The sequence below is a fragment of the Cellvibrio sp. pealriver genome (assembly GCF_001183545.1).
In the GTDB taxonomy this organism is placed as follows: domain Bacteria; phylum Pseudomonadota; class Gammaproteobacteria; order Pseudomonadales; family Cellvibrionaceae; genus Cellvibrio.
On the sequence record NZ_KQ236688.1, the window covers coordinates 862,520 to 920,190 of the forward strand.

Annotated in this window: 40 protein-coding genes (2 of these 40 running past the window's edge); 21 read left to right on the forward strand and 19 right to left on the reverse strand. The window is 44.3% G+C overall.

All coding sequences use genetic code 11. The features are described 5' to 3' along the window. From VC28_RS03500 to VC28_RS03515, 4 genes are all read right to left on the reverse strand, one after another. Positions 1 to 766 carry the 5' portion of an FAD-dependent oxidoreductase gene (locus VC28_RS03500; RefSeq protein WP_049629429.1) on the reverse strand. It extends 1,517 nt beyond the left edge of the window, so only the first 766 of its 2,283 coding nucleotides appear in the window; its start codon is at positions 764 to 766; its stop codon lies beyond the left edge, outside the window. A gap of 37 nt (positions 767 to 803) precedes the next feature. After that, a complete protein-coding gene (locus tag VC28_RS03505; RefSeq protein ID WP_049629430.1) occupies positions 804 to 1,982 on the reverse strand; it encodes a glycoside hydrolase family 117 protein in 1,179 nt (392 codons plus the stop codon). Continuing rightward, entirely contained in the window at positions 1,982 to 3,658 is a 1,677-nt protein-coding gene (locus tag VC28_RS03510; protein ID WP_049629431.1) for a sodium:solute symporter family protein, read from the reverse strand. The genes VC28_RS03505 and VC28_RS03510 overlap by 1 nt, the downstream gene beginning before the upstream one ends. A 64-nt stretch (positions 3,659 to 3,722) precedes the next feature. Beyond that, complete coding sequence (locus VC28_RS03515; protein WP_231591632.1) at positions 3,723 to 4,988, reverse strand: family 16 glycosylhydrolase; 1,266 nt, start codon at positions 4,986 to 4,988, stop codon at positions 3,723 to 3,725. A 387-nt stretch (positions 4,989 to 5,375) separates the two neighbouring features. Between VC28_RS03515 and VC28_RS03520 the strand changes: the two genes are divergently transcribed. The 3 genes from VC28_RS03520 to VC28_RS03530 all read left to right on the forward strand — a co-directional run bounded on the left by VC28_RS03520 (position 5,376) and on the right by VC28_RS03530 (position 9,819). Beyond that, positions 5,376 to 6,743 (forward strand): helix-turn-helix transcriptional regulator, encoded by a 1,368-nt coding sequence (locus VC28_RS03520; protein ID WP_049629432.1) that lies wholly within the window; start codon positions 5,376 to 5,378, stop codon positions 6,741 to 6,743. A gap of 156 nt (positions 6,744 to 6,899) precedes the next feature. Next, positions 6,900 to 8,324, forward strand: coding sequence for a sulfatase (locus VC28_RS03525; RefSeq protein WP_049629433.1), 1,425 nt, complete (start codon positions 6,900 to 6,902; stop codon positions 8,322 to 8,324). A 40-nt stretch (positions 8,325 to 8,364) separates the two neighbouring features. Further along, the gene (locus tag VC28_RS03530; RefSeq protein ID WP_049629434.1) at positions 8,365 to 9,819 is read left to right on the forward strand and encodes a sulfatase family protein; all 1,455 of its coding nucleotides are present in this window, start codon (positions 8,365 to 8,367) and stop codon (positions 9,817 to 9,819) included. A gap of 64 nt (positions 9,820 to 9,883) precedes the next feature. Here VC28_RS03530 and VC28_RS03535 read toward each other — a convergent pair whose 3' ends face one another. From VC28_RS03535 to VC28_RS03560, 5 genes are all read right to left on the reverse strand, one after another. Beyond that, positions 9,884 to 11,134 carry an NAD(P)/FAD-dependent oxidoreductase gene (locus VC28_RS03535; protein ID WP_049629435.1) on the reverse strand — a complete coding sequence of 417 codons (1,251 nt, stop codon included), beginning with the start codon at positions 11,132 to 11,134 and terminating at the stop codon, positions 9,884 to 9,886. Positions 11,135 to 11,187: 53 nt separating this feature from the next. After that, positions 11,188 to 11,496: a 2Fe-2S iron-sulfur cluster-binding protein gene (locus VC28_RS03540; RefSeq protein ID WP_049629436.1), complete on the reverse strand. Its 309-nt coding sequence runs from the start codon at positions 11,494 to 11,496 to the stop codon at positions 11,188 to 11,190. Between the two features lie 51 nt (positions 11,497 to 11,547). Next, the gene (locus tag VC28_RS03545; protein WP_049629437.1) at positions 11,548 to 12,717 is read right to left on the reverse strand and encodes a cytochrome P450; all 1,170 of its coding nucleotides are present in this window, start codon (positions 12,715 to 12,717) and stop codon (positions 11,548 to 11,550) included. A 338-nt stretch (positions 12,718 to 13,055) separates the two neighbouring features. After that, positions 13,056 to 15,326, reverse strand: coding sequence for a carbohydrate-binding protein (locus tag VC28_RS19820; RefSeq protein ID WP_082191392.1), 2,271 nt, complete (start codon positions 15,324 to 15,326; stop codon positions 13,056 to 13,058). A gap of 245 nt (positions 15,327 to 15,571) precedes the next feature. Next, positions 15,572 to 16,507 carry a sugar kinase gene (locus VC28_RS03560; RefSeq protein ID WP_049629438.1) on the reverse strand — a complete coding sequence of 312 codons (936 nt, stop codon included), beginning with the start codon at positions 16,505 to 16,507 and terminating at the stop codon, positions 15,572 to 15,574. A gap of 207 nt (positions 16,508 to 16,714) precedes the next feature. On the opposite strand from VC28_RS03560, the gene VC28_RS03565 reads away from it, so the two are divergent. Then, a complete protein-coding gene (locus VC28_RS03565; RefSeq protein ID WP_156184276.1) occupies positions 16,715 to 17,626 on the forward strand; it encodes a type 2 periplasmic-binding domain-containing protein in 912 nt (303 codons plus the stop codon). 47 nt (positions 17,627 to 17,673) lie between these two features. Here the strand turns inward: VC28_RS03565 and VC28_RS03570 are convergent, their stop codons facing one another. Continuing rightward, positions 17,674 to 19,821 (reverse strand): agarase, encoded by a 2,148-nt coding sequence (locus tag VC28_RS03570; protein ID WP_049629440.1) that lies wholly within the window; start codon positions 19,819 to 19,821, stop codon positions 17,674 to 17,676. Between the two features lie 290 nt (positions 19,822 to 20,111). Here VC28_RS03570 and VC28_RS03575 point away from each other — a divergent pair, with 290 nt between their 5' ends. The 6 genes from VC28_RS03575 to VC28_RS03600 all read left to right on the forward strand — a co-directional run bounded on the left by VC28_RS03575 (position 20,112) and on the right by VC28_RS03600 (position 27,108). Then, positions 20,112 to 21,689, forward strand: a complete 1,578-nt coding sequence (locus VC28_RS03575; RefSeq protein WP_049629441.1) for an MFS transporter — start codon at positions 20,112 to 20,114, stop codon at positions 21,687 to 21,689. Positions 21,690 to 21,930: 241 nt separating this feature from the next. Next, on the forward strand, positions 21,931 to 23,070 hold the full coding sequence (locus tag VC28_RS03580) for a mandelate racemase/muconate lactonizing enzyme family protein (protein WP_049629442.1): 1,140 nt from the start codon (positions 21,931 to 21,933) through the stop codon (positions 23,068 to 23,070). A 13-nt stretch (positions 23,071 to 23,083) separates the two neighbouring features. Further along, entirely contained in the window at positions 23,084 to 24,103 is a 1,020-nt protein-coding gene (locus VC28_RS03585) for a (R,R)-butanediol dehydrogenase (RefSeq protein WP_049629443.1), read from the forward strand. Positions 24,104 to 24,111: 8 nt separating this feature from the next. Continuing rightward, positions 24,112 to 24,876: an SDR family oxidoreductase gene (locus VC28_RS03590; protein ID WP_049629444.1), complete on the forward strand. Its 765-nt coding sequence runs from the start codon at positions 24,112 to 24,114 to the stop codon at positions 24,874 to 24,876. Positions 24,877 to 24,881: 5 nt separating this feature from the next. After that, the gene (gene aldA / locus VC28_RS03595; protein WP_049629445.1) at positions 24,882 to 26,327 is read left to right on the forward strand and encodes an aldehyde dehydrogenase; all 1,446 of its coding nucleotides are present in this window, start codon (positions 24,882 to 24,884) and stop codon (positions 26,325 to 26,327) included. Between the two features lie 172 nt (positions 26,328 to 26,499). Then, positions 26,500 to 27,108, forward strand: a complete 609-nt coding sequence (locus tag VC28_RS03600) for a GntR family transcriptional regulator (RefSeq protein WP_049629446.1) — start codon at positions 26,500 to 26,502, stop codon at positions 27,106 to 27,108. Between the two features lie 218 nt (positions 27,109 to 27,326). Here VC28_RS03600 and VC28_RS03605 read toward each other — a convergent pair whose 3' ends face one another. Continuing rightward, positions 27,327 to 29,639, reverse strand: a complete 2,313-nt coding sequence (locus VC28_RS03605; RefSeq protein WP_049629447.1) for a beta-galactosidase — start codon at positions 29,637 to 29,639, stop codon at positions 27,327 to 27,329. A 198-nt stretch (positions 29,640 to 29,837) separates the two neighbouring features. Between VC28_RS03605 and VC28_RS03610 the strand changes: the two genes are divergently transcribed. The 5 genes from VC28_RS03610 to VC28_RS03630 all read left to right on the forward strand — a co-directional run bounded on the left by VC28_RS03610 (position 29,838) and on the right by VC28_RS03630 (position 34,658). Continuing rightward, positions 29,838 to 30,506: a GntR family transcriptional regulator gene (locus tag VC28_RS03610; protein WP_049629448.1), complete on the forward strand. Its 669-nt coding sequence runs from the start codon at positions 29,838 to 29,840 to the stop codon at positions 30,504 to 30,506. 13 nt (positions 30,507 to 30,519) lie between these two features. Continuing rightward, positions 30,520 to 31,674, forward strand: a complete 1,155-nt coding sequence (locus VC28_RS03615) for a mandelate racemase/muconate lactonizing enzyme family protein (RefSeq protein WP_049629449.1) — start codon at positions 30,520 to 30,522, stop codon at positions 31,672 to 31,674. A gap of 8 nt (positions 31,675 to 31,682) precedes the next feature. Then, on the forward strand, positions 31,683 to 32,942 hold the full coding sequence (locus VC28_RS03620) for an MFS transporter (protein WP_049629450.1): 1,260 nt from the start codon (positions 31,683 to 31,685) through the stop codon (positions 32,940 to 32,942). Beyond that, positions 32,887 to 33,948 (forward strand): sugar kinase, encoded by a 1,062-nt coding sequence (locus tag VC28_RS03625; protein WP_255355999.1) that lies wholly within the window; start codon positions 32,887 to 32,889, stop codon positions 33,946 to 33,948. Before VC28_RS03620 ends, VC28_RS03625 begins: the two co-directional genes overlap by 56 nt. 74 nt (positions 33,949 to 34,022) lie before the next feature. Further along, a complete protein-coding gene (locus tag VC28_RS03630) occupies positions 34,023 to 34,658 on the forward strand; it encodes a bifunctional 4-hydroxy-2-oxoglutarate aldolase/2-dehydro-3-deoxy-phosphogluconate aldolase (protein WP_049629452.1) in 636 nt (211 codons plus the stop codon). Here VC28_RS03630 and VC28_RS03635 read toward each other — a convergent pair. The 4 genes from VC28_RS03635 to VC28_RS03650 all read right to left on the reverse strand — a co-directional run bounded on the left by VC28_RS03635 (position 34,650) and on the right by VC28_RS03650 (position 40,894). Continuing rightward, the gene (locus tag VC28_RS03635) at positions 34,650 to 35,696 is read right to left on the reverse strand and encodes an SMP-30/gluconolactonase/LRE family protein (protein ID WP_231591633.1); all 1,047 of its coding nucleotides are present in this window, start codon (positions 35,694 to 35,696) and stop codon (positions 34,650 to 34,652) included. The genes VC28_RS03630 and VC28_RS03635 overlap by 9 nt on opposite strands. Next, positions 35,683 to 36,444 carry a SapC family protein gene (locus VC28_RS03640; protein ID WP_049629453.1) on the reverse strand — a complete coding sequence of 254 codons (762 nt, stop codon included), beginning with the start codon at positions 36,442 to 36,444 and terminating at the stop codon, positions 35,683 to 35,685. Before VC28_RS03640 ends, VC28_RS03635 begins: the two co-directional genes overlap by 14 nt. Before the next feature lie 33 nt (positions 36,445 to 36,477). After that, on the reverse strand, positions 36,478 to 38,031 hold the full coding sequence (locus VC28_RS03645; RefSeq protein ID WP_049629454.1) for a tryptophan halogenase family protein: 1,554 nt from the start codon (positions 38,029 to 38,031) through the stop codon (positions 36,478 to 36,480). 115 nt (positions 38,032 to 38,146) lie between these two features. Beyond that, the gene (locus VC28_RS03650) at positions 38,147 to 40,894 is read right to left on the reverse strand and encodes a TonB-dependent receptor (RefSeq protein ID WP_049629455.1); all 2,748 of its coding nucleotides are present in this window, start codon (positions 40,892 to 40,894) and stop codon (positions 38,147 to 38,149) included. A gap of 501 nt (positions 40,895 to 41,395) precedes the next feature. Between VC28_RS03650 and VC28_RS03655 the strand changes: the two genes are divergently transcribed. Continuing rightward, the gene (locus VC28_RS03655) at positions 41,396 to 45,910 is read left to right on the forward strand and encodes an Ig-like domain-containing protein (protein ID WP_197085478.1); all 4,515 of its coding nucleotides are present in this window, start codon (positions 41,396 to 41,398) and stop codon (positions 45,908 to 45,910) included. A 458-nt stretch (positions 45,911 to 46,368) separates the two neighbouring features. Here VC28_RS03655 and VC28_RS03660 read toward each other — a convergent pair whose 3' ends face one another. Together VC28_RS03660 and VC28_RS03665 are read right to left on the reverse strand one after the other, a co-directional pair. Continuing rightward, positions 46,369 to 46,866 carry a hypothetical protein gene (locus VC28_RS03660; RefSeq protein ID WP_049629457.1) on the reverse strand — a complete coding sequence of 166 codons (498 nt, stop codon included), beginning with the start codon at positions 46,864 to 46,866 and terminating at the stop codon, positions 46,369 to 46,371. 43 nt (positions 46,867 to 46,909) lie between these two features. Further along, positions 46,910 to 47,773, reverse strand: a complete 864-nt coding sequence (locus VC28_RS03665; protein ID WP_049629458.1) for a FliH/SctL family protein — start codon at positions 47,771 to 47,773, stop codon at positions 46,910 to 46,912. Between the two features lie 157 nt (positions 47,774 to 47,930). On the opposite strand from VC28_RS03665, the gene VC28_RS03670 reads away from it, so the two are divergent. From VC28_RS03670 to VC28_RS03685, 4 genes are all read left to right on the forward strand, one after another. Continuing rightward, positions 47,931 to 48,155, forward strand: coding sequence for a helix-turn-helix domain-containing protein (locus VC28_RS03670; protein WP_049629459.1), 225 nt, complete (start codon positions 47,931 to 47,933; stop codon positions 48,153 to 48,155). Between the two features lie 584 nt (positions 48,156 to 48,739). Beyond that, positions 48,740 to 49,198, forward strand: a complete 459-nt coding sequence (locus VC28_RS03675) for a restriction endonuclease subunit S (protein ID WP_049629460.1) — start codon at positions 48,740 to 48,742, stop codon at positions 49,196 to 49,198. Positions 49,199 to 49,214: 16 nt separating this feature from the next. Beyond that, positions 49,215 to 53,174: an RNA-directed DNA polymerase gene (locus VC28_RS03680; protein WP_049629461.1), complete on the forward strand. Its 3,960-nt coding sequence runs from the start codon at positions 49,215 to 49,217 to the stop codon at positions 53,172 to 53,174. Between the two features lie 44 nt (positions 53,175 to 53,218). Continuing rightward, complete coding sequence (locus VC28_RS03685; RefSeq protein ID WP_049629462.1) at positions 53,219 to 55,015, forward strand: GmrSD restriction endonuclease domain-containing protein; 1,797 nt, start codon at positions 53,219 to 53,221, stop codon at positions 55,013 to 55,015. Between the two features lie 45 nt (positions 55,016 to 55,060). On the opposite strand, the gene VC28_RS03690 is transcribed toward VC28_RS03685, so the two are convergent. Further along, positions 55,061 to 56,038, reverse strand: coding sequence for a site-specific integrase (locus VC28_RS03690; protein WP_049629463.1), 978 nt, complete (start codon positions 56,036 to 56,038; stop codon positions 55,061 to 55,063). After that, complete coding sequence (locus VC28_RS20085; RefSeq protein WP_082191393.1) at positions 56,035 to 56,238, reverse strand: helix-turn-helix transcriptional regulator; 204 nt, start codon at positions 56,236 to 56,238, stop codon at positions 56,035 to 56,037. The genes VC28_RS03690 and VC28_RS20085 overlap by 4 nt, the downstream gene beginning before the upstream one ends. Positions 56,239 to 57,452: 1,214 nt before the next feature. Between VC28_RS20085 and VC28_RS03705 the strand changes: the two genes are divergently transcribed. Next, a protein-coding gene (locus VC28_RS03705; RefSeq protein WP_049629466.1) for a HEPN domain-containing protein crosses the window boundary here: on the forward strand, positions 57,453 to 57,671 show its 5' portion. It continues 978 nt past the right edge of the window; only the first 219 of its 1,197 coding nucleotides appear in the window; the start codon lies at positions 57,453 to 57,455; its stop codon lies off the right edge, out of view.

Below are 57,671 nucleotides of genomic sequence, written 5' to 3' on the forward strand. Positions count from 1 at the left end.
GCACGCCGCCAAATTCTAACCACCAAAACTTACAACCGGAATCATTGCCATTAATATTTTTGCAGCGAGGAATAGCGGCAATTTCTTCGTGGCTATAAGCAAAGTCAGGTTTGGTGAATACCACTGGGCGGTCTAATTTTTTACTGTAAAAAAATAACGAATGACCGAGTAAGTCGGTACTTTCATTTTTAGGCGCCATGAGTTCGCCAAACTCATCGCAAGACTCTGCACCCATACGAAAACTTGCACCGGCATTAAAAGCCAGTATGCCATCACCGCTTGCGTCACAAAATAACGGGGCATTAATATGGTATTGAGTAGAGTTTTGGCTACAAAAGGCTAAAACGCTGTCTATGTGCGTAGCTAAGGTTTTATTTACTTGAAATACTGCAGTGTTTAACAGCAGAGTGATATTAGCTTCAGCGGCAACTTTATTTAACAAAATACTATCAAAAATTAGCGCATTACCCAGTTGATTTTGTTTTAAGTTGTCAAGCATGATCTCATCAATTACACCTCCCTCACGCGACCAGCGATTATTATTGCCCATGTGAGAGGTGGCACCGAGGGCCCAGAGTCTAACTTCGGAAGAGGCATTGCCACCGAGCACAGGACGATCTTGTACTAATACTACACGGCTGCCCGCGCGCGCTGCAGTTATAGCTGCACAAACTCCCGCTAAACCACCACCTGCAATCACTAAGTCGGTATTAATAACTATTTCTTTGTTTAAACGTGATGTTGAACTAAAGGGTGTAGTAATCATGAAGGTACTCTGAAAATTCTATGTTTTAAAATTTAAATTATGGATTGGATTTTCTAGCTTTTATTTGATCGGGGCTTAGGCACTGATAGAAATATACCTCAGGTTTATGCACCAGATCTGTTTCCTTCATGTCAGTGTTATTACTGCCAGGTATTAAATTACAATCAAATCTGCCGAGAAAACTGAATTTTTTATCAGGTTTTTCTTTGTCGCAAAAATGCGCTAGCCCCCAGCGGATGCCTTGCCCATTACCGGAGTCATCAAACGCATCTGGCACATAGGGGCCTGCTGCAATCGGCATTAAAGAGCTGACAGCCGCTAAGCTAAAGTTCACGCCATCTTCTGCATATTGAATCGTATTGTTTTCATTGCCATTGCGTGTAGCTAAGGCAGCAATGCCTTTTTTAAAGGGGAAAAAACATGTTTCATGCCCTGAATTTAATACGGGGTTTAAGGCGTGTTTTTTAAAGGGTCCCAATGGTGATTCTGCGATAGCCAAACCATTAGCCACTAAATATTCAGGCCTATCACCAAAGGCGGCTTTGTAATAAAGATGAATTTTATTGTTATAGATAAGTAAATAAGGATCATGAATGGAGTATTGATCCCACTCACCGGGTGCACCATTAGGTACCACCACATTGCCGCAGGCTTGCCAGGGGCCATTGGGTGAATCAGACATCGACATGGTTACCGGGCAGTGATCACCCTTAAGTCCACTTGCTTCCATGAACGCCTGATAATAAAGATAGAATCTACCCTTCCAAATTAGAATGTCAGGAGTGCTCACGGAGCGCCAGCCAAGCTCAGGTTTTTGTGGGCGTTTGATTGCCACTCCTTGTTCTTGCCAACTAAAGCCATCTTTGCTTGTCGCGTACCATATTTCTGCTAAATCCCAATCTGTTGATGGAATTTCATCGCTACATTTAAGCGGCCCTTGGGGTGCTGCGATGGTGTGACGTTTGGTATACCAAACATAAAAAATTTCATTGTGTTTAATGATTTTAGAGGGGTCTCGACGAGAAACTCTCCCTGTATCACCTTGGTAATCAAAACCTTCTATTCGCGTATATTTAAAACTGCTGAATAGATCATTGTCCTCTGGGCGAGGGCTTTGGTAATTATCATAGAGTCTACTCATTGCGGCACTTAACTCACGCTTAGGGCGCTGTTGAGGAATGTCCCATGGAAATCCGCCAGAATCTTGGTCGCTCATTAATTGCTCCTTGAAAACAATTTATCTTTACCTAAAAGTATCAGAGCAATTGCAGTAATAGCTAAGCCCATGGTGGTAATAATAAGGGTGCCAGTTTCAGCTGTTACACCTAAAATAAACATCGTTAAACCCACGGCGGAAATTCCAATAGCAATCACCCGAATACCGCGGTTATTTTCAGTTGTGTTTTTTGTTTCTAAGTTGGAGGAGTTTTTTTCATGAATTTTTTCAGCTGAAAATTCGCCTATTTTTTTATGCCCAGGCGCTTCGTGGCCACGCACTCTAAGCCGCCATTCAAATATAGCTAGTAGGAGCGCAGGCAAGAGCACGCCTAATAACATCTCTTCGGTGCGATTTAAGGTGATATTGAACAGAGTGGGGGATATAAATTTAAAAAAGATATTGACAGATAAGCTAATGAATGTAGTTGCCAAAATGCTCGTGCCAGTTTGAAAACGAGAGAATAACAACCATACCGGAGGCAAAAATAATGCGCCTCCCGTTAGTGCTGCCATGGTCATAACTACATTTACCACACCGCCTAAAAAGGGCACCAGTAGTGCAACTGTAATGGTGCCAAACCCTAATAAAACAGTGGCTAATCGGCCTACAAATACTAAATGACTTTCTGATGATTTGGGTCTAAGAATACGGTACACATCATTGGTTATTACACCCGCAGTAATATTTAGTGCAGTATTGATTGAGCTTGAGGTTGCGAAAACCATACCTGCAACAATTAACCCTAACATGCCTGCCGGTAAAACTTCTTGGCACATCAATAGGTAAGCTCCCTCGGCTTCGCTAATGGATAAATTAGGATTTATCAAACGATAAACCATAGGCGCGATCATCCAAATTAAGGGGCTAACCAAGTAGAGCGCGGCAAATAACCAGGCTACTTTTTTTGCGTCTTTAGGTGTGGATACACAGGTGAAACGTTGAATGTAGGCCCAGTTCCCAGCAATAAAAAATAAATTAAATAATCCAAATGCAAAGATGAATGACCAAGTAAATTCGCCCGCAACAGGTGCAAAAAAATCCTCTGGCGCCTGTTGAATAAATTCATTTAATCCGCCAATACGATCAAGCGCTAAGGGCACTACAATTAACACCGCCGCCGTCAGCACTACAAACTGTAAAATGTCGGTCACAATGACGGCCCACAAACCACCCACTGCAGTATAAGCGAGAATAATTAGCCCTAAAATAATAATGGTTTCAGTGATCTGAATGCCTGTAGATACTTGTACAATTTTAGCGACAGGATATAAAAATGTTCCGGTAGAAAATGTGCTAATAATTAAAAATGTTACCGTATATACTTTTTGCACTCTTAAACCAAGCCGAATTTTAATAAATTCGGCTGCTGTTAAGACCTGAGTCGCCTGCCATTTTCCTGCGATAAAAAATCCAATTAAAAGCCCAGCTATACACATAGTCCATTGAATGGTGATGGCTACCCATCCGTAGCTATAGGCGATAGAACCCCAAACAACAAAGGTACCTGCGGAAAAAAAACTCATGAATAGCGATAAGCCACTCATCCACCAGGGCAGCGCGCCACCGGCGGAGAAAAAACCACTGAGGCTTTTCCCTGCACCGGAAAAACTAAGGCCACAAGACACTACAATAAACGTAAATATGGCAATGACACTTAAATCAATTACACCCATTTTATTATTCTCACTGATTCATCCCCACTAGGATCTCCCTCGGCAGAGAGATCGCATAAGTAAATTATTTTTTACGTGTGTAATAGCGCACATAATCAATTTTCATACTTGTACTATTGATGGCGTCGGTAACGGGCCCGGCTATTTCAGCTTTTAAAATAGCCAAGCTAAATAGTATTGTCTGCTCACTGAAGCAAACATCATTGCGCATGCTGTAATACAATTTTCCATCCATATAAAAATGGAAATAATCTTGGTCCCACGCCATGCCGTAGGTGTGCCAATCACTAGAGTAGTCAGCAACATCGGCGGCATCATACTGGCTGATAAGCTCCCATTTTTTTCCGTCAAAATATTCAATCGTATAGTCGGTAATTAAATTTCGGTATTTTCCTAGTGACGGACCGCTTTCTTGCAGCCAACCATTGGCGAATTGGATCGCTCCAATTTCCTTAGGGGCATCCCAACTTAGCTCCAACCATTTGAGACCATGCTTGCCAGACACCCAACGTGTATCTAGGCGATTATCAATTGCAAAGCTTTCTTTTGAGGGGAGCTTATCGAATACACCACTGGTTTTGAGATTGGCATCTTTGGCAAGCGCATAATTTGTAACACTTGTTGAGTCCAATGGGCTCATTACATCGGGATATTTGGTCGCAGGGGGGAATACTTGAAATTCATGAATGTGTATTGATTCTGGGCTAGTGCTACGCAGACGAATTTTGGTTGTTTTGATCGGAGTCTTTAGCACAATGTTGTGTCCAGGCTCGCCATCTAAAGAGTGGTGTAATTGATTGTCATCATGGCTTACCTGACCATTTGGCAGGGTATAGGTATCGGTCCAATTGTGCACATTGGTATTAATGATGTTGGGATAATGGCCTTCATTAATGTCGATTTCACAAGCCTTTTGTCCTGCCGCAACCCCTTGTTTCGGCCATAACCAAAATGAATTATTCGTACCGTAGGCACCGGCATATTTATAACGCGCCTCAAAATACCCATAGTGGAAAGTTCGTTTGCTCCAAATGTTTCCCGTGGTCCAGGGCTGCGATTCTGCACGAGTCTCTTTTTTACTCAGTAATTCAAGTACGCCATTTTTCACCACTGCGTTTTCACGCCAGCGGCTACTCAACACCCACTCATTTTCAGTTGCACCATTCTGACTGATCCAATTATTCTCCAAATCCGAGTTTTTATAATTAAATTCGTCGCTCCATTCAAGCTTCCACTTTTTAAGATCTAACTGACTTTCTTGGGCGAGTACTGTTGATGATGCCAATACAACTACCAGCATATTTATAGTAAAAAAACTTTTTTTAACCACCGGTTAACCTCGCATTAATATAAAAATATAGTAACTGAATTAATTGAGCTTAAACCCTATTGTTAGACTTATCATGGAGGCGATGAACGCAGGTTCATGGCATAAATCTTCACAAATGCACTATTTCGAATAGCGAATACTTACCTTAGTGTGTTGGCTCTGCTCAGTTGACACATAATTTTATGAAAAATTTATATTTTTATGCGGGAGCTCCCCTGATCCTGTATGGAGTAGACTTAGGCAAGAGGTAAGGTATAGCTAGAGCGTAAGATGCTTATGCATTTTATTATTGGTAAGCCCCATTTTACTGCAGGGATAAAACGATCACGTTAATATTTTCACCTGTGTAGATGCTCTACCATGTATTTGTTTTTCAGGAAAGTTGTAATGCTAATGTTTGATATTCCCCTTGATGCCATTCTTTTTATTTTGCTTCCGATATTATCAGCACAACTGATACTAGTGGTGCTGATCTATTTTTCATTGGTGAGTCGGCGAGTTTTATCGGGTTATGGATTTCATGTTTGTTATCTCGTTTGTTATGTTATTTATCTGTTGGGCAAAGCGCTGCAAAATTTTTCTGAGACCGATTCACAATTAGGGATTTTATTTTTTCGCGTATTGGTGTTATTTGCGTTGGGCATACCTTCAATGATGATTGCCACGGCATCACAAACTGGAACGCCTGTAACCAGGCGCTGCCAAGTGCTGCTGTATTCGTGGGGTTTGCTCGCGAGCGGTGGTTACATTGTCATAATGGATGCGACTACGGGGCAGCTGTTCGTGACTGATGGGTTTACTGCGCTGCTACCGTTTACTCCGAGTGTTAAGCTCGCTGAATGGAGTTTAACGTTTTACATCCTGCTCGCACTTATCGCACCCTGTTGCTATTTGCTCTACCAGCAGCTCCAAGGGCGGCGCAGCCCCGTAGCCCTCAGTTTTTTGGCGGGTAGTATTAGCTTCGGGCTGTTTCATGGTGCGACTACTTTGTTTCAGCAAGCCTATTGGTTGCTTTACCTTGGTGCTATAGTGACCACTTGCTGTTGGTGCTGGGCAGTGTATCAAGATATTCGCTACACCAAAGGGCGAGCCGAGTTATTGCAAGAGGAGCTGCAGTTATTAATTGGTTCGGGAAAAAGTGCTTCAAAGCAAGATATCGATATCTTATTGGGGCAGTTGGAGGCCAGCACTCGCGGCAATCTTGCGCTTTATAAACTTAAAGTACGCGAAACTATCGATCGTCTAACGGGCTTAGGGATTGAGGCCGGTGGCAATCTCGATCATCTTTTGGCGCGCAATCTAGAGCGCAACCAAGCGCTTGAAAATAGCGGTGATTTAGTCGCAGTGCGTGCGATTGTTGCGGATGAAGCCCTAGCGTTTTCCAAACTGATTACTCAGTTGCCCAAAGAGCAGGAACATTCAGTTGCTGCACGCGCGCAAGCCTTTATCATTCAACATTATCGCGATGAAATTGATGTGGCGCGTATCGCGCAAGAATTCAATGTTAGTCCGTCTTATCTTACGCGGGTGTTCAAAAAAAATACGGGGCAAACCTTGAATCAGTATTTAGTCAGCACTCGCATTAATCAAGCAAAAAAATTACTTCTACTCCAGTCCGTCACGGCTACTGCCTTTGATGTCGGTTTTAACAGTGCAAATTATTTCAGCACTGTGTTCAAAAAGGAAACCGGGCAAGCACCGGTTGATTTTCAAAAAAAACATCAGTCAACTCAAGCAAATCAATTTGGTGCATAGAATTTTTCCCTAATCAATTAATTAATTCTTATTAATCAATTGATTAAGTATTTGTTCAGGATTTTGAAGGATGTGGTGCAGGATTTTGAAGGCCGAGTTTTGAACTAATGATTAAGCTATTAATAATGATTAGTCCTTTGTTGCGAGCCAAATACCATGCATAAAAATCAGCGCAATTCTATTCACAACTACCTCTCTTACCTTTGCTTAGCATTACTCATCTGTAGTGCTTGGGTCTGTTATGGCGCCGAACCGGCAAAACCCAATATCATTTTTATTCTTTCTGACGATGCCGGTTATGCCGATTTTGGCTTTCAGGGCAGCACCGAAATTCCCACTCCAAATTTGGATCAATTAGCGCAAGAGGGAGTGGTATTTAAACAGGCCTATGTCAGTGCCTCGGTTTGCGGTCCCTCGCGCGCTGGATTACTCACCGGTAAATATCCGCAACGTTTTGGTTTTGAAGAAAACAATGTGCCGGGTTATATGAGCAGCTCAGGCGCCACTGGCGATGATATGGGTATGCGTTTGGATCAGCTCACTATGGCTAACTATTTGGCTGAACGGGGTTACCGCACCAGTCTTATAGGTAAGTGGCATCAAGGCAATGAGGATAAATTTCATCCGCTCAAGCGGGGATTCGATGAATTTTTTGGTTTTCGCGGCGGAGCGCGCAGTTATTTTCCCTTTACTCAAACACACCCCAGTTCGCGCCTGGAAGATTTTTTAGAGCGCAATTTTAATAGTTACGGTGAAAGCCCACTCTACCTGACTGATGCGCTAGCGAATGAGGCTATCGAGTTTATTAAGCGCAATAAACACCAACCTTTTTTTACTTTTCTATCGCTGTCTGCACCTCATTATCCGATGGAGGCAGAGAAGAGCGATCTCGACCAATTTCCTCATCTTACCGGGGAGCGAAAAATCTATGCTGCCATGATGTTAAATATGGATAGAGCTATAGGGCGAGTATTGCAAACACTGCAACAGGAAGGCTTAAGTGAGAACACGCTGGTGATATTTACCAACGATAACGGCGGGCCTAGCGATCACAATAGCTCGATCAATCTTCCCTTAAGTGGCACCAAGGCCAATCTGCTAGAAGGCGGTATTCGGGTGCCAATGATTATGCGCTGGCCGGGTGTAACTAAGCCCGGTAGTAGTTATGACCCTATGGTTTCCACTCTGGATTTATTACCCACTTTTTATGCCGCCACCGGAGGCGATGTGCGTCAGGCTAAAGGTTTGGACGGTGTAGACCTTAAACCCTTTTTACAAGGGAAAAATATTCAGTCGCCACACAAAAATTTATTTTGGCGTGAGGGGCCGATAGCAGCTTTGAGGCAGGGCGATTGGAAGTTACTGCGCTTTCCGGATCGCCAAGCGGAGCTATACAACATCGCCAAAGATCCGTCCGAGTTAACCAATCTGGCCCTAGAAAATCCAACCAAAGTAAACGAGCTTTATCGTCAGTTGTTTGCATGGGAATTAACGCTGGATCGCCCGGCGTGGCAACTAAAACCCGAATTTCTAGGCACTGTAATTAAACGTATGGATGATTACTGGCATAAACCAGAATAACAACATTAATGTAAAACCCGTGATAAGCAGGAGTATTAAAATGATGAAACTAAGCCAGCGGTTTATGCAAGCCGCATTTATGATGGTGATTAGTTGTAGCGCATTGGGTGCGGATAAACGCCCAAATATTGTAGTGATATTGGCTGATGATTTGGGCTATAACGATGTTGGATTTACCAATGGCCAAACAGAAATAAAAACACCGCGTCTTGATGCACTTGCCAATGAGGGTGTGGTTTTTGAAAACGGCTACGTCACTCATCCCTATTGCGGGCCGTCCCGTGCGGGTCTAATCACTGGGCGATATCAAGCGCGCTTTGGTATGGAAAATAATGTGAGTTATTCCCCCGACGACAAACACATGGGGTTACCACTAACAGAAAAAACCTTTCCAGCTCGCTTGCAAGAAGTCGGTTATAAAACGGCGGTGTTTGGTAAATGGCATTTAGGTGGCGCGCCACACTTTCAACCTAATGAGCGCGGTTTTGATTATTTTTATGGGTTTTTGGATGGCGGTCATAATTATATGCCCGGAGAGGTTCATTTGGGGGCTGGCGGCTATCTGCTACCCATTATGCGCAACAAAGGTGTTGCTGAATTTGACGAATACTTAACCACAGCCTTAAGCCGCGATGCAGCGCGTTATATTGAACGCACCAGCAAAGAACAGGCGCCATTTTTTATTTATATGAGTTACAACGCGCCTCACGCACCGCTCCAGGCGCCACAAAATTATCTTGATAAATACGCGCATATTAAAGACGAAAAACGCCGCACCTATGCCGCTATGGTGGATGCGATGGATGAAGGTATTGGTATGCTGATCGACGCTTTGGATAAAAGCGGTGAGCTGGACAATACGCTCATTTTTTTCTTGAGCGATAACGGTGGGCTTTATCCTTACTCATGGTGGCCTGACTATACCTGGGCCGATAACAGCCCTTTCCGTTTCGGTAAGGTAGCGCTTACTGAAGGCGGAGTGCATGTACCTTTTATTGCTCACTGGCCCAAAAAAATCACCAAAGGTAAACGTTTAAACGGATTGGTTTCCGCCTTGGATATTGCCGCCACTTCTTTAGCTCTGGCGGGCGCTAATACTAAAGACGCCAAACTTGATGGTGTAGATCTCACTGCTTACGTTACCGGTAAAAGTAAACAATCGCCGCACAAAGCTTTATTTTGGCGTATGGAAGAAGCCGATAATTTATGGGCAGTGCGCACGCAAACAGAAAAATATTTAAACCAGCCACTGCCAAATTTAGGTCTCGCTTTTTTTGATATGGTTAAAGATCCGAGTGAGCAGCACAATATTCTCGGCAAAAGACCGAAGCAAGAAAAAAAGCTAGCTAAACTTTGGAATGATTGGAATAAAAATAATCAACGCAATGTGCTTTTGCAAAGCGAGGCTTACGAAAAAAGACGAAATAGTTTTTATGAGGCGCTCTACCAAGAAAACCTGAAGGATGCGCAAAAACCGCAGTGGTACATTAAATAAAGATCAATATGGCCGCTCTGTATTGCTACATTGAGCGGCCATATTGTATTGGTGGTGCAGAAGTTTATTGCAATTGATCTAACGTCAATTCACAGTTGCTATCTGCCAGCGCGGTTTTGTTGATCCGCATTTTGGCTTTGATTATTTTTGTACCCATTACATAAGCTTTGGCATTGTTGACCGCATCTACAGCTAGCATTTCATCGCCTGCAAAATACCAAGTGGAAAATTTTTGTTCAGTGGTGTTTTCGTGTCGAATTATGACTTGGTCATAACCGGTTGAAAGCCCCACCATCTGTAATTTTACATCGTACTGATCTGACCAAAACCAGGGTAGGGCATTGTAATCTTGCCCTTTGTCGCAAATAGCTAAGGCCGCAATTTTGGCTTGATCGACCGCGTTTTGTACCGACTCCAAACGTATGTAGCGTTGATAGTGCGGGTTAAAGTGATAGGTGCAGTCGCCAATGGCATAGATGTTTTCATCGCTGGTGCGCGCCTGTGCGTTGACACAAATACCATTTTCTATGGTTAAACCCGCTTGTTCAGCGAGAGTTTTATTTACTCGCACCCCGACACCCACAATAATAATATCGGCTGGATATTCCGCGCCGTCAGTGGTGATTACATTATTAACACCCGCGTCAGTGGTAATGGCGCTGACATTTTTATCGGTAATAATGTTTACACCATGAGACTCGTGCAATTGTAAAAAGAATGCCGACATTTCCGGTGCAGTGACACGGGCGAGAATACGATTTTCGCGCTCTAGTACCAAGACGGATGCGCCCATTTTTTTTAACGAGGCCGCCGTTTCCAAGCCTATATAGCCACCGCCAATAATCACAACACGTTTGTTTGAGCTGTTGTGAATTGCGGTCTTGATAGCAATGCTATCTTCCAGATTACGCATAAAAAACAGATTGTGCGCATCAGTCAAGCCACTAATCGCCGGCACTATAGGGCTTGCGCCGGTCGCGAGAATTAATTTGTCGTAATAGAGTTCATCGCCACTACGGATAGAGACTTTTTTTGCCTTGGCATCCAGCTGGGTGACTCTAACACCCAGCAATAATTCGATGTCATCTTGCGTGTAACTGGCTTCTGGTTTGAGCGCCAGTTTTTCGATTGGATCATCGCTGGTGATATAAGCTTTTGACAGTGGTGGGCGGTGATAGGGAAGCCTAGGGTCGCTATCGATTAGGATGATTTTCCCTGCCCAGCCCTCTTTGCGCAGTGCAAAGGCAGCGTTAACACCAGCGTGACTGGCGCCGACGATAATACAAGTTGGTGTTGTAAGCGGATGCTTAGTCATAGCCTTTAACCCACAAATAATTGTTGATGATCGTTTGAATGTTGTTGCTTGGATTAGCCAACAACTTCGAGTACCAAGCCATCTACCTGAGGGGTGATTTCAATTTGGCAACACAAACGGCTGAACTCACTTGCATTGTCGTCCAGCTCCAACATGTCTTTCTCAATGTCACTGGCAGCGGCTAATTTACTGGCATGCTCGGCTGAAACATAAACATGGCAAGTTGCACAGGAGCAGACGCCACCACAGTCGCCACCAATACCTGGAACTCCATTGTTAACCGCCAGTTCCATTGCGCTGCCGGAAGTTGCTTCCAACGTGATGCTGTCTTTATTAGGGGTAATAAACGTAATTTTTGCCATTTTGTTGTCTCGCGTAATAATGTTGGATTCAATAATTGTTCAAATCAGAAATTATTTTGATAATTTAAGATGTAACTTGTGGTAGCCTACCTTGCGCTGAAATTCTCCCCAATTTTCAATATTTTCTTGTGCATCGCCCAAGGTAATTTTATCGACTTGTTGGCACAGCTCATCCAATAGAATTTGCATGATTACCCGTGCGTGTGTTGCCCCAAGGCAATTATGATGACTAAAACCAAAACCAACATGTGGATTTAATTTTCGATCCAACACTACCTCGTTAGGGTTTTCAAAGACTGATGCGTCTCGGTTGGCGGAGGCCCAACAGAGTGAAATTCGGGTATCGTTTTTGACTCCATGGCCACAAACTTCATTGTCTTTAGTCGCAACTCTTCCCATATGGGTGAGGGGAGAGAAATAACGTATGAGTTCTTCAATCGCCCGGTTATGAATTTCAGGTTCTTTGCGTAAACGCGTCAGGGATTCGGGGTTTTCACCCAAATAAGCGAGAGTATTGGTGACCATATTGATTACTGTGTCGCGGCCGCCAGCAAAGGTGAGCACAATGATGCCTTTAATTTCATCGTGAGTTAATTTTCTGCCTTGCACTTCAGAGGCTAATAACACTGAAAAAATATCGTCGCCGGGCGATTTTTCTGCCTCGGCGATTTTTTTATCAATATAGTTATAAAGTACCTGGGCTTTGCTGCCATCTAATGGATTATCTTCACTGCGAAATACGTGGGTTCCCCAGCTTATAAATACCTCCGCTTCTGCATAGGGAATATTGAGCAGTAGGGTTAAGGCGCGAGATTGTAGCGGCAGCGCAAAATCGTAAATGGCTTCAATGGAATTCTTTTGCAGCGACTCCTGTATCAATGCTGAAATTTGTTGGCGCAAAGCTTGGCGATAAGTTTCTTCAAGTGGCCGTTTAAACCAAGGCTCTAAAAAAGCACGGTAATCGCCGTGCAGGGGTGGGTCTACTTCAAAGGGAACCTGGCGAATATCGCGAATATTGACTTCGGACGGCACCACAATTCTGCCGGGTGTGGCGGCAGAGCTAAAGGTTTTCCAGTCGTGCGCACATTTGCGTAAATCTTTATGGCGCAGCACCATCATCACCGGGTCATTTTGATCATCAACAAAACCAACACCTTGCTCAGTGCGAGCTTGCTCAAATGGGTCGGGAATACCAGTGTGATTAAACGGGCACTTGCTCATAGTGGGCGTCTCCAAGCGATCATTGATGACTTTTATGATAGAGCGGAGGTCTTGTGACTAATACACAGATAAGGTGAAAAAATATCAGAAATTTGACATCAGCTTGATTGGGCTGTTTGAGTTAATGCCAGTTGTTTATGCCCGCTTTTAAAAAATGACACTTTCATAACTAGTTAAAAGTGTCATTAGTTTGTTTAGATTATTTATTTTATTATTTATTGGTTTCTAAAACAGAAATAGAAGCTTTGGCTTAACATTTTTTAGGGGCTTTAAGCAGTTTTCTGAAAAAATTAGCAAGCCTATTTCTATAGGCTTCATCAATATGTGAAAAAGAAAAACTAACTTTTGATTTTCCAAGTTCTAATCCAATCATAGCGAGTCGTACGCTCTTCTTTGCTGCCCGCTTTAACTAAGCCGCCATCTGATGGGACTGGATTCCAATCGTATGTCTCTATTGCCATTTGATAAAATGCAGGAACATTCCAATCCACTGATGGGGTGATTGAATATTTATATTCTCCATCAAGGTAAAAGCGTATTTCTGTTGGTGATTTCCACCAGGCGGCATAGGTGAAATAACGAGAGTGATTTTTTTCTGTTAATGAGCTTTGCCCTTGAATTTGTACTTGAGTAGGGTTGTAGGCATTGGTGCGATGAATTGCGTTTGAATGGAATATTTTATCCCACCCATTTACCCAGTTGGCTGCAGAAGGGGAAACTTTACCAACGCACTCTTGAATATCAAGCTCAAGTTTTTTCTCGGAGGTTTTATCTGTCTCTTTGGTCATTAGCCAGAAAGTCGATGACATTTCGGTTGCATTGGCTTTCATACGAGCTTCGTAATACCAACCGACTTGACCGGGGTTGAGAGATCGAATAATCGCTCCTTTATATAAAAATGTTTTTCCATTTTTAATAATAGGTTGATTGAGTTCGCTCACCTCAACATTCAATGATCCTTGGCTAAGGGTTATGTTATCGGTAGTGAATAAACCTGGCGCTCTACCATCCCATACCCAACCATTTCCCTTGGGTTCAGCTTGCCATTTTGTACTATCCAATGTGGTGTCATTGAACTCGTCAGACATGTTTTCAACTAGCTCCCAATTTAATGAAGCTAATTCTGAAGAGGTGCCAGATTTAATGTGAGGAAATGATGGCTTACTTGATGCGGCAACATTGTTCGAAAGAAACTCGTTAAAAAATGCTTTTGTGTCTCTTAGTGTTAGAAACCCAAAGATCCATGCATTTTCAGCGCAGTCTGAAAAGTCAAATCCTCCCGCTTTGATTGCTGGGTTTTCATATCCACTTGAACTGTTATTCAGGTTTGCGATTCGTTGGGCTTCTATCCAGAGTTGGCCAACATTAATATTGGCTTTTACCTTCGCCCAGTCACTGGCATCATTTGTTTTGAATCCTGGAGTACCATTTCCAACCGAATTCCCATCAGCAATTTTGTTGTATTGCGCGGCATTTTTCACATAGGTTAAATCGGCGGGTGTTGTCATTTCCTCGTTCCAGTTGCTGTGTTGTACAACATGAAAACGCGTTTTCAAATTAATGCCGGGGTTAGCCTGCTGAATGGCTCTAAGCACATCGGCGGTAAAATCCGATTGCCCGGCTTCTTGTACCCAAATATCGCCACCGGCATTTAAGGTTGCTAGTGCTTTTTGCGTGACGTTATTAACGGCAGTGTTCCAATTGGTAGAAGCGTTAGACCAATTACTTCCAAACGCCAAGTTAAAAAGTTGGGGGGCATCTATATAGCGGCCACCTTGAGTGCCTATAGTTCCGGCTACTGCATGGTATTTCACATTCTTAAAGCGTGAGTCACGCAACATGGTGGCAAGGGCAGCAACTGCGTGCACATCATCTAGATCAGGTTTTTGATCGAAGTGTGCGAGTAATAGGTCCTTGGTTGTATTAAATTTTCCGAGAATGACATTATCAACTGGTGGATTGTTGGTGTCTGGTTCTACTTTTTTAATGTCGATCCAATTGATGTTGAATTCGCCTGTGAGCATATTTAAACGCAGCATTTGTTTGCCTGCGGACAGATTTTTTTTTGCCGAGCTGATTGTTTGCCAGTTTTGCCATCCACCAGTGTTTGGAATGGTCAGCGTACTACCAAATAGAGCTCCATCAATATCGATACTGAGTGTGCCGGAAGCGTTGGGCGCTGCAATGCGGAGTTGAAGCTGGTATTCGCCTCCACTAGTGATATTAATGGGGTATTCCAGCCATTCGCCACTACTAATCCAGCCGACGTTTAGGCCTCCGCCGGTATCGCTTGTCGTTTGAATATCGACATTGCCGGATTGTCCTTGCCCGCCTTGATTGCCGGGTGTTGTATCAAACGCTGTTAAAAAATCTTCTGCCTGAATTTTGGCTGGGACATTGATATAGCTAATGGTGGGTTGGCCAAAACTGTCGCAGCGCAGTGTGCCGCACATGCAAATACTAAGGCTGGATTTGCTGTTGGCACAATCTGTGGCGGAACTGCCGTAGGTATTTTTACACTCACTTGTAGTGTTGCACTGATCCTGTGCCAATAATGTACTTGAAAACAATAATGCCGAAATAGAAAAACAAAATTTTATTTTATTCATGTTTATCTCCTTTTAACTAAATATGATAGTAGATGGGTGTGTTTGAATAGGTGTAGCGGAGCCCGCTAACAGATTAAGTTTATGCTTATGATGGAATTATTTTGTGTTGCTGTTCGCAATGATTGGATTGAAAAAATACGAGGATTTATAATTGTTTTATTTGTGATCTGCTTGGTAAAAGCTCCAGATGAACTGGAGCTTTTTTACTTGAATGTGAGGCGAAAAAGTAGCGGTAAAAGGCGATGCTATTGAGCTGATTTGCTGAGGTGGCGCATGAATAGGTCGCGATTAAGAATGGCCCCTTTGTGTTGAATCACCAGTGCAGATATTTTTGCTGCAAAGCGAATAGAATTTTCCGGATTTAGCCCGCGTGCTCGCGCCGCGAGATAGCTTCCATTAAACGAATCGCCTGCTGCTGTTGTATCTATAACCTGAGTGATCGGCTCTATCGCGATTTCCAAATGTTCTAGGCCTGACTGATAAATAATAGGGGCAGGGCCATCTTTAATAATAATTTCATCAATATCATAAGCACTTAAAAATTGGCTGACCGCGATTGCGGAGTCTAGCTGATAAAGATTGGTGAAATCTTCCAAACTTGGTAAAACCAAATTGCTTGCATGAAATGCGAATTCGTATTGCTCTTTACAATCCTCGATAGACGACCATAATTTTGCGCGATAATTAGGGTCAAAAATGACTTGCGTGCCCTGTTGTTTTAATCGGTGAATAAAATCCCAAAAAAGGGTGCGACTGTTCTTATCTAGAATAGCCAGAGAAATACCCGAAAAAAACACTTGATCGGGAGCAGGGAAAGCGGTTGAAGATTGCGCGTGATGCAGATGCATAACGTGTTTTGCGGCTGAGTCATTTCGCCAATACTGAAAGCTGCGCTCGCCACTGGGGGTATTGTTGATCACATAAAGCCCCAAGGTTTTATCCGGGTGCTTATAGATCAGAGAGGTATCTATATCCTCTTGTTGCAAGTTAGATATTAGTTCAGCGCTAATGGTATCCACCCCGACCGCGCTCATAAACGAAACTTGTATTGCTTCAGGTGCGCAACGTTTTAAATAAACCGCCAAACTGTGCACATCTCCGGCAAATGATTGCTGCCATAACTCTGGGCTAGCGGGGCTTAGTTCCAGCATACTTTCGCCAATAATCACAATTCTTTTCATCGCCTATTCGCTTATTTGGGGCAGGATTGAGGACTGCCTTCTATTCTATAGACTTGGAAATAGTTTGTAAAATGTTAACAAAACTGGCGTGGGTTGTTTTAGATAATCCGGGTGTTCGGGCGATGCTTACCCGTTTAGTGAACTATGATCTAATCTTATGTATAAGATATGTTGCCGGTTAATAGAGTATTCAGCGGGAGGAGAGTCGTGTGCTTACATCTGCGCCACATAGTAGGAATTCTATTCCTGTCCGGAGTGGGAGCCTCTTGCAGCTGCTCGGGTACGCAGGTCGTTAATTATCGTATTCCCACCACGCCTATAGATCAATACGAAAACTATACGATTGAACTACTGACCTTGGTTCTTGAAAAAACTCGGGCTAGCCATGGTGACTATGAGCTTCAGCCTTTGCCTAAGGGGGTTAATCGGCTTAGAGCGAAACAAGCGATTGCAAGTAGTGAATATCCAAATTTGGTTATTGAAGATAGTTATGATGGAGTCGAGCGCGCTGCTATTACTTTCATTGAGTTTCCCGTCGATTTAGGGGTTTTGAGTTATAGGGTATGTTTTGTCAATCCGGGTGTAGCCCAAGCAGTAGCAGCGACTAAGGCTTCTGAAGAGCTCAAACAGTATCGTATTTTGCAGGGCATTGAGTGGGCTGATACAAAAATTTTGCATGCCAACGGTTTTAAAACGCTAGAGGTGCCTGCTTACAAAAGCTCATTCCGTATGGTTGCCTCTGGTCGGGCAGATTTATTTTGTTTGGGAGCTAGCCAGATTATGAATGAATATCTGCATAACAATTCAGGTCTGCATCTGACTATTGATGACAGTTTTTATTTTTATTATAAGTTGCCACGATTTTTTTTCCTTAGCGCGCAGAATAAGATATTAAAGGCGAGGATTGAACAGGGGTTGCTGGCTGCTCATAAGGATAAAAGTTTGCAAGCATTGTGGGATAAAAAGTTCCTGACCAGTTTGAAGTTTATACAGCTGAGCAAGCGAAGAATGTTTTTGCTCAATAATCCATTAAATGCAAATTTGAATTCTGCCTACGAATACTACTTTGCGCCACTGCCAGAAATTGCCAAAACAATTGATGTTTCCGTGAAAAAATAAAAAAGCCATACTCAGGTGAGTATGGCAAACGGCACGACAAAGAATTTTTAGTGCGTGAAGTTTCGGCTGTAGTGAAATGCTCTTATTGCCGCTGAACTTATGTGGCCGCCATCATCCGCAAAGGTCACCTCAATCTGATTATTAGCTTTGAGGATTGAATAGGGCACAGGGATTTCAATTACACCAAAAAAGTTTTCCCTTCCTTTGCCTTGATGGTATTGATCATAGCCTCGATAATCTTTTGGCACAGTTACTTCGGTGCCATTAATGGTCACTTTAGGCTGCAAAGATTTTCCGTGATCCCTACCTATACCCAAGCGTAATGTAGCCTCTCCAAATGCTGCTGGAGTGATGCCACTTATCGCAAAGTTAAGGGGACTATTGGTTTTAATTGCTTGCAAATAATTTGTTGCATATGTTTTCTGTTCAACTTTAGTTTGATCGATTACTACTGCACTTTCATAGTGCATAGTAATGATCATAGTGCCGTTAGCTCCAACGCTTAGTGCACTCGGAAACTTGTCGCTAACCGTTTCGCTTAAGACTGGCACGTTTTGGCTATCCAGATGAAAGTGTTTAATCGTCGCATGGGTAAACGCAGGATTATTTAACGAATAATCATTCAACGTGAATTCTTGGGCGTTAAATTCCAAATTGTTAATAATGAGATGCACTTGCTGATTGTCGGCATATGCATTGACGACCAGATCAGGATCGCTGGAGGAAATATCAATACGTGTTCCTTTTACGTCTGACCACAGTTGATAAAACTTGATCATATCGGTGAAAACCCATTCGTCACCGGTTTCGCCGGGTGCTTCTTTGCGTTGGCGCATGAGGCGATCATTGTAGGGGATGCCATTAAGGCGACCCCATTCCGCTTTGATGGGAATAAATGGAATTGTTTTGGCGATATGTTCAGGGCGTTCTATAAAGCTCATCAATAGACCATTGAGTGCAATTAAGCGTAATCCGTCGCGCTGCGGGGTCCAGGGATCAGAAAACATTGTATGAACACTGGCGCCATATTCGGATATCACCAAGGGCTTGATCTTGCCAAATTTAATTGTGTCATATTGCTCGAGCAGATCGAGGGTTGCCTCGACGTTGCTGCCGCGACGATATTTCTCGCGATTATTGTGCGCAGGGAAGTCATAGAGATGGATGGAGTAAAAATCCATATTGGCGCCGGCCATATCAATAAAAACCTTGTCGCGGTTGAGCCACTGCTGGAAATTATTTTTGTCGTAATCGGGAAAGGCCACTGTGTAGCCGCCAATTAATACATCGCTGTTGGTTTTGCGAATTTCTGCTGCCACTGTGTTATGAAATTGAAATACTTTTTCGACTGGCACTGGTGATGCGCTGGCATCTACTAGGTCATAAAGAGGTTCATTCATGACCTCAACATAAAGCGGCTTAGGTTGGCCATATAAATCGCCTGCACCTTTATTAAAGTATTCCGCTAGATACTGCCCCATGTAGTGGCCAGTGGCGGTTCCAAAAGGTTCACTTGGGGTATCGGTTTGTGAGAGTGCCCAGCCTTTGCGGGTGAGTTTACCATCGGGCCAGAAGGGGTGTTGCTGTGCACCTATAATCATATCTGTTAAACGGTTTTCAAACTGACGAATTTTGGCGCTGTTGGCATTGTTGCTATACACCCAGCGTGCGTCGCCACCTTTGGTTTGCGCGTGACTCTCGCTGATAAAACCCGGGCGAGCGGGGTCTTGATTGAGTTCACCGAGTTGCCAGGTGATGCCGCCGGTATCGCGGCCGAAATACACATCATACCCTTCCATGACCTCGGTAATCAGATCAGGTGAGGCGTTGGGGGCCCCCAAGCTTTGGGCGTTTGAGCCAAACCAGTCGGCTTCGGTGTTGGACGAGTGAATGGTGATAAATTTGCGCCGGTCAAAACTGTCGATATCGCCAACAATATGTTTGATGTCTCTATTAAAACTGATTTTCGGCCTGCTGTCAGCTGATGCGGCAGAGCTGTTCAGTGTGCTCGATATGCTGGTGTTGCTACTTGCGACTGAACTGCTAACGGCTATGGACGATTGTATGGAGCTGACACTTGCTTTGCTTGAAGCTGGGGGGCTTGATGTTCCGCCACCGCCACCGCCACCGCCACCGCCACAGCCGCTTAAAATAAGGGTATAGGTTGCAATGCTAATTAGTTGAGTGAGTTTCATATCCACCTACAATGATTATGTTTATTTGACTAACTGATTGGCTGTATTGCAAAGATTAACAGGTGAGTTCTTTAATGTATATATTTAATTGTTAACAAAAATGGCGCATGTTACACTTAAGTCATGGTTTCTATCGAAGCGGTGTGTGTTCTGCAGATCTGTCCGGATGCACCAGAATAATTGAAGTCGTTCTATTGGAGGGCGGCGATAGCCTTGCGGTAGGTTGATTTAGTCGGTGTTTATGGGCTGGGCGATCAGTTCAAATAATAACTATTGAGTGGTAATTAGATATGCAGAGAGCAAATAGAAACGCATTTTTCTTTTCCTTTATTGTGGCTCTGGGTGGATTTGTATTTGGCCTGGATATAGCGCTGATTTCCGGCACCATTAAATACATTATTGCTGAATTTAATTTAACCGCTTTTCAAGTGGGTGCCATTGTTGGTGGTTCTACGGGGCTTGGGTCAATTGTTGCGCTTCTTTGTGCGGGTTATTTTTGTGAGCGATTTGGGCGTAAAAATACCCTGTTGTTCATTGCTGCATTGTATTTAATCTCTGCGTTGTGGTCGGCATTTGCTGTTAGTTTTGAGACGCTTTTTGCTGCGCGCTTTTTGGGTGGTTTAGCCTTTGCCTCGCTTACGCTTGCGTCAATGTACATTGGTGAAATTGCTCCGCCAGACTTGCGCGGTAAATTGGTGGGCCTGAATCAAATGAATATTGTGGTGGGGATTTTTATTGCGCAGCTATTAAATTTCTACATAGTGACCGTAATTAGTTCGCAACCGGCTTGGGCAAATTGGATTGGTTTGACCGAGCTGACCAGTTGGCGTTGGATGTTAGGGTTGGAGATTTTACCTGCGCTGGTTTGGTTTTTATTGCTCTTTTTGATTCCGGAGAGCCCGCGTTGGCTGGTGATGAATGGTAAGAAGCATAAGGCGGAAGCGGTAATTGTCAAAATTGCACCCGCTGACATGGTTGCCCAGCAATTTAATCAGATTTGTGACAACTTAAAAGGTGCTGAGCATTCGCTGAGTATAAGTGAGCAGTTGGGTTTGTTGTTTAAATCCAGGTTGCGTATCGCGCTTTTTATTGGTGCTGGTGCGGCCATGCTGCAATCTTTATGCGGTATGAATGCTGTTTTAGGTTATATGCCATTTATTTTTTCGCAGGTGGGCGGTGGCGATGCAAGCGCCTTTCAGCAAACCGTGTGGGTTGGTGCTATAGGCTTATTTTTTACCTTCCTGGCGCTGGTGATGATTGATCGCATGGGGCGCCGTCCTATTTTGCTCTGGGGTTCCGTCTGGGCTGCTTTGAGCATGGGTGTGGTGACTTATTGTTTTGCGGGGGCGACTTATATGTTGAGCGCAGAATCTGTCGCAGCCTTCGCTGATCGGATTGATACGTCACTATTGGCCCCTATGTTTGGGGTTGAGTACGCCAGTGATCTGGAATTTAAACGGGCATTGGTGACTCATTTGGGATCGACAGCGCTGGGTTCACTGCAGGTTGATTTGCTCAATATGGCTGCGCATATGCAGGGCGTGCTGGTGTTTATTGGATTAATTAGTTTTGTGGCGGCATTTAACTTTTCCCTGGGACCTGTCATGTGGATTTTGTTTTCCGAAATATTTCCTACGCGCATCAGGGGGGTTGCCATTCCTGCTTGCGCGCTGGTCTGTACACTCTTTGGTGGCGTGTTGGTGCCTACATTGTTCCCGTGGCAGATAGAGGTTCAGGGTGTTGCGGTCACATTTTTGATTTATACCTGCTTTTGCGTGTTGGGTGCTATTTTTGTTCTAAAAATGGTGCCGGAAACCAAAGGGAAAAGTTTGGAGGAAATCGAGAGTCAACTTGTCGCCGTCAAATAAAACCCTAATTGTTGACCGCCGCTGCTTTATCTCTTCTGTTTCATCTCTTATCGCTCGCCAGATGTAGGCAAAAAGTGCCGCCATCTGGCTGTATTGGCAAGTATTACCTCGCACTTTAGTGGTTTTCTATCGTTATTGCATTTCCGTATCCTCCTTTTGAAATTATCAGACTTTTCTTCTTTACAAGTGTTTGTCCTGAGTGTAGATTGTTAACAATAAACAAATGCATCGGGATAGATCTATGCTAAATACAATTTCTTGCGTGAGTCATAATGAGCTCTCTGCAACACACATCAAAGCCGTCAAAGTTGAATACTACCAAGTGCCATTAGCCGAGGTGTTATCCGATGCAAAACACGGCGACCACACCTGTTTTGAATTGTTGGTGTGTCGTATCTATTGCCAGGATGGCACTGAAGGTGTTGGTTACACCTATACCGGAGGTAAGGGGGGACGAGCTATTTATTCACTTTTGGATGATGAACTCAAACCAATACTGATTGGCCGCAATGCATCGGATATTCATGCAATTTGGGAAGATTTAGGCTGGCACCTGCACTATGTGGGGCGCGGTGGTTTGGTTAGTTTTGCTATTTCTGCGGTCGATATCGCCCTGTGGGATATTCGTTGCAAGCGCCTGAATTTGCCGTTGTGGAAATTGGCGGGTGCCGCTAGTAATAAAACCCGCTGTTATGCGGGCGGTATTGATTTGAATTTCACCGAACAGAAACTATTGAAGAATATTGATAGTTATTTGAATCGCGGTTTTAACGCGGTAAAAATTAAAGTCGGTAAAGATAACTACAAAGAAGATGTTGCTCGCGTTGCTGCAGTGCGTGAGTTAATTGGTAAACACACCACCTTTATGGTTGATGCCAATTATTCAATGACCGTTGAAAAAGCTATCCGTTTTGGCCGGGCGATAGAGCAATACGATATCACCTGGTTTGAAGAGCCAACCATTCCCGATGATTATGCCGGTTATGCACGTATTGCGGACAGCATTAATATTTCATTGGCGATGGGTGAAAACCTTCATACTGTTCATGAATTTACCTACGCAATTGCACAGGCAAAATTAGGTTTTTTGCAGCCCGATGCTTCCAATATTGGTGGTATTACTGGCTGGTTGAAAGTTGCTGAATTGGCCTATGCCCATAACCTCCCTGTATGTAGTCACGGCATGCATGAGTTGCATGTTTCTCTCGTTGCTAGTCAGCCGCACGCAGGTTACCTCGAAGTTCACTCCTTCCCTATTGATGCCTATACCACTCGCCCAATCGTTATCGAGAGTGGTTTGGCTGTCGCATCAGATGAGCCGGGAACCGGTGTGACATTCGATGAAAAATTATTACGTCCACATTTAATCAAACAATCCTGAGGGGATCGAAATTATGTTAGCTGCTCAATATGTTGGTAATAAAGGCTTTCAGGTTGTTGAAGGTCAAATGGTTACTCCTGCTGCGGATGAAGTGCGTTTGCAAGTAGGGTTTGTTGGTATCTGTGGAACGGATATGCACATTTATCACGGTGTTATGGATCAGCGCGTTGCACCGCCGCAAATTATTGGCCATGAAATGTCGGGCACCATTGTTGAGATGGGGGCAAATGTAAAAGGTTTTGCCATTGGTGATCGCGTTGTTGTGCGTCCACTCGATTATTGTGGCGAGTGTCCTGCTTGTACTGCAGGTCACAGCCATGTGTGCCACAAATTAAAATTTATGGGTATCGATAGCCCAGGCGCTTTCCAAAATTCATGGACTGTAAAAGCGCGCACTTTGCACAAACTGCCTGACAATATCGATCTAAAACAAGGCGCATTGATTGAGCCACTTTCTGTAGCGGTGCACGATATTTCCCGTGCGCGCTTAAAGGATGGTGAAAAAGCGGTGGTTATTGGTGGCGGCCCCATTGGTCAGCTAGTTGCGCTGGTGGCAAAAAGTGTTGGCGCTGACGTCATGATTTCGGAAGTGAATCAGGTGCGCAATGAATTTGCCCAGAAGAATGGTATTAAAACCGTTAATCCACTTGAACAAGATTTGGATGCAGCGGTTAAGGAATGGACTAACGGCAAGGGCGCAGATGTTGTGTTCGAAGTGTCTGGCGTGAAAGCGGCGATAGAAGCTATGACCAAGATTGCCTCAGTGCGCGGCCGTATTTGTATGGTGGCGATTCACTCGCAAAAGCCTGAAGTGGATCTGTTCCAATTCTTCTGGAAAGAACTTGAATTAGTGGGCGCGCGCGTTTATGAAGCGGCTGACTTTGATATGGCCATTGAGTTGGTTGCATCCGGTAAAGTAAAGCTGGAGCCATTCATTAGTTCGGTATCTAGCCTGAACAACATTGGCAGCGCTTTTGCAAGCATGGATAATAATCCTGCTGGTATGAAAGCCCTTGTGTCTTGCGCGGAGTAATCACGGTTATGTTGGAACAATTTAGCTTAAACGGTAAGGTCGCGTTGGTTACTGGTTGCAAGCGCGGCATTGGTAAAGCAATGGCTGTGGCTCTGGCAGAGGCAGGGGCAGATATTATTGGTGTATCTGCATCGCTGGAGTTGCAAGGCTCAGAGATTGAAAAAGCGGTAACGGCTACCGGGAAAAAATTCAGCGCTTATCAATGTGATTTTGGTAATCGCGACAGTCTTTATGCGTTTATCGAAAAAGTAAAAGCAGAGCATCCGGTGATTGATATTCTGGTCAATAATGCCGGTACAATTTTGCGCGCCCCTGCCGCTGAACACAGCGATGAGTATTGGGATCAGGTGATCAATGTGAACCTGAATTCACAATTTATTTTGAGCCGTGAAATTGGCAAAACCATGCTTGCGCGCAAAAGCGGGAAAATTATTTTCACCGCGTCATTGTTAACTTATCAAGGTGGCGTGACTGTGCCTGGCTATGCCGCGAGTAAAGGTGCTTTAGGTCAGTTGGTGATGGCGCTGTCGAATGAGTGGGCATCACAGGGTATTAATGTGAATGCCATTGCGCCCGGTTATATCTCTACCGATAACACTGAAGCTTTGCGCAATGACAAAGATCGTTCTGCGTCTATTCTTAGTCGTATTCCGCAAGGCCGCTGGGGCACGCCGGAAGACTTTAAAGGCCCGGTTGTCTTTTTGGCATCAAGTGCCTCTAACTATATGAACGGCAGCACCGTGTTGGTTGACGGCGGCTGGATGGGGAGATAAGCACCATGAAAAATGATCTCAATTTTATTAATGGTCAATATGTGCCATCAAAAGCTGCTGGGCATATTGCTGTTTACAGCCCAAGTACGGGTGCTGAAATTGGCCGCATCCCGGAAGGATGTAAAGAGGATGCGCAGGATGCATTAGAGGCAGCACAGGCAGCACAAAAGTCCTGGGCTGCCCTCACAGCGCGTGCGCGTGCAACATTGCTGCGTAAATTCGCTGAGGCCATTCGCAATGAAACTGAATTACTTGCCACTATGTTGGTGCAAGAGCAGGGTAAGTTGCTCGATGTGGCGCGAGGTGAAGTGACTGCAACTGCTACGTTTATTGAATACGCCTGCGACAATGCACTCACTATTGAAGGTGATATTTTGCCTTCCGATAAACCCAATGAAAAAATTTATATCCATAAAGTGCCGCGCGGTGTTGTCGTGGCGATCACTGCTTGGAACTTTCCGCTGGCCTTGGCTGGCCGTAAAATTGGCCCGGCATTAATAACAGGCAACACTATTGTTATTAAACCGACTCAGGAAACCCCATTAACCACTCTGGAATTGGGTCGTATTGCCAATGATGTGGGCATTCCGGCGGGCGTGTTAAATATAGTGAATGGATCTGGTTCGGTGGTAGGGCAGCATTTGTGTGAAAGTCCGATCACTCGTTTAATCACCATGACCGGAAGTACCCGAGCTGGCCAAATTATTTATAAGGCCAGTGCGCAGCATCTAACCCCTGTCATGTTGGAGTTGGGCGGAAAAGCCCCTTTTATTGTGATGGAAGATGCGGATTTGGAATTGGCGTCTGAAGAGGCACTTTGGACGCGTTTTGCCAACTGCGGGCAAGTTTGCACCTGTGCTGAGCGCTTGTATGTGCATGAGAAGGTGTACGATGAGTTTGTTGCCAAGTTTGTACCCAAAGTGAAGGCATTGGTAGTGGGCGATCCTATGAACCCTGCAACGCAAATGGGCCCCAAGGTTAATCGCCGTGAAGTCGAGCAAATTGATGGTTTGGTCAAACGAGGTTTGGCGCAGGGGGCGGAATTAGCTTGTGGCGGTAAACCCGCGGTAGTGCCTGGTTTTGAACAGGGCAATTGGTACGAGCCTACGGTTCTGGTCAATGTGAAACAAGATAATGTTTTAGTTCATGAAGAAACGTTTGGCCCTATATTACCAATCGTGAAAATTAGCAGTATCGATGAGGCCATCGCTTATACCAATGACAGTGAATACGGTCTGTCGGCCTATTTATTTACTCAGAGCCTGAACTACATTCATCGTTCTATCGCAGAAATGGAAGTAGGTGAGGTCTATGTCAATCGTGGTATTGGCGAGCAGCATCAAGGTTTCCATAATGGCTGGAAGATGAGCGGCGCTGGCGGTGAAGATGGCAAGTACGGTTTGGAGCAATATTTGGAAAAGAAAACTGTTTATTTAAGTGAGAAATACTAGTCGTTAATCTGCCGTTTTATAATGGGCGGGCTCAATGGGTAGGTGTGCTTTTTGGAAACAAATAGTCGCATCTACCCATTGTCATATGCAGGGATTATTGTCTAATGTCTGCAAATAGCTTAGCCTTATATTATTCTCCAATAAGGCTATTTGCGAAAAGGTCATCCAGATCATGAAAGAAACAAAAAAAATCATTCCGGTTAGGGATCAAATTGCAGAACAAATTCGTTCGGATATTATTTCGGGTGAAATGGCTCCGAATGCTAAGCTCAATGAAGTTGCGTTGGCTGAGCGCTTTGGTGTGTCCCGTGGTCCGGTGCGCGATGTGTTGTTACAGTTGACTAAAGAGGGGCTGTTGGTAGCGAAAAACAATTGTGGTGTGTCCGTCAATGGTTTGCTGTCACCTGAACTGCAAGAGTTAATGATAGATATACGTACCCGAATTGAACTGTATGCAGTGAAAAGCCTGAAAGGTAAGTTAACAGAGGAGGATTTTGATGCGCTAGATGGCATTCTAGACCGTTTGCAAGACGCCTTTGATCGTGAAGACTATCCAGAAGTGACCAAAGCCGATATGGACTTCCATCGCTATTTAGTTATGAAGGCCGGGGGGGAGGAGTTGGTAAACTTATGGCAGCCAATTATTTTGCGGATGCGTATGAATTATAAACGTATCAGTAAGCCAGTTGATTGTGTAGATGAGCACAGGGCTATTAGCGATGCTTTGCGCAGCGATAATATTCGTGAGGCCACTGCTGCGCTTAAAGCGAATATTCGCTAAGTTAAATTGGCTAATAAATTAAAAACTACCTGAGCTTAGATTGCGTTTTACCTGTTAATGCAGGTGGCAATTAGAGTTCAGGTTTTTTTACTTAAGTGTTTAGTTGAATATTACCGATGACCGCTGGTCATAAAACGCCAGACTCACAACTTGCTCAAGTTCGATTATTGAGTCAGTCGTGGGTCTGGCGTTTTTATTTCCGTAAGGATTTCCAGTAATTATTGAATGGGAGGAATTTTACTGCGGCGCTGATAGAGCGATTTATTCACTCGCTTGGCTGCATCTACCATGGGTTGATAGGGGATGTCGGTATTGCTTACCCAGCCTACGTTGTAGTTTTCGCCATCGTAGGCGCGGCCGGTGACTGGGTCATCAATATATTGGAACCAATGCGCGCCGACCATGTAAGGGTTGTCGATTACGCTATTCATGTAATTTTCATACATTTTTGCGCGGTCGGTTTGGTCGGCGGCAATGACTAAACCGGGGTGATAGAAATCTGTATCCGACGTTGAGCCTATGTGGTACTCGCCGATGATGGTGGGGAAATCCAAGTCTTTCAGAAATGCCCAAGTGTCCGGGTGCATGCCTTCGCGATAATTATTAAAGCTCAATACATCGCTGTATTTTTTTGCGGCGGCGACCACTTCAACCGGCATACCCCATTCGGCGGCGATTCTTACACCCATGTACATATGGTTGGGCAGGGCGTCTTTAATTTCGCTGCTGACAATACGGAAATAAGTTTCTGCGTAATCGGCGTAGAGCATAGAAAAATCTGCGCGAGAAGCATCATTCAACTTATCCATAGTGATGCCAGTTGCAAAACTTGACCATGAATCAATCTTCGTTCCCCAGGCTTGGTTAAGCGTCGCTATATCACCGTATTTTTTGGTGAGCAATTGGGTAAATTGTTTTTTAGCAGGGCTTTCATCGGAAGTTCTGCTTAATGCGTAGTAGACAGCGCCGAAGTGAGCGCGGTCATTTTTCATCGAGCCCCAGCCTTTTTCATTATCAACAAATACACCGACACACCAAGGTGTGTTTTTTACTTCGCGACCAATTTGTTTGATGGTCAAATGTGCGCGACGTTTAAATTCCGGATCATAAACATCGGGTAGTGGCGACCAATAGTCTTGCCCGGAATAGATCACTTTAAAGTCGCCGATAATCCAACCGTTGGCAAAAAATGGCATGCGTTGATTGTCGTAAAACATGGGATCAATCCAGTTGCCGAATGAGGTGAAGCCCCAATCCACCATGCGATCCAAAGTGACATCGCGCCAGGTTTTTATGTAGGAATTAGGTGAGCTTTGGCCATAACGACGCTCTAAGTTAGCCTTGTAAAAACTATAAACTTCACCGTGTTCGATCACACCTTGGTGTACTGTGCGACGGTAGCCATAGTGTTCGCCCAGCTCGTGATCGTAGGGGGGCAACCATTCAAACATTTCGCGGCGCAAGGGCGATGCAAGAAAGCGGGAATTTAAGGATTTTTTACCGACCGGGATAATGTCGCGCGAGTCTTCCGGGGTTAATTCTTCGGGATCTATTTTGCGCACGCTGGCATCGTTGAAATCGTAACCGGTGATGGTTTCAAGGTTGGCCATGCGCACATTGGCGATAGCGCTGGAAAAAAACAAATAGCCTTCCGGGTCTACCATCCACCAGCGGCCATCCACTTTTGCAGTACGGAAATAGCCTGTGCCTTCCAATTTAGGGCCTTTACTCCAGCCACCAAAACGTGATCTGTCTTCCGGTTGTTTGGCATTGGCCAAACTGGCTAACTCGGCGTCTGCCGCTGCTTTTAATTGTTTTTCTGAATGAATTTTAGTGGGGTAATCTTTTTTAGCGGCTTGGCCAAATTTATCGACTATCCCTACCAGATATTCCGGATCTTGGGCGGGATTAACACGCAGCTGAAGGTTGTCCACAATTAGGATGTTGGTTTCAAACTGGGCGTAAGCTTTGAAAATAATTTTAGTGACTTGAGTGAAATCAAAATCGCGATCGCCTGAGCGCCAGGCTAACTTTTCTTCGCTGGTTTGCCATGCTGGTGGGGTTTCGCGCATACCGGTTTGTGCATTGGCAACACGCCCGGTTAAAGGGGCATAAAAACGAGCTGATTGACCTGCATCAATCACTGCGCTGCGCTCTTGTTTGCGGCCTTTTGCATCCATTAATGTCAGCCAAAATTGAAACGATTGACTGCCTGGATTGGTAACATCCAGTGCCAGATTTAAATCACCTGCGTATTCCCAATTCCAATAACCTTGCGCGGGAGTAGGTAGCTCAATTGTGGATTCCTCGCGCGGCTCGAATACCAGTTTTAGTGCTTTGCCGTATTTTTCTTCTTGCCCGGTTATCAAGCTTGCCTTGACATTATTTGCTACAGCTCTATTCAGCGAAAAGCTATCAAAGTTTTCAATGCTACCTAGTGGCGAATTTTGATTGGCGACGCAGCCGAGTGACAACCCCGCCAGAGTGCCAGCAAGCATCTGCTTGATTAAACGTAGTTGATTTTTTTTCATTTTTATCTCCTCTTTTTGGTTGGTAGTGGCTCGCGTGATCTTTCAGAGAGTTGGATTCTTCTTAGCTAATGGTAATTATGTCAACAATTTACAATGTAAGGTTTTGTAAGTTGCGTTAATTTATGGACAACCTAAAGAACTCTTGATTATTTAAGATTGTATACAATATTATGTTAATTGTATGCAATATGAGGCGCAATGATGGCGTTGGTAGATACGGAATTGGCTTTTTCGGTGCTCCTGGGGCGGGAGCAGGGGCTGGTAGAGCAAATATTGGCAGATATCGCCCTGGGAACTTTTGTAAGTGGTAATCGCTTGGTTACGGCTCAATTGGCCGAGCGCTATGGAACCGGCGTAAACCCAGTGCGCGAAGCCCTTAAGCAGCTAGAAGGTGAAGGGTTTGTGACCTCGCAAAAAAATAGTGGTGCGCGTGTGGCAAGTTTTGAATACACCAGCATGCGTGATCTATTTGAGATTCTGCAATTGCTTGAACCGTATTTTATGGCTTGGTTTGTGGATCATTACAGCGATGAAAATGTGGCACAGCTAGATCAATTATTGCAGCAAATGCGTGGTTTAACGGCTAATGACCGGGTGGGATTTTTGCATTTAGATAATTTATTTCATTGGGAAATGTATCGCCATCACTACAACAAAAATGCACTAAAGATCTGGAAAACAAAGCGACTAATGCTGCTTGCGATGCATGGAAATTTAGCAGTCAGTCGTACGCGTATTGAGCATTCAATTAGTGAGCACCAGCAGATAATTGAGGCATTGCGCGCGGGCAAGGGGGCGCAATCAGTGCAGGCATTAGCGTTACATTTATCTTCCAGTGAAGATTACTGGTCAAAATTAATTCGTTAATACAGAGCAAAGAATGAACATAGTGGATATTAAAACCTATGCTTTTTGGCTGGGGTTTCGCAACGTCTGTTTGGTTAAAGTGGAGACCGATGAGGGTATCTATGGCTGGGGCGAGTCAGGCTTATCAGGGCGTGAAAAAGCGGTAATAGGTGCTATTGAACATTTTAAACAATTTCTGATTGGTCGTTCGGCATTAGATATAGGTGCACTGTGGCAAGAGTTGTATCGGAGCCATTATTTTGAAGGTGGGCGAGTATTGGCTGCTGCAATTTCTGCCCTGGATATTGCTCTGCACGATGCCTGCGGAAAATATCTGAAGGTGCCTGTATATCAGTTGCTGGGTGGCAAGCAGCGCAACAGCATTCCGCTGTTTGTTACTTCTACCTTGGATTTTGGACCCGCTTTTATTGACCATCTACTGCAATTACAAAGTGATGGTTGGCAAACTATTCGGGCGACTACCGGTGAGCATGGTGTAAGTCATAGGTCGACTGTATTTGACGTGCGTAAATCGATTGCTAAATCATCCCATTGGCTCACGCAGGCACGCGAAGCTTTGGGGAGTGAAATAATGTTAGGGGTGGATTATCACCACCGTTTGAGCGTGGCCGAAGCGGCTTCTTTTTGTCAGCGGATGCCAGCAGGCACTTTGGATTTTATTGAAGAACCTATTCGCGATGAATCCCCTGCGGCCTATCAAGCGTTGCGCACTATGGTAGATGTACCCTTCGCTATTGGTGAAGAGTTCACCAGCAAGTGGGATTTTTCTCGCTATTTGGAGCCGCTGTTAACCCAGTTTGCTCGCGTAGATATTTGTAATGCGGGTGGTTTTACTGAGGCGATGAAAATTGCCGCGTTATGTGAAACAAAATATGTGGACATGATGCCACACAATCCACTTAGCCCTATTTGTACTGCTGCCTCCATTCATTATTGTGCCGCTATTTCCAATCTCGCGAGTTTGGAATTGTCGCCTTACGACGGGAACATGTCTGAATTCGATCGCATTTTTACTCATCGCCCGCTCGTGCAAGCTAATGGTTTCAGTATCCCCACTGGCCCGGGCTTAGGTGTGGATGTTAATGAGCAATTAATTAAAAATCTTCCCTTCAAATATTGGGAACCACCGCGACTTATAAAACCGGATGGCTCCTATACCAATTGGTGAATAAAATAATGCAAAAAAATGCATCTGCAAGTAAAAGTGGAATTTTGATTCTGCTGTTTTTAACAGTAGTTATAAATTACATGGACAGAACCAATATATCGGTTGCTGCCAATGCTATTGCGCAAGATCTTGAATTAACTAAAGTGCAAATGGGAGTTATCTTCTCGGCATTTGGTTGGACTTATTCAATTATGCAAATTCCTGGTGGATTATTGGTTGATGCACTGCGCATTCGAATTTTATATCCCATTATTTTGGTTGCCTGGTCATTAGCGACTTTAGTTCAAGGTGTTGTAAGTAGTTTTGCCGCTTTGGTGGGGTGCCGTATGGCGATTGGTTTATTTGAGTCGCCATCCTATCCCGCTAATAACAAAATTGTGACGCAATGGTTCGCAGAGCAAGAGCGTGCTGGCGCTATTGCTGTTTATACCTCAGGCCAATTTATTGGGTTGGCATTTCTAATGCCTGTTTTAGCGTTCATTCAAGATTTATTTGGCTGGCGCGGGTTGTTTATTATTTCAGGCTTAATCGGAATTTTTTGGGCACTGGTATGGCACTACTTTTATCGTGACAAAATAATTCAGTCTACTGCTTCGGTCATATCATCACCGGCTACAACAAAAAAAGAACCCATCGAAATACCTTGGGGCAATATCAAATTAGCTTTCTCCAATCGTAAACTTTGGGGGATTTATATTGGTCAGTTCTGTTTGGGTGGAACCTTAATTTTTTTTCTAACCTGGTTTCCTACCTATTTAGCCGAATATCGTGGCTTGAGTGATTTAAAAACTGGAATTTATGCGTCTATTCCGTTTTTATTTGCTTTTTGCGGCGTTCTGTTTGCTGGGTTTCTATCAGACTATTTGGTGCGGAGTGGAGTTTCTACTGAGGTTTCAAGAAAGGCGCCTATTATTCTTGGCTTTATATTATCTGCCAGTGTTATTGGTGCAAATTATGTCGATAGCATTGCCTGGGCAACTTTTTTCCTATCAATCGCTTTTTTTGGTAATGGATTAACCTCTATCGCCTGGGTTTTTGTGTCACTGCTTGCTCCGCAAAAAATGGTGGGGTTAGTCGGCGGATGCTTCAATTTTATTGGTGGACTTTCAGCCGTTATGGTGCCGATTGCAATTGGTTATTTGGTGCAAGATGGTGACTTTAAGCCTGCGCTATTATTGATTACCGGTTTGGCATTGGCAGGCTTATTTTCCTATGTTTTTTTGGTGGGAAAAATTGTTCCCATATCAGCCGTTAATCTGGAGAAATAAATTGAGCATTACATTTTTTGGTGAGCTTATGTTGCGCTTAACCCCAGCGCAACCACAGCAGCGGCTCATGGTGGCACAGCAATTGTCGGTAGATTTTGCAGGGGCTGAGGCGAATGTTGCGGCCGCCTTGGCGCGGTTAGGTGTGGCGACGGATTTCATTACGAAATTGCCAGACAACCTAATTGCGGAACAAGCTATTGCCAGTCTCCATCGCTGCGGTATAGCCACAAATAATGTGTTGTTCGGTGGAGAGCGCATGGGGACCTATTTTATCGAATTGGGTGCTTCGCTTCGTCCAACGCGAGTGATTTATGATCGCAAATATTCCGCTATTTCAACCATCGTTGAAAATGAATTTAATTGGAATGAAATGTTGCAGAGTAAACAGCGATTGCATTTGAGTGGCATAACGCCGGCACTTTCAGAGCAGTGTGCACTGGAGACAATCAAAGCTGCAAAAATTGCACATGGCATGGGGGTCAGGGTAAGTTTTGATCTCAATTTCAGACGCAGTCTTTGGCCAGAGCCGGCATTTGCCAAGCACTATTTTAAACAAATTATGCAGTATTGCGATTTGGTATTTGCCAATGCAGGTGTTATCAGTGATGTATTTGAATATCAATTTTTTAATTCTGATGTACTTGTAGAAGCTCAGGCTGTGGCTGAATTTTTAGGTGATGAATTTAATGTAGATGCCGCCGTTACTAGCCGTATTCATCACAGCGCTTCAGTTAATTCGCTCACTTCACTGTTAAGGAAAAATGCCGACTCGTTTAAGAGTACCGAGTTGCGGGTAGATATCCTTGATCGATTAGGTACAGGGGATGCATTCGCCGCGGGAGTTTTGTATGGCTATCAGCAAGCCTGGTCAGCGCAGCAAACTATTGATTTTGCCAATGCCGCCTTTGCGCTGGCGCACAATTGTTATGGCGATCAGGCTTGGATGAGCGAGGCAGAAATTAATGAGGTGGCGCGGGGTAATACTGCTGGTTATGTGGTGCGTTAATTCGTGTTTTGTTGAGCGCAAGTAATAGATGCAGCCAAAGTCTGAGGCTGCTGGGTTAATAGTGGAATACATCGATGAAGTTTGAACGAGTCAACAAGTTACTTGCCGAAAAGCTAATTGTCATTTTACGAGTAAAACACTCCGAAGATATTATTCCCATTGTGCAATGTTTGGCGGCTGCGGGAATAAAGGCATTAGAGGTGACTGCCAATACGCCCAACTTTTGTGCGGCGATTAGTCGTATTCGTAGCGAGTTTCCTGAGGTTTTGGTAGGGGCGGGTACTATTACCAATGTATTGCTTGCGCAGCAAGCGATGGCTGCGGGCGCCCAATTTTTAGTGACGCCGAATACCAGTTCGGCGGTTGTAAAGGTTGCTCATGAGCAAGAAGTTCCAGTGGTGATGGGAGCATTCACACCAACGGAAATTGTGGCTGCAATTGAAGCGCAAGCTGATATTGTTAAACTATTCCCGGCTGAGCCAATGGGCCCTGATTATTTAAAGTCTCTGGCTTTTGGGCCATTTAACGACACGATTTTTTTCCCGGTCGGTGGTATTAATGAGCTCAATGTCGAGCGCTGGGCGAATTCAGGTGCTAAAGGAATCGGTGTGGGTGGGAGTTTGGCTGCGCCGGTGCGTACACCAGAAGAAGCGCAGCGCTTGGTTGAACGGTTAAAAACACTAATAAAAAAAGTTGCCACATTATTTTAATGACAGGCTCATTAAGGTGTCGTGGGCGGTAATAAACAAAGTTTTTTCATCGCTGGAAAGTGTGCAGTTGGCGGTGAGTTTTTCAGTGTGAATTTTAGCGAGCACTTCACCCGCCGGAGAAAAGACCCACACGCCACCGGGGCCTGTCGCAAATAAAATACCGGATGAGTGTGTTGCCATGCCGTCGGGAACGCCTTGGTGTTTGGCATTGTTTTTGAATTCACTCGCATCATAAAAAACACGTTTGTTCCGTGTGTTTCCCTGCTCATCCAGATCGTAGGCTAACCAATGGGGCTGCTCTGGATCTGATACACCTATGTACAGGGTCTTCTGATCAGTTGAGAGGCCAATACCGTTGGGAAATTTCACTTGATCATCCAGTAGTGCCAGTTCTCCAGAGTTGGTAACTTTGTAAATCCCCTGAAATCCTAAGGCTTTACGTTGGTCGCTCATGCCACCTGCCAAGCCGTAGGGTGGGTCAGTAAAGTATAAATTTCCGCTGCGACTGAGCACGGCATCGTTAGGGCTGTTGAGCCGTTTTCCTTGAAATTCACTGGCAATACTTTTGTACTTTGGGGCAGGGTGATTTAATGGAGTAGTCATAAGTGCAACGCGCCGGTCGCCCTGTTGCAATAGAATTAATTCCTGTTTGTTATTGAGCAGCAATCCATTGGAGCCGCCATTGTCATCGCCAGGGAAGAGTGCAGTTGCACCAGCGGGCTCTAAATAGAGCAGAGTTCCTGTGCCGGGTTGATATTGCATAATACGATTGTTGGGGATGTCAGAGAATAAAAGCGCGTGTAATTTATCAACCCATAAGGGCCCTTCAGTCCAACGAAATCCATCGGCGCGAATAAAGATTTTTTGTGCTGGATCAATTAACTGCAAGGCGCGACTATCGATAATCTCAATTGATCCTATTGCTTGATTTAGTTCCGGGGCGAAGTACCCTTCGGCTTTTTCCTGTTTTTTTAGCGTGCAGGCGGTAATGGCGAAAGTCATGATAAAAAGCGTTGTAATTAGGTTAAGCCGTTTCATTTTTCTTACCTTGTAAGCGATTGTTTTTTAAATCGATAAGTCGTTGGAATTGTTTTAATGAATGGATAATTAGCTGTATTGGGGCTAAAAAATGTTGCTCTTTTAGTTGGTTTATTTCCTTTTCACTTAAACTATTTAATCTGTCGGTGTTGACAGTATAGATACCTTCGTAACTAAAAATTGATCCATCGTTAAAGGCGATATTAATACGCGCCGCTTCCAGCAATTGATGGTTTAGTAGTTGGGTAATAAATGCTTTTGTCAGTATTTCACTGGGTGTTAATTGGCTCAGCAATTCATTGATGGAATTTAAGTAAGCGGTCGGTGTGCCGTCGCTATTAAAGAGCGGCTCTCCCTGTGTGTGGCTAATACGTTTGCTCTGGGTGTTGATGCTAATAAAACCATCGTTGCGTGCTTTGCTAGGTTTTTCAGCATTTTCAGTTGTGTGGTGGCGCCCAACAATAAATGGCTGACGTTGGATATGCAGTGGAATGTAATTGGCGTCCCATATATTTTTATCTAAATAGAGGTTCTCTTCGGGTGCAAAACCTAATAGGGAATATAGATTAAATTGACCTGTGTCTGGATCTTTCATAAAGCACAGGGGATATTCATGGGCTAAATTTTTTAGCTCATGGATCAACACCGGAATGTTATTAATATTTTCACCGTATTCAGCGCCACGCCCGGTAATGACTTTCAGTTGAGCGTGTACTGGGTAATTCAATATTTCAATGGAGTTACTCATAGGTGCTCGCGATTGTTGGTAAGAGTTGTTGGATTAAACGGGCTGTAAGCCATAGTCTTTTATTTTGTTGATGAGTTCTCTATTGCTGGGCAGCTGACTTTTTAGTTGTTGCGCCAGAACTGCATTTTTGTGAAATAATTCCTGCGCTAATCGCTGGTTAGGTGGCGACATTCCCTGTGGGCTTGCCTCTGTTGTGTAGCCCATACCATAGAGTAAATATTGATAGCTGGCAGCAGGGAATACCTCAGCCGCGCGATCAAAATCCATATGCCAAGGCGGTTGATAGCGCCATAAGGTCATTAACTCTTGCAAGCTTTCTGGAATACTATTGGGGTGCCGATTGTCTCGCCAAAAATCGCTGTCGTCACGTTTGCTGAGGGTGTAATGCAGTTTCAAAAAATCAATAATGCGTTGCCAGCGATATAAAAATGTTTCATTAAATCGTTTTGCGATGATGTCCATCGCGGTGCGTGTTGCGGGTAGTTGGTCGGCAATCATCGTGGCGGATATTTCGATCAATACCAATGCCGATGCCTCTAGCGGTTCAAGAAAGCCTGCGGATAAGCCCACAGCGACACAATTTTTTTCCCAAAATTTTTCTCTGTGCCCAGGTGTTATGGGAATTTTTCGCACCGACAGTTGTTCGATATTGGCAGAGTATTGCCGGAGATACTGGTGTAATTTTTCTTCAGCTTGCTCGGTGCTGGTATGCGCACTGGAAAATACATGGCCTATACCGCGCCTCGTTGGCAGGCCAATATCCCAAATCCAGCCGGAATCCTGCGCGGTAGAAATGGTGTGCGAGGCTATAGGGCTGTTGTCATTTTCATAGGGCAGGTGGACTGCTAGCGCTGTGTCGACAAAGAGAACATCTTTGCAGGATACAAACGGCACTTCATAGTGTTTGCCAAGCAGTAGTGAATTAAAGCCACTGCAGTCAACAAATAAGTCACCTGCAATATCGCCCTGAGTGTCGGTAGCAATTGAGGTTATGTCGCCATTGTCGGCGGCATTTACATGAATAACATCGGCCAATAAATGGCTAACACCAAGATTAGTGGTGCAATGTTGCTTCAAGAATTCGGCAAACGCACCAGCATCCAAATGATAGGCATAGTTGGCGATGGCGGCATATTCCGGGGTGGTAATTAATTTCGGTGCCAAGCCTGCTTCACAAAGCGTTTCCTGCACGCAGACCGCGTTGGAGAAAGATTGATTGTGTGGATTAGCTAACCAGTGGGGCGCAAGATTGATCTGGGAAAAGCCTTGCGGTAATACTAAAGGGTGATAATAAAAATCGTCTTGTTGCCCGGTACACCAATGTACAAATTTTGCCCCCTGCTTAAAGGACACGTTACATTCACGAATAAAATCTGACTCACGTACCCCCATTTTTTTCAAGGTGTTACGCATAGTGGGCCAGGTTCCTTCACCCACACCGATGATCGGCGTTCTGGAGGATTCTACCAGGCAAATATTTATACCTTCGCTGTAGTGGTTGCGTATTTTGGCTGCAAGCGTGCCTGCAGTAATCCAACCGGCTGCGCCACCACCAACAATGACAATGGATTTTATGGCTGTTGTCATATTTGCACCGCTATTTTTATTATCCGTTTGATCTGTTCTGTTGCTAAAAAAAAGGTCGCCGATAGTAGGCGACCTTTTTTGTGCTCAATCATAATTGGGTGTTAAACACTGATAATCAGAATTTTGCACGTACACCCACGTTGTAGCGTGAACCGTATTGCTCATAATCTTTGATTTGATTAGTCCAGCGGCCGTAACGATGGGTTGCTTCATCGGTTACGTTCAAGCCTTCGATAAATACGGATAGATTCTCATTGATTTCATAACTTGCGTTGATATCAATTTGATCATAGGCCGCAGTAAAGGTAGGTTCAGTGCCAGAAGCCAAGAGGAACTTGTCACGCCAGTTGTAGGCAATACGAATTTGGAAACCATTATTTTCGTAGAAGCCAACAAAGTTGGCGGAATCGCTCAAGCCTTGTAGTGCCAAATCATTTTCCAAACTGTAGACATCGTAACTGTCATCGCTATCTACCATGGTGTAGTTAACAATGGTGCCGAAGCCTGATTCGCCAAACATGTGCTGCACATTAAATTCCAAACCATCAACCAAAGAGTCGTTCAGATTTTGTGGTGTGGAAACTTCCCAGATAATTACTTGATCGCCAGGTTGCGATGTACAGGCTGGAGTAGGGTTTGCCACTGAGCCGCCAGGACAACCGGGGCGCGGATTGGCACTGGGGTTGGTCAGTGGGCCATTAGGGCTGCTGATGATGCGATCTTCTTGGCCTACCGCAATAAAGTTATCCACTTTCTTGCGGAAGTAACCACCAGACACATAGCTGCCTTCGCCGTAGTACCACTCGAGTGATAAATCGAGATTTTCAGATTCGAATGGTAATAAACCTGGGTTACCTTGATTGGCTTTGAATGGGCCGGTTGATAAGTGTGTGATCAAGTTGGTACCTGGATACATTGCATCGATATTGCTGCGCGCAATAGTTTTGCTGTATGAGAAACGTGTTACCAGATCATCACGCAGATTCAGGCTGAGATCCAAATTCGGTAAAAGGTTATCGTAATTACCTTTGAGCGTATCTGATTGCTCAGTGTCAGCGTATATCTTTGACATCTCCAGTGGTGATACCCAGTTAAAACCTACCACCGGTTTGGTAATGGTGTAGGAGCTAACATCAGTTTCTTCATAACGAAGGCCAATATTGGCTTTAACTGGCATTTGATTAAGTTCTGTATCGAAATCAAGGGACAAGTATGCCGCGTTGGTCTCTTCCTCAATACCATTGGTGCCGTAGTTCATTGGGTTATTCAGATTTTGTGCGTACACTAAATCAATAAACTCATTGGCGCTAAATACCGGCACAAATTCAAAGCCGATATCACCTTTATCAAAACTGAGATCTAGATTACTCAAATCCATGCCGCTTAACGCAAAGTTAGCGCTGTAAATGTCTTTTACATCCACAGTATTTTTGGTTTGCGCTACACCAAAATTAACGGTTGAAAGTACCCCGGCATTTTCTAATTCCCATACGCCGTGCAATTGAACTTGCTGAAAATTGTTTTCTAGTTCATGGCCGCGCTCTTGATAAAGATCACCAACAATATTGGCTTTGTTGTAGGCGCCGCCAACTAAGCCTGAGTCGTCATAGGATACGCTGGGCAATTTGCCTGAGAAATTCGCTGCTATATCCACTGCACCAAACGGGTTTTTGGTATTGGCGATGCGCTCGGCAGGTTGTGCACCTGGGTTTGCGTGAGAGGTTGAATCATGCGCGTCTAATGTGAACGACAACTGGTCATTTACATCCCACTCAACGTTAACCCCGTAGGAATCATTTTCAGTCGTGAAACCATATTCCCACGCCCAAAAGTTCAGCTCATCATTTTGGCGAGCGGGATTAATGATGGTGCCATTTTCATCCGCTTTACCGGTTTGCACATCATCAAACCAAAAGCTCATGCGATTCATCGCGCCGTCTTCTTCAAGACGTGACATGGTGTAATCAACAGTGGTGGTGAGATTGTCGATTGGGGCAAATTGCAATACTAATTGCCCGTTTTGACGGGTGCGCTCATAGTTCGCATTGTCTAAATCGACGGTCGGAATGCGCCAAGTTGCTTTAGTGGGATTGCGCTCAGTGTCAATGGCGCTAGTGTCAGGATTTTGTTGACCGGGATAGCTGCGGCTCCAACCATTTTGGGTGCCGATGCGATCAACATGGAAATTGCGCTCTGCATAGGAGTAAGACGCGAGTACGCCAAATTTTCCATCGGCAAAGGTATTGCTAATCATGCCGGAGATTTCCGGTGTTACTTCATCGCCAGTTTCAACGGTGGGCTCGATCACACCTTTCACACTCGCGTGAGCAACCAATTCATTAAAATCAAACGGCTTGGCGGTTTTCAAGTTAATGGTTGCGCCTAATCCACCTGAGGCTACATTTGCTTTGCCGGTCTTGTAAACGTCTACGCCTGAAACGCTTTCTGCCGCAATTTCACGGAAATTAAAACTGCGAGAAATGGGTGTGCCATCCAAAGCGGATGAGTTGGGCATTTGACGGCCATTTAATGTCACCAGATTAAAACTGGGGCCGAAGCCCCGAACGGTCACTTGATTGCCCTCATTATTGCTGCGGTCAATAGATACACCGGTAATGCGCTGCAAAGATTCAGCGAGGTTGGTGTCGGGAAATTTACCTATGTCTTCGGCACTGATGGCATCTACTACGCCACTGGCTTGGCGCTTGGTTTCCATTGCGCCGATGAGTGAGCTTCTAATTCCGGTTACTAAAACTTCTTCGACACTGCCGGTATCTTGCGCATTGATGTTAATGCTGGATGCTGCGATTACTGCAGCTGAAAGCACTTTTAGTTTGAAGCGGTCTTGAATAATCATCGCCATACAACGCTCTCCTAATTGGTTGTTAATTTTTATAGTCTTTATCGACTTGTAGTTTTAGCCATATCAAGGTCAAAACGGGTCTTATGGTTGATTTGAAGGTAAGGCCGGGTTATTAGAGTTCAGTTTCCGCTCTTGCCTTGCGCAAGTATCATCTGCTCACTTTATTTGAATGTCAAACATTAATTGTTAACAAAATGAATAACCTTCCGTCGAAGCGATGTGGCAGCGGTATGACAGTGACGAGAGCGGCTATTAGCTGCGCATAGGGTTGGTAGTGTTGTGAAAAGTTAATATTTAACTGTAAAGTGTTAACAAAGCTATGTTAATGCAAAAAATATCGGTGTAAGATTTTATTTCTGCTACTGGCACGGCTTCACTAGCAGGGCCTTGGTTTTGTGCTGAACAGAATCATCTTGGTCGACTATTCATAACAATAATATGTTTTTCAGTTTTTCTGTTTTTTCCAATAACGATAATTATCATTTCATCAAAGAGGCAATTATGTTTAAACAACATAAACTCCGCCTTGCTGTTGCCGCTATTACTACTGGGGTTTTAGGTAGCATGGCGTCTTTAGCATTGGCGCAAAACGTTAAAGTCGATATCAATGCAAATATCAAACACTCAGTTAATGGAGTGTCTGATTTCGGTCGTGAAAGACGGATCACTATCCACGCAAGCCCAATGGAAAACGATTTCTTGGGAGAGAAAGACAAACTTGATTACTTGATGGATCTTGATGTGACCTTTGGTCGTGACAACGGCCTGTCTATGTATTACTTCAGTCAAACCGGTGGCGACAAGGCTCGCTCCACCGATTCACCCAGCCCGTTTCCTTATGGGTACGCCAACAAACCCAATTTGGCGCAATTGAGTACACTCTCAACCGAATATAAACAGAATTTAGATACAAAGTACGCTGACGCTCAAGAGTATTTTGGACGAACATCTTCATTAATTATGGGTTCGCAACCAAGACCGGCTTATCCGAACTGGAGTTCATACTCATGGTTCGGTGGCGGTCTAACCAGTGAAACGCCATGGCGCCCCCGCACAGCTCAAGACGCGGCAGACTGGTACGCCGAATTTTTAAATAAATTTTTTGTGCAGTATGAAAATGACCCTACGGCTATACCTATGCCCAAGTATTGGGAAGTGGTCAACGAGCCGGATATGTTGATGAATGTACCGAGTCACGAGGGGCATTTATCAACATGGGAAGAACTATTTGAATTTCACAATGTGGTTGCCGATACCGTGCGTTCAAAACTCGGCAACAAAGCCCCCAAAATTGGCGGTATGACTTGGGGTCTGCACGACTTGGAAAAAGGCGATGCAACAGCGACAGGTTCACCGCGCAATCGTGGTGATGCGTTATTAAACTTGTTCTATGGCAATGACGCGGGCAGCGAGGCGATCAAAAATGCCATCCGCACCAACCTTTTCAATAAATCACCAACAATGTCAGCAAACGGACCCAGCCCCAGTGCCGACTGGTATCAATGGGACGTGATATGGAAAGGCTTCATGGACGCTGCCGGCGAAAACATGGATTTCTATTCAGTCCATTTATATGACTGGGCATCATGGAATGGAGGCACAACACGTACCGGCGCTTTGCGTACTGGTTTCCAAACCGAAGGTGTAATAGATCTATTGGAATGGTACGACACCAAAATGCTCGGCCAACGCAAAGAAGTGGTGATGTCTGAGTACGGCAATATCACCGGTACCGATATTACCAAGCTGGATCGTCAACGTATGCGTTGGGAAGTGTTAAAACCCTTCTCACAAATGATGATGCAGTTTATGGAGCGCCCGGACTACATCACCTTGTCCATGCCGTTTATTGTGGTTAAAGGTGAATGGGGCGATGTAGACAAAAATAATCCTTATGGCCAAAGTCTGCTGGATCGCGATTACTCCACCTGTACTGAAACTCCCACTGCTTATACCAATTGCACCTGGAATTTTAACCCCTCTATCAAATGGTACGAGCTCTGGCGCGATGTGGACGGCACTCGTGTAGATACTTACGCCAGTGACCGGGACATTCAAGTGGACGCCTATGTCAATGGCAAAAACATGTATGTCATTCTGAACAGCTTGGAAGCTCAGGCAACCACTGTTGATATGAACTTCGCTGGTATCAGCGGTAATGCCATCAAGAGCATCAAGATGCGTCATCTCTATTTGGATGAAGCAATTGATGACGATAACAACCCTGCCAACGGTGTAGGCAAACCGATTCTGGCCGATGCGACCCTTAACAGTCTGCCCAAAAACATCACCATCGGTGCTGATGCGACTGTCATTTTGGATATTGAGTACACCAACAACCTGAATCCAACTCTCAACAGCAAAGAGAAGAAATACCCGGCAGAACCCTTAACAGCAAATGCGCCTTATAGGGTATCGGCAGCGAATGTAAATGCACAGGTAAATGGCGTGCCTAAACCCGCTAAAGGTGAGGCACAGCTGAGAGTTACAGGTGCGTTCTTCATGAATGGCGGCATAGCAACGGGTTCTTCAGATAGCCGAGTGTCACTCAAAATTAACGGCAACACTGTGCCTGTTAAAACCGATTGGCGTGGAGATGAGTCGAGAAGAAGTGGACGCTCCATGGCAACCCTGGAGATTCCATTTGATGTGAGTTATTTGAGCGCAAGCGGCAATAACAACATTCAGTTAACGACAATTGCCCAGGGTGAAGTCGCGGCGGTGAGCCTGCAGGTGTGGGATATGGATACTCAGGTTACCCGTAGTATTCCCGCAGCTTGTAGCCCATGCACGCCCGTTACTGGCTTGAGCCTGAGCCAAACCAGCGTCAGCAATCTGTTGGTGACTCAATCGGTAGCGCTTAAACCAAGTGTTAGCCCGGCTAATGCTTCCAACCAAAATGTCACTTGGGCTTCATCTAATCCCAGTGTGGCCAGTGTTGATCAAAATGGTTTGGTGACCGGTAACAAGCCAGGTTCTGCCACTATCACCGCAAAAACAGTGGACGGTGCATTAACTGCTACGGCTTCGGTATCCGTCAGCCAGTTGGTGCCTGCTGCAGTTTCTGTGGTTGGTTTGCCTAACCCTCTTTATATAGGCGCGAGCAAACAGCTAAGTGCGGCAGTTACGCCAATTCATGCCCCTAACCGTAAAGTGACTTGGAGCAGTTCTAATACCACCATTGCAACTGTGGATGCCCAAGGGGTAGTCACTGGCCTTAAGGCGGGCAATGTCACCATTACCGCAAAAACGGTCGCTAACAACATAGTAGGCACGGCAAACATTCAAGTGAAAGCCAAGTTGTTGACCGGGATGGCCATATCGCCCGCGAATACCTTGATCCCACAAAATGACAGCCTACAAATCCAGACCAGTTTCACTCCGGCTGATGCCAGTGATAAATCGGTCACTTGGACCTCCAGTAATACCGCAGTCGCGACTGTAAGTACTACCGGATTGGTGAAAGGTGTTGGGTTGGGTGTGGCCGAGATTACCGGGCGCAGTAACGACGGTGGCTTTAGCGGTAAAACCCAAGTGGAAGTTGTTGCCTCCAATACCACACTGACCTACATCGAAGCCGAAGCCTTTAATCGCACCGGCGGAGCCTATGGCGGTTTTGTGAAAAGCACTACTGGTGCTGGCAATATCAACGACAACCAAACCGGCGACTGGGTGGAGTTTGATATTAACTTTGCGCAGGCGGGTATTTATCAATTGGTATTGGCAACCGGTACACCTCTGGATGGTGCGGGTGTGGAGTTCCTGGTGGATGGTATTTCCAATGGCCGCTCCTCCTTGCCCAACAATGGCAATTGGGATCAGCACGTGACTACGGTAGTGACCAATGGTCTGCAGATTAACTCTGCAGGTACTCATACGCTACGCTTGATCAGTGTGGGAGCTGGCGGTGCGTATCAGTGGAATCTGGATAAGATTGGCTATCGTATTTTGAAAGCAACGACTGGTGGTGCATCGTCAATTGCTGCATCGATACCAGCATCTTCTTCACGTTCATCAACGCCGCTGTCATCTTCATCGCGTTCATCTACACCACTGTCATCGTCATTGCCGTCTTCGGCTCCATTGAGTTCATCATCGCGCTCATCCACATCTGTATCTTCAAGCTCGTCGGTTGCATCCAGTGTGGCAACGGGTGGCTTGAAGTTGGTGTTGGAGGCTGAAGCATATACCGCGACGGGCGGTGTCTATCAAGGCTTCCAAAAATACACACCGGCAGCTGGAGTAGGGGCTATTAACTACAATCAACGTGGCGATTGGGCCGATTACACCTTGAATGTCACCAGTGCGGGCACCTATAGCATTGATGCCTTCCTGGGTACCACACAAGACGGTGGTGCTATAGAGGTGTTGATTGACGGTGTGTCAGTCGCGAAAAAAACCGTTGCCAATAACAACAATTGGGATGTGTTTGCCAAGTTAGTGGTAGCGAGTGGCGTGCAATTAAGTGCCGGTACACACAGTGTGCGCATTATCTCGGCGGGCACTACCGCATCGACTTGGGAATGGAATGCAGATCGCATTGAGTTCACTCAAGTGGCAGTCGCTACTCCTTCCTCTTCATCGCGCGCTTCAAGTTCGGCGCCAGCGGCAGTACCGGTAGTGATGCAGGCTGAGTCGTACATCGCAACTGGCGGAACCTATCAGGGCTTCCAAAAGTACACCACTGCGGCGGGAGTAGGTGCTATTAACTACAACCAAACCGGTGACTGGGCGGACTACAGCATCAATGTGACTGCAACTGCTAACTATCGTATCAATGCTTATCTCGGCACCACCCAAACTGGTGGCGCTATTGAGGTGTTGGTGGATGGTGTGTCAGTGGCGAAAAAGACTGTGCCCAACAATAACAATTGGGATGTTTTTGCCTTGCTGGAAGTTAGCAGCAGTGTTCAGCTTAGTCAGGGAGCTCACACGTTGCGCATCATTTCTGCTGGCGCTAGCAGTTCAACCTGGGAGTGGAATGCAGATCGCATTGAGTTTATCCCAGTAAATTAATCGTTTAAAAATCCCCTCGCTCGTTTGGCCCACACTGTAATTAGTGTGGGCCTTTTTTTATGGTGCAGAGATTCTTACGATTTTAGTAAGCGCATTCATTTATCAAATGATTCTATTTTGGTGCCTCCGCAACTGTTGCTGATTTCGTCACTTTTGTCAGCGTTGCACTGTTGCTCCGCAAAATATCTTCCTTGTGCTCATCAGCCTGTGCATCAAATTGACCCCAAAACCGCCGCACAGGCCACATTATTTGTGCTTGGAAAAGCAGCACAAATAATATGAAAGTGGCGAGTTTTCTGGAGCACAAAGAAGATATTTTGCGGACAAAACAATGTGTGAATAATGTGTAAAAGGGCTATTTAAATGTGCCTAAACATGATTTAACTGTGTCAACAATGTGTTAATTCGATTGGCTTGAATGTGATTTAAATGTGTCAATAGTGATCGCAAAATGCTGTTTATTTCGTCGCTGGTGTTCCTATTGACTTTTGCGAGGCCTCTTCCGCGATAACCATCTCAAACACAGCATCCCGTTCTTCTGAATGTATTGCCATAAGGTCGGGAATCGCCTCCCACAAAACCAAGTCGCCCGAAGCAGGGCAGCATACATAGATATCAGTGAGTGATTGCCCGAAAGTTTGATAATCACCGCAATGGGGGCAAACAATATTGGCCTCATTCACGGTAATACTGATTGCATGTCTGAGCGCTAGTGAGTCACAAGCTGAACCAGGGACGGGAATTGCTGTTATTTTCATGCGGTTTTGCAGATACCTCACTTGGAAAACAGAAAATTCTGGCGATAACGTACCCATTGCCATCTCGCACAATGCAAGAAGCCTTGTAATTAAATCAACGTGGCCTGGCATCGGCTTTATGCGACGCGGATTAATCCACGGATGTTTCAGGGAAAGGTTTTTCAATTTCGTGCGATAAGAAACAGGGGCGTAATTCATTTGTATACCTCTTGTTATTTTTTCGGTTAGGCCAATGAAATTTTCAATCGCTTTTTGATAACCCAGTGCGGTGCTCGTTCTTTAGCATCGCCAGAATAAATTCCTGTGTTTGGGGAAGTAGCAGTGCAAAATGGTTGTCTTCGTGCGGCGCTATTTTTATGTCATCCGTTAGAACTCTGAAATCGACAGATTTTTTATATTCATCTGCAAACAACTTGCTAAAACTGTGTTCAAGTGCCGGATTTAGCCCCAGAGTTGACTTTACCGCCCCTAAAATAGCGTTTATGAAAGTAAGCGCTTTGTTGTAATGCTCCAACTGCTCTTGAAGTTTTAATCGATTTACATCCTTTGTGTGCGTTAAGTTTTCTATTTGCTCACTGAGCTCTGCCTTTTCTACTAATAGCGAATTTATTCGCTGACTAAATGCTGACGCGTCTCTCTGAAGAGTGGCATTTTCCTGTGTAAGGCGTTGATGCGTTGCAACTAAGTTATCGATTTTTGCCCGGTAGTGAAGGGTGGATCGCTCGCCTTGAACCAACTGTTCTTCAAGCGCTCGAATTCGAGCAGTTTGGTTGACCGCTAACTGCCGAAGCTGATCGCGCTCCGTCTCGTAGGTTTTGCAGTTTCGCGCGACTTCTTGTTGATAGGCCGCATGCTGTGCCTGCAACCTTGCAATCGCTACGTTGGCTTCATCAATCGCCTCATTGTAGCCAGCTGTATGGGTCTCCTGACTCCCCGCGCAGTAACCGTGATGGTGGCCTTCGGTGTACCCCTGGTTATAACCGTCAGTCAAACCTTGCTGTCTGCCAATGTCTATTCCTTCATTCCGCCCCTCCCTGCGACCTTGCTCCTGCCAAGCCAGCTGGTCATTACTGATGCCACCCAAAGGTGTGATTGCCGCTCTCATAACAATATCCTCGTATTTGCATGGTGAAGGTCTTTGTCACTCTTAGTGGTCAATTTAGCATCGGCTCTCCGAATTGTCACTCATAGTGAGTGAACTTATAGAGAGTGGCCTCATATAGGCTAAGGCAATAGCATCCTGATTTTACTCGGGGTGTTGCATGGCAGATCCAAAATTACTTTTCGGTCAAAGACTTATACAGTTGAGAAAGCACTTGGGGTGGTCTCAAGAGCGGTTAGCGCTTGAGTCTGGTATCGCAAGGAGCTATCTAGGCGGAGTGGAGCGCGGTCAGAGGAATATCGCCCTTGTAAATATCCATAAACTTGCGGAAGCCCTGAGCGTTCCGCCATCTTCGCTTCTAGAGCCCCCAAGCATTAATGACTAGCTTGTTTATGATTGGTGCGTTGCTGACATCGCAAATCTTGTGTCTGTCGCCCTGTTTTTAACTAAGTTCTCAGCGTACTTTCCCTGATTCCAATTTCACCGTACTAGTTGCCAAAGCCCTTCCTGGTCGCTTATCTGTACCTCCTCGTTCGCACGTTATCTTCTTTGTGCCCAATCGTCTGTGCTAAAAGGTGGATGCAAAACCGCGCACAGACCACATTCTTTGTGCTTAAAAAGACAGCACAAAGAATATGAGAAAAGCAAATTTTATGGGGCACAAAGAAGATATTTTGCGAACAAACAGTGTGTGAATAATGTGTCGGACTGTGATTAAAATGTGTGAACAACACGATTTAACTGTGTCATCAATGTGATTTAACTGTGTCATCACTACGATTTAAATGTGTCAACAGTTTGGTTAGGTGTGTTGTTTTAGTGTGCGCGTGTAATACCGTGATACTTGCGCCATTTCACAAAACCGCTACTATCACCCACTTATTGATAGATCAGTGGATGAATCGTGGACGATAAAAACAGCAATAAGCTCAATGGGTTAGTGAATCTGTGTGGTATCGAGGTGCACTTATGCGCCTTGTGAGCTGGATTGGTGGTAATGACCTTGATGCAGCGGAGGCAAAGACCTATCAGACGGGCGCCGTGGCAGCTACGCTCGCTAGCGCAACCTTTACGGAGTTGCACCTTCTTTATAGCTACCCAGAAAGGCGGGTTAGCAACTACCTGTCTTGGTTATCGTCGCTGCATGGTATTCCTGTCGCTAAGCGAAAGGCTGAATCAGCCTCACCTGAAAAAGTTAAATCATTAATAACTAAAAATAATCGTGGCGTTCGTCAGGCAAATATAAGTAACTCCGATATTTACGAATTATCAATTCCAATTCCTGAAGCTAGTAAGCTCGCCAAATTTGATGAAGCTGTCGCTAAGGTACAAGCAATGTCAAAGAGTATGCTATTACAATGCAGTGAATCGCATGCATTTTTTAAATCATTAAGCCAGCGAGCATTTTCAGGTGATTTACAACTCTAACTAAAAGCGAAGCGATATGCCCTATATTAACCCTAGATACGATTGTCTTTTGCTTTTAGATGATTACCTAAAAGACCCGCTTTTGCTTGCATTGGCATGGAAAAAATCTCACGAATATATCCGTTCCATTAATTGGTATGCGGACAATTTTGAATTGGATAAGTCGGCGCTCAATCTCGAATTCCTATGCAAAGACTGGAGTGAGGAACTCAGCGGTGATATAAATTTTTCTCCACTTAAATTGGTTCCGGCACCAAAGACATCTGCTTGGGGGTTTTCGCAGAATAAATGCCCTAGCGGATTAGAAATGCTCGATTTGTCATTGGATGAAATTGAGGAAAATTGTTATTGCGTAAAGTGGGCTCCCACAGAGCCAGACAAAATAAAACTACGCCCCCTCGCACACATAGGCGTCAAAGAGCAAACTTATCTAACGCTGGTGATGATGTGTTTGGCTAATGATGTAGAAACATTGCAAGGTGATCCGGCAACGGATTATAAGGAGGTTCACGACAAGAAAGTGGTTAGTTATGGTAATCGCCTATATTGCACCTATACCGAGGATGGTTGCGCGGAACACAACTTTGGTGCAACAACAATTTATGGAAAATATTTCACTGATTATCGTAAATTCTTGCAGCGTCCCTATCATTTTGCATCTAAAACCCTTGCAGAAATATCTTCTGATGAAGAAGTTTACTTGGTTGAGCTGGATCTAACGCAATTCTTTGATTTGGTTAACCGAGAAAAGCTGGTTCAAAAAATCACTGAGCTTTCTGAAGAACACGGTGAATCAGAAAGTAACCGACGGTGTTTAGCAAGCCTTCTTAAGGCTTTTAAGGGGTGGGAGTGGTCAGAAAACACGACAGATACATATGAAGTCTGTGAGACTGAGTATGTTCCAGCACCGCCTAAGGGATTGCCGCAAGGGTTGGTTGCCGCAGGTTTTCTGTCAAATATTTACATGCTTGATTTTGATAGCTTCTTATCGAAGTTAGTCGGAAAAAGAATAACGATTGACGAGTCAGAAATTGAACTAAAATTGGTTGATTATTGCCGCTATGTTGACGACATGCGGCTCGTTGTGATTGGCCCAAGCCGAGAAAAAAATGGAGGAGAAAGTCCTATTCCAGAAATAAAGATTCTATTGAAGAAATTTCTGGAGCCTGAGCTTGCTGAATTTAATTTAAAATTAAATATCGATAAAACTAAAGTTGAAATCTATCGGGGAAAGTCGAAAGGAATTTCTGCAACTTTGGAGGATATTCAAACTCGGGGTAGCGGGCCGGTATCCTACGAGGATGCTGATGAGCTTATTGGTCAGTTGGAATCATTGCTGATGTTGTCTGGCGGGAGCGGTGAAGATCTAGATCAGAATATCGGTGGCTGTCGAATTAATCGCTTAGCTCTCATCGAAAATAACGTCTTTGATGTCAGAGAAGACACATTGAAGCGATTTGCAGCGAATAAGTTATCCAGAATGCTTAACAATATTCGTCACTTTACCTCTCGTGATGTTGATGAAAGCGGCAATTCAGTGGCTGGCGACTGGGATTATTTGCAGGAGCGTATAGCAAGGCGTTTGGTTGCCTGCTGGTCACATGACCCCGCTTTAGTGTTATTGCTCAAGAAAGGCTTAGAATTATTCCCATCACCAAAATTGCTCGGGCCGGTTATAGAGCAACTTGAATATGTTTTGAACAAATCAGAATCTTCCGATATTCAACAGCGAAAACAGAGTGCTGTGGCCCGCTACTGTTTGGCAGAAGTGTTCCGGCATTCTGCCATGATCATTCACCGAAAAGACCCTCAATCAATACCCGCCCATGCAGATATTGACGGTTATTTTGAGCGTTTACAGGATTGCGCTGCGAGACTTATTGACTTAGCAGTGGGAGCAAAAGCTAAGTCAGATAAAGCTGTCAAAGTCAGTGATAGAGCTTCCGGTCAACCCGATTTCGACTTGCTTATTGATCAGGCTCGATTTCTGCTTATGACAAGACTGGATACGGTATTAGAACGACCATGTGGTAATGAAGATCAAGATTTAATATTCAAGCTTGCCAAAGGATTTCGACATATTGTCATAAGTCCAAAGAAGACTACTCGAAGTATTGCGACCTGCATCTTGATTGCAAATCAACTTATTTCTGATCAAAAGCCACTGCTTCGTGCTGTAAGTTCCTTATTGGATCTAAATGATGGAAAAGTGAAAAGAATTATTGAAAAAATTGCCTTGCAAGACCCGCGACTAGTAAAAGCAATTTTTTTACATGCGCGACCTTTGTCGTACGCTTGGTATAAAAAACGTAAAAATAAGTTCATCAAAGATATTTCAGATAAGCTCTATATTTTTGTAAGGCCATCAGCCAAGCCACTATCAGAAATAAGTGAACCAGTTGCTCTATATAAGTTAAGCTGTAGATCAGATAACCCATTTTCCAATGAGATCGTTGCGCTCAAGTTAATGCTTTCGCTAATTGACAAATCAACTGACTTTAATTCTATTTCTAAAGAAAAAATTATTGATCTGAGTCGTACAAAAGTAGAACTGTTAAGAACGGATGAGGTTATTGGCTTCTCCATTCCTCCCTCCTATGAAACATTCGATGCAAGGTTTGACATTAAAGACATTAAGTTCTGCGAGTCTCTACAAGGTTTGTCTGTTCACCTTCTTGAAAGCGATTCTGATTCATCGATTTTGCAGAAAATTGCATTAGCAATGCGCGCATTGTTATCGGGGTCTTCTGATCCTACTGGCTTCGGTCAATCATTTACACCTCGACCAGGATATCGTGGCATCAAGTCCACCAGCTTTAAGCGCCAGTTTGGGATGATGACAACGCCAGAGTCATTGGTAGGTGAAAATGCTCAATTTTCTGGATGGCTTACAACGCTATTGGCAAAGTTGCTTAGGTGGCCAGGCATTCATGTGAATGATCAGGGGTTCGACTGGCCAATCGCACTAACGCTTGCGGCAGTTAAAAAACTTATCGAAGACCGGTTAGTGATTTTGAAGAAAAGCTATTGCCAGTTATCGAAAATGCCTGGCTTGCCGGAACTCATTACGCCAAAGTGGGATGAAGGCAAGAGATCACTAACTGTTGCGATGGTTCAATCAAAACTACCTTTTAAAAGTGATTTTTCGAGCGAAGGAATTTATTTGGATACACCTCAATATAGGGTGAGGCATCGTCGCCATGTTGCGCGCGTTGCACAGCTTATTATAAAGCATATAGAAGCACAGTCAGTGGAACTACGAAATAATGGAAAGCGTGAACAAGATATTGATCTGATTGTTTGGCCCGAGCTTTCGGTTCACCGCGATGATATCGATATTTTGGTTCAGCTCTCTCGAAAAACTAAGGCTATTATTTTTGCCGGGCTTGGTTTTATAAATCAGACGGGCATTAAAGGGCCTAACAATTGCGCTGTATGGATAGTGCCACGCAAGCATGGAGGTAATTCAAATGAAGTTATTCGTTATCAAGGAAAGTTTCACATGATGGAAGGCGAGCGGAAAATTAATATTCAACCGTGGCGCCCTTATCAATTAATGTTGGAATTAAAACACCCAAAATTCAAAGATAAGCCAGGGTTCATGCTAACGGGTTCGATTTGTTTTGATGCAACAGATATTTGCTTGAGTGCAGACTTAAGGGATAAATCAAATGCTTTTATCGTTTCAGCTCTCAATCGTGACGTAAGCTCATTTGATACTATGGTAGAAGCACTTCATTACCACATGTATCAACCTGTGATATTGGTGAACACTGGAGAGTTTGGTGGTTCTTACGCAATGGCTCCTTACAAGGAGCAGTATAAGCGGCTTATCGCACACTCCACTGGCAACAATCAGGTAGCCATCAATACTTTCGAAATGAATATGTTTGATTTTAGAAGAGATGGCGTTGGGAAAAGTATGGCTTCAGGCGATGAAACTAAAACTCCTCCTGCGGGTATTCCTTATAAATAGAAAAATATGTTCTTCAAAATCAACATTTTAACAGGAACGTGTCTGTGTCTTCTCAAAAATATTCCGTAAATCAGCACCTTATTGAAACGCTCCTGAGCTGGGTTAAATCTGGCGAGATTGCCATTCCTGAAATTCAGCGCCCCTTTGTGTGGGATGCATCCAAGGTGCGTGATTTAATGGATAGTCTGTACCAAGGCTTCCCGGTGGGTTACATCATCGCTTGGCGCAACCCAACAGTGAAGTTAAAAGACGGTACCTTGGCGGAAGGTAAAAAAGTATTGATTGACGGCCAGCAGCGCGTAACTGCCTTGACAGCTGCGATTGCCGGGCAGCAGGTGGTGAATAAGGATTACAAACAGATCCGAATTCGTATTGCGTTTAATCCGGTGGATGAACGCTTTGAGGTTTGTAACCCTGCGATTGAGAAGGACAAAGCTTGGTTCAGCGATATTGCGCCCATCGTCAGTGGCGAACAAAAATCTCACAAAGTCGCGCGCGACTATTTGGCGCTAAACCCGGATGTGAATGAAGATCTGGTTTATGAGCGCTTGGATCGCCTTTGCGACATCATTAAAAAACAAATTGGTTTAATTGAGTTGGCACCGGATCTGGATATAGAAACGGTAACGGAAATTTTTATTCGTATTAATTCCAAAGGTGTTGTGCTCAGCCAAGCGGATTTCGCGATGTCTAAAATCGCCGCCAATGAAGATTTTGATGGTAACAGTCTACGCAAAGCCATTGATTATTTCTGTCATTTGGCCGTTGCGCCCGAGTTTTACACACAGATAGAAGCCAACGATACTGAGTTTGTAAAAACCGATTATTTTTCGGCGATGCGCTGGCTGCGAAACGAGAACGATGACCTCTATGACCCCAGCTATTCAGACATGCTGCGCGTTGCATTTACCACACGCTTTAATCGCGGGCGACTATCTGATTTGGTAGGTTTGTTGTCTGGCCGTAATTTTGAAACCCGCACTTATGAAAAATCGATTGAAGAAAACTCATTCAAACTGCTAGGCGAGGGAGTACGTGAGTTTATTAACGAAACTAACTTCAAGCGTTTTTTAATGATCATTCGCTCTGCCGGTTTTGTAGATCCAGGCATGATCCAATCTACCAACGCCTTAAACTTTGCTTACATTCTTTACCTAAAGCTCAAGCGCGATTTGGGCAACAATCCGAATATTGAACGCTGGGTGCGTCGTTGGTTTGTGATGTCGCTACTCACTGGCCGCTATTCGGGCTCACCGGAGTCCCAATTCGATAAAGATATTCGGGCAGTTCATGACACACCTTTCGCAGATCATTTAGCGGCAGTTGAATCAGCGGAATTGTCCGATGCTTTCTGGCAAATTGGTTTGGTGCAAAATCTGGAGACCAGTGTGGTAAATTCGCCTGCATTAAAAGTGTTCTGGGCGGCGCAGTCTTACTTGAATGAAAAAGGCTTCTTGAGCAAGGATATCACCGTTCGCGACATGCTCGTTCACCATGGCGATGTTCACCACATATTCCCCAAAAACTTCCTTAAAGGGCGCGGCCTGAGTAAAGCCAAATACAATCAAGTCGCCAACTACGTTATGGTGCAACAGGAGGTGAATATTAAAATCGGCGACCGCTCACCAATCGATTACATGAAAGACGTATTGGATCAATGCTCCACCGGTACCTGCAAGTTTGGTGCAATCGATAACCAGGAGTTGCTACGCAAGAACCTTCAGGAAAACTGCTTGCCTGAATCCCTCAGTGATTATGAATACGATAATTTTGAGAGCTTTCTTCTAACCCGCCGTAAGAAAATGGCGGAGAAGGTAAGAGGGTATTATTTTTCGCTTTAGTGCCGAGGCAGTCTAATAATAAACTTCAAATTTATTTGTAATACTCTAATACGCAAATAAATGATTTGGTGTATTAGTGGCAATGTTTTTGATGGGGCGAGAGGCGGAGACGATGATGTGGCTAGTGTCGCCGCGTTGTTGAGAGTGGTGTCCATAGCGTTTCCGAGTCTTGTTGGTGGCGTGACCGAGAGCTCTACTTACGTCTTCGCCGCTGTGTGTTTTCTTTAAATCAGATGCAAACTGATGGCGAAAGCAATACGCTGTGATAGATTCATGGTGCGCTGGCCAGACTTCTTTACCCATTCGTCTAATTTCTACTGTGAAATTAACAGCTTTGTTTATAGAAACAGTAATTGCTTGTCGCGGGTTTGGAATCTCCTTTATTAATTCATGCAGCAATTCATTACTCGAAGTGACGGGGTAGCTTATTGTTCTGAAAGGTTGGCCTTTGTTTTCGTCAACTTTTCCACCCTCAATTTGAAAGTTAACGTGGTTATCGCTCATATAGACTCTTATGCCTTTTACAAGTTCGCATGGCCTGCATCCGGTTAACGCAGCGGTAAGAAGTGGTATCCTGTACATGGAACTTGGGTTGTAGCTAATAAGCAGCTCTCGCCAATTCTTTGGTAGTTTGTGAAGGGCGGTTTTTTTTGATTTTTTCTTATCGAATTCTAAGTCGAAGTCTGATGCATCGAAATTTGCAATATGTTGTAAGTCATCGAAAAGCGAATAAGCATCTTCACAATATAAAGTGTCAGATGAAAGCTCATAAAGTTGCAGATTCCGCTCAATTTTATCGCACAAATAGAACGTTATTCCATTTTGCCACTTGTAAAACGTGTTGCTTGTTTTTGCTTTAGTGAGTACATCTACTATTGTTTGATCCATCTTTTTTCTTTTGATTAATCTTTCTCCTGTCTTGTAGTAGTCTGCAAGGGTTTCCTCGCTTGCATTACAGAAATGCGCTTTGATGTCGTGGATAGCGTTAAGAGCATCGAAGTCATATTTAATTATGTATTTCATTTTTTTTGCTCCTTCGATTTGAGTTCGATCCATTGTTCGAGTTCACTTTCGTTAAACACGTTTATGCCAGCAGTCAGCTTAATCGGTCGAGGAAAACTTAGGTCAGCGCGCATTATTCGATAGAGGCTTGCCCTGCTAACTGATAATTTTTTACAAGCATCGTTGAATTTTATGAGATTCATGTTTGCACCTTTTTGCATCTGATTGTTATTCAAATAATGAACAAAAAAAATCAGAACGCAATGCTGGAAAATCTTGTTTTTAGGAAAGTCAATAGAGTAAATATTTTTTTAACCAATTAATTTTTGAATTTGTTAAAAAAATGTCGTCACGCATTTTTAACTTTGCGTTTGGCAAGTTGTTGATTTTTAAGTGTGCTCAAATTTCATGTTGCCCCAGTACTTTAAATTTCTGGAAGTAATGGGAAATAAAGTGGACTAGAGAGGGTTAACAAGAGGGGTATCAATAAAAGTGGAAAATTAAATTTTCAAGACTTTCCGAAAGTGTGAGGTATGTCACAAATAGCTTGGGGGCTGTAAGAGGTATAGGTCAAAGTGCAGGTTATCTGGTTTAACTATAGAAAATCTCTTATAAATCAATGCTTTGATACCAATGCATCATCGGTGTGTGCTGGTCTGTTGGCTCAATCGTATTCATTGTGGCGATATTCTTGTAATTAATTGATTTTAAATGGGTTTTAACGTTTTCAGGCGTGGGTAATTGCCATGCAAAGTGCTTCAAAGAAGAAACTGGCGCGCATTATCCCACAGTCTGGCAGGCAGCGGAGCGCTTCGCGCGCGGGCTTTATCAGGCGCGTAATGTGATGTCATTCACATTTGCCCAGGTATCGCTTATGCTCCAGCAAAACCAAAGTGGCAACCAGCCCGCAGGCTGCCCCACGGGAACTATTTCACCGGACGATCTAGCGCTCCTCTCCGCTGTTCTCATTTCCCATCGCACGCCTCTGTGTTTTTTTACTCCCAATAAAAAACATCTTTTATGGCAAACAAAAATTTAAAAGTAGGTTGTGGCGGGTCGTGCAGACTGAGCTTGCGAATCCCAACAGAGTGAAGGACTGCAGTGTGCCCAAAGCGGACGGTTAGCCAAATGAACTAGAAAGACTTTATCTGTGAGAGTTATGTTCAATTTCCCATAATTGAATCTGCTTGATTTAAAGATCAGGTTGCCCGAGATTAAATATGTAATTAATTAGGTTTGCCAGCGTTGCATAGCCTTATTTAAAATACTGGATGTCAACTATACTGTTAATTTGTAATCGATTGAAATAGCAAAAAACATCATTTTTTGTGGTTATATTTCGGCATAAAAGATTTTCTTTTCTGAAATTCTTCGGTTTATATGGTTGGGGAGACACACAAACTATTATGCATATAATAAAAAATAGGAGGTCGAGTTGTATAAAGTAGAATATTTAGTGCTATTTGATGCGGATAAAACGCAATGTAAAACTGTTTCCGCACTAAAAAATTTACTGCAGGCAGACTCGGATATTTCTATTGATAGAAACAAGGTTTCTTTTGATAAGAAAGCTGCAGAATTGGTTGTTAAACTTGGAAAGAAAGATGACAAAGCGCACATCTATTTTAATTTGATGTTGCGTTGTAATGATGAA

What these genes read in the sequence shown, in the direction of transcription:
- VC28_RS20085 (WP_082191393.1), bottom strand. Translation starts at nt 56,238, where the DNA reads ATGCAAAAAGGTGCAAACATGAATCTCATAAAATTCAACGATGCTTGT.
- VC28_RS03620 (WP_049629450.1), top strand. Translation starts at nt 31,683, where the DNA reads ATGCAAAAAAATGCATCTGCAAGTAAAAGTGGAATTTTGATTCTGCTG.
- VC28_RS03690 (WP_049629463.1), bottom strand. Translation starts at nt 56,038, where the DNA reads ATGAAATACATAATTAAATATGACTTCGATGCTCTTAACGCTATCCAC.
- VC28_RS03640 (WP_049629453.1), bottom strand. Translation starts at nt 36,444, where the DNA reads ATGAGTAACTCCATTGAAATATTGAATTACCCAGTACACGCTCAACTG.
- VC28_RS03680 (WP_049629461.1), top strand. Translation starts at nt 49,215, where the DNA reads ATGCCCTATATTAACCCTAGATACGATTGTCTTTTGCTTTTAGATGAT.
- VC28_RS03545 (WP_049629437.1), bottom strand. Translation starts at nt 12,717, where the DNA reads ATGAGCAAGTGCCCGTTTAATCACACTGGTATTCCCGACCCATTTGAG.
- VC28_RS03635 (WP_231591633.1), bottom strand. Translation starts at nt 35,696, where the DNA reads ATGAAACGGCTTAACCTAATTACAACGCTTTTTATCATGACTTTCGCC.
- VC28_RS03675 (WP_049629460.1), top strand. Translation starts at nt 48,740, where the DNA reads ATGCGCCTTGTGAGCTGGATTGGTGGTAATGACCTTGATGCAGCGGAG.
- VC28_RS03605 (WP_049629447.1), bottom strand. Translation starts at nt 29,639, where the DNA reads ATGAAAAAAAATCAACTACGTTTAATCAAGCAGATGCTTGCTGGCACT.
- VC28_RS03610 (WP_049629448.1), top strand. Translation starts at nt 29,838, where the DNA reads ATGATGGCGTTGGTAGATACGGAATTGGCTTTTTCGGTGCTCCTGGGG.
- VC28_RS03575 (WP_049629441.1), top strand. Translation starts at nt 20,112, where the DNA reads ATGCAGAGAGCAAATAGAAACGCATTTTTCTTTTCCTTTATTGTGGCT.
- VC28_RS03630 (WP_049629452.1), top strand. Translation starts at nt 34,023, where the DNA reads ATGAAGTTTGAACGAGTCAACAAGTTACTTGCCGAAAAGCTAATTGTC.
- VC28_RS03525 (WP_049629433.1), top strand. Translation starts at nt 6,900, where the DNA reads ATGCATAAAAATCAGCGCAATTCTATTCACAACTACCTCTCTTACCTT.
- VC28_RS03615 (WP_049629449.1), top strand. Translation starts at nt 30,520, where the DNA reads ATGAACATAGTGGATATTAAAACCTATGCTTTTTGGCTGGGGTTTCGC.
- VC28_RS03585 (WP_049629443.1), top strand. Translation starts at nt 23,084, where the DNA reads ATGTTAGCTGCTCAATATGTTGGTAATAAAGGCTTTCAGGTTGTTGAA.
- VC28_RS03655 (WP_197085478.1), top strand. Translation starts at nt 41,396, where the DNA reads ATGTTTAAACAACATAAACTCCGCCTTGCTGTTGCCGCTATTACTACT.
- VC28_RS03645 (WP_049629454.1), bottom strand. Translation starts at nt 38,031, where the DNA reads ATGACAACAGCCATAAAATCCATTGTCATTGTTGGTGGTGGCGCAGCC.
- VC28_RS03660 (WP_049629457.1), bottom strand. Translation starts at nt 46,866, where the DNA reads ATGAATTACGCCCCTGTTTCTTATCGCACGAAATTGAAAAACCTTTCC.
- VC28_RS03670 (WP_049629459.1), top strand. Translation starts at nt 47,931, where the DNA reads ATGGCAGATCCAAAATTACTTTTCGGTCAAAGACTTATACAGTTGAGA.
- VC28_RS03520 (WP_049629432.1), top strand. Translation starts at nt 5,376, where the DNA reads ATGCTAATGTTTGATATTCCCCTTGATGCCATTCTTTTTATTTTGCTT.
- VC28_RS03510 (WP_049629431.1), bottom strand. Translation starts at nt 3,658, where the DNA reads ATGGGTGTAATTGATTTAAGTGTCATTGCCATATTTACGTTTATTGTA.
- VC28_RS03570 (WP_049629440.1), bottom strand. Translation starts at nt 19,821, where the DNA reads ATGAAACTCACTCAACTAATTAGCATTGCAACCTATACCCTTATTTTA.
- VC28_RS03625 (WP_255355999.1), top strand. Translation starts at nt 32,887, where the DNA reads ATGTTTTTTTGGTGGGAAAAATTGTTCCCATATCAGCCGTTAATCTGG.
- VC28_RS03540 (WP_049629436.1), bottom strand. Translation starts at nt 11,496, where the DNA reads ATGGCAAAAATTACGTTTATTACCCCTAATAAAGACAGCATCACGTTG.
- VC28_RS03650 (WP_049629455.1), bottom strand. Translation starts at nt 40,894, where the DNA reads ATGGCGATGATTATTCAAGACCGCTTCAAACTAAAAGTGCTTTCAGCT.
- VC28_RS03600 (WP_049629446.1), top strand. Translation starts at nt 26,500, where the DNA reads ATGAAAGAAACAAAAAAAATCATTCCGGTTAGGGATCAAATTGCAGAA.
- VC28_RS19820 (WP_082191392.1), bottom strand. Translation starts at nt 15,326, where the DNA reads ATGAATAAAATAAAATTTTGTTTTTCTATTTCGGCATTATTGTTTTCA.
- VC28_RS03530 (WP_049629434.1), top strand. Translation starts at nt 8,365, where the DNA reads ATGATGAAACTAAGCCAGCGGTTTATGCAAGCCGCATTTATGATGGTG.
- VC28_RS03665 (WP_049629458.1), bottom strand. Translation starts at nt 47,773, where the DNA reads ATGAGAGCGGCAATCACACCTTTGGGTGGCATCAGTAATGACCAGCTG.
- VC28_RS03560 (WP_049629438.1), bottom strand. Translation starts at nt 16,507, where the DNA reads ATGAAAAGAATTGTGATTATTGGCGAAAGTATGCTGGAACTAAGCCCC.
- VC28_RS03505 (WP_049629430.1), bottom strand. Translation starts at nt 1,982, where the DNA reads ATGAGCGACCAAGATTCTGGCGGATTTCCATGGGACATTCCTCAACAG.
- VC28_RS03580 (WP_049629442.1), top strand. Translation starts at nt 21,931, where the DNA reads ATGCTAAATACAATTTCTTGCGTGAGTCATAATGAGCTCTCTGCAACA.
- VC28_RS03590 (WP_049629444.1), top strand. Translation starts at nt 24,112, where the DNA reads ATGTTGGAACAATTTAGCTTAAACGGTAAGGTCGCGTTGGTTACTGGT.
- VC28_RS03535 (WP_049629435.1), bottom strand. Translation starts at nt 11,134, where the DNA reads ATGACTAAGCATCCGCTTACAACACCAACTTGTATTATCGTCGGCGCC.
- aldA (WP_049629445.1), top strand. Translation starts at nt 24,882, where the DNA reads ATGAAAAATGATCTCAATTTTATTAATGGTCAATATGTGCCATCAAAA.